Consider the following 55,668-nt stretch of genomic DNA (forward strand, 5'->3'; position numbering starts at 1 on the left):
AGCGGCAGCAGCCCGCCTCAGCGACCCAGCACCCCCACACAGCGGCAGCAGCCCGCCTCAGCGACCAGCACCCCACTCAGCCGCAGCAGCCCGGCACCCGGACTCAGTGGCGGCGGCGCGGCTCAGCGGCGGCCGTGGTCGTGGCCGTGCCTGCGGCGGTCTCTGTCCTCCCAGCGCTGCTCCCGGCGTGCCGCCTGCAGCTCCCGGCGTTCGCTTCTGCGGTCCAGCTTCTCCTGGCGGCGCTCCTCCTTCAGCCGGAGTCGCTCCGCCCTGGTCAGCTTCCGCTCGACACCGACACCGCCCCAGAAGGCGAAGCCGGTCAGGACCACGCGTGGTGCGCCCGGTTCCGCGGCCACGCCCTCCTCGCGGTGGTCGAAGCCGCCCATGATGCCGATGCCGCGGACGACGACCTCGACGCCGGGCGGGACGATCACCTGCATGCCGCCCATGATCGCCACGCAGTTGATCTCGACCTCGCGGTCCGCGAAGTTCGCCTCGCGCAGGTCGATCTCGCCGCCGCCCCAGAAGGCGAAGCAGTTGAACCGCTTGGGCGCGGTCCAGCGCCCCTTGCGCTGGAAGCCGGACATGATGGCCACCGCCCAGGACGACGAGCCCTCGCCGCCGACGATCCGCCCCGCCCAACTGCCGCTCTCCGCAGGCTCCTTGCGCAGGGACACCGCAGGTGCGGTGACACCCGAGGCCGGCAAGTCCCGGGTGATCGGGGCCAGTTCCCCGTAGGTGCGCGCCTTGTAGGTCGCTTCCAGCCGTTCCTCGAACTCCTCCATGTCGAGGCGCCCCTCCGCGAGGGCGTCCCGCAGGATCTCGGCGACTCGTTCACGATCGGCGTCGGAGGCACGCAGCTCCGGGGCATCGTCGGTCATGGGCAGCAGCCTACGAGTTCCGGGTGCCGGGGGCTACGAGAGGGCTTCCTCGGCCGTCCCGGCGTACATCTTCGCGATCACGGACTCGATGTCCGGCTCCCGCACCGACAGGTCCACCAGCGGGTACTGCGCCGCGATCCGGGCCACCAGGGGCGCCGCCGACTGCGCCGCCGGAAAGGCCAGCCACTGCCGGGGGCCCTCGACCCGTACCACGCGCGCGGGCGGGACCTCGACGGGCGGCAGTTCACGCTCCAGGTCCACCACCAGCGTCCGTTCGCTCTCCCCCGCCTCGTGCAGTCCGGTGAGCGGGCCGTCGTACATCAGGCGCCCGTGGTCGATGACCATCACGCGTGAGCACAGCTGCTCGATGTCCTGCAGGTCGTGGGTGGTGAGCAGCACCGTCGTGCCGCGCTCGGCGTTCAGGTCGCGCAGGAACGCGCGGACCCTGGCCTTGCTGATCACGTCGAGGCCGATGGTCGGCTCGTCGAGGTACAGCACCTCGGGGTCGTGCAGCAGGGCCGCCGCGATGTCGCCGCGCATCCGCTGGCCGAGCGACAGCTGCCGTACCGGGACGTCCAACAGAGAGCCGAGTTCGAGGAGTTCGATGCAGCGGTCGAGATTCTCGCGGTAACGACCGTCCGGGATCCGGTACATGCGGTGCATCAGCCGGTAGGAGTCGATCAGCGGCAGGTCCCACCACAGGGTCGTGCGCTGCCCGAACACCACCCCGATGCGCTGCGCGAGCCGGGTCCGCTCGCGCGCCGGGTCGATGCCGGCCACCCGCAGCCGGCCGCCGCTCGGGGTCAGGATGCCGGTGAGCATCTTGATGGTGGTCGACTTTCCGGCCCCGTTCGGGCCGATGTAGCCGACCATCTCGCCGCGTCCGACGCGGAAGGACAGCGCGTCGACCGCCCGTACCCGCCGTCGCTCGCTGCGCAGGAAACCGGTCTTCTTCCGCACCTCGAAGACCTTCTCGACCCGGTCGAGTTCGATGAATCCGCCGTCCACCGCCGTCACCGCCGCACGCCCCTTCAACTCCCCGTACTCCGATACGACCTGAGCCCCGCCCGCCAGGCCACCCCCGCCAGCGCACAGCACGCGGCGGCCACCAGCGGGGGTGTGAACGCCGCCCACTGCGGCAGGTCCAGTGGATACGGCCGCCCGAGGACATAGGTCGCGGGCAGCCAGTTGACGAACGCCAGCGGCAGTACGAAGGTCACCCCGCGCACCAGCTCCTTGGCGAACACCGTGGGCGGGTACTGCAGCAGGGTGGTGCCGCCGTAGGTGAAGGCGTTCTGCACCTCGGAGGCGTCCTGGGCCGCGAACTGGAAGGCCGCGCCCGCCACGAACACGGCGCAGAAGATGCCGAAGCCGCTGAGCAGCATCACCGGCATCAGCAGCACTCTCGGCGGCGTCCAGTCGATCTCCAGGGTGCTCAGCGCGTAGCCCAGCACCAGCGCGCCCTGCGTGACCCGGCCCAGTCTGCGCAGCCCGAAGCGGTCGGCGGCGACCTGCGCGAGTACGGGCGCGGGGCGCACCAGCAGGGTGTCCAGGGTGCCGTCGCGCACCCGGCGGCCCAGCCGGTCCATCGACCCGATCGCGAGGTCCGCAAGCCCGAAGGACACACTGGTCAGCCCGTACAGGAACGCGATCTCGGGCAGCGTGTAGCCGCCGAGCGCGTGCACCCGGGAGAACATCAGCAGGATGGCGACGAAGTCCAGCGCGGTCGCCGCGAAGTTCCCGAACGTGGTCATGACGAAGGAGGCCCGATAGGCCATCGTGGAGCGGATCCACATCCCGGCGATCAACCGGTAGGCCCGCACGGCGTCCGCCACCCGACTGCCCGCGGCGGCTGGACCACGCCGGCCGCCCCGGCCGTCGTACCCGGACCTGGCGTCCTGCGCGTACCCCGGGCTGTCCGGGTGTTCCGTCGGTTCAGCCACCCTGGACCACCACCCGCCGGGTCGCCACCGTCTGCACCAGTCGTCCGGCCGCCAGCAGCGCCACCGCCCACGCCCCCTGGAAGGCGTACGTGGTGAGCGGGTCGGCGTGCCCCAGCAGGACGTCGGCCGGGGCCTGGAGCAGCGAGGACCACGGCAGCGCGCGGACGATCTCGCCGAGCGCGCCCGGGAAGACGTTCAGCGGCAGCAGCATCCCCGAGCAGAAGAACCCCGCCAGCCACGCCATCTGGACCACGCCCGTGCCGTCCAGCAGCCAGAACGCGCTCAGCGCCACCAGGAACCGGATCCCGAAGCCGACCAGCATCGCCAGCAGCACCGCGCCGAGGAACGCGATCCAGGTCACCGCGTCCGCCGGCAGGGCCACCGGGAAGCACAGCGCCCCGAAGCCGAAGGGGATCACTCCCCGCCCCAGCAGCTGGAACAGCGCCCGCCCCAGGTCGCTCGCCAGCCACCACAGTTGCAGGTCGGCGGGCCGGTACAGATCGATCGCGATGTCACCCGTACGGATGCGTTCCATGAGCTCGTCCTCGACACCGCCGCCCCCGATCGCGAGCGTCGACAACAACGCCTGCCCCAGCCAGACATAGGTCACGGCCTGGGCCGCGTCGTACCCCCCGAGGTGCGGCCGCACGTCCCACAGCGCGAGGTACGTGTACACCAGGATCAGGCCGAACACCGTGTTGGTGAACACCCCGGCCGCCGTCGCGGCCCGATATGTCGCGTACCGCCTGAACACCCCCGCCGCGACGGCCACGTACAACCGCCCAGCGCCCACGTCAACCGCCTCCCCGTCCACCCGGCACGAAGCGCAGGAGCCTAGCCCGCCACCAACGGCGGGCGCCACGGGTTTTCCGGGCGACGGGGGCGGTGGCGTGGGCGCGACGGTGACCGGTGGGATGGGCGGGAGCGGCGGCCGGGCGCGACGGGGGGAAGCGGCGGCCCGGTACGACGGGCGGAAGCGGCGGCCCGGGACGCCGGGGCGGAGGCGGCGGCCACGACCGGTCGGGGGGCTTTTCGGCCATCGCGAACCGGGCCGCGGTCGGGGAACGGATCGGCGGATGGGACAGTCTTCATCAGAGGAGCGCAAAGAGCGCCAGAGGCGTACGGGAACGACGTACGACGCACGTACCACAGGAGTCTCCGCAGACCATGAGCGACGAGCCGCAGGCGAAGCAGCCGAACAAGGGCTTGGCACGCACAGAGCCCCCTGGGGCTGCCCAGTCCGTTCCCGCGCCCGGAACCGGCTCGCCCGCCACCGGGCCCGCGGCCGGGGGCGCCACCGGCGGCGGTCAGCCCAAGCGCCCGGGGCGCACCGGCTGGCGTCGGCTCGTCCCCACCTGGCGCATGGTGGTCGGCTCCTTCTTCGTCGTCGTCCTGCTGCTGGTCGGCGCGTTCTTCCTCGGCTACTCGATGGTCAAGATCCCGCCCGCCAACGCCCTGGCCACCAAGCAGAGCAACGTCTACCTCTACGCGGACGGGACCGAGATCGCCCGCGACGGGCAGATCAACCGGGAGAACGTCGGCCTCGCCCAGGTCTCCAAGGACGCCCAGCACGCCGTGCTGGCCGCCGAGGACCGGGACTTCTACACCGAGTCCGCCGTGGACCCCAAGGCGATGCTGCGCGCCGCCTGGAACACCGCCACCGGCAAGGGCAGGCAGTCCGGCTCCACGATCACCCAGCAGTACGTGAAGAACTACTACCTGGGCCAGGAACAGACCGTCACCCGCAAGGTGAAGGAGTTCTTCATCGCGATCAAGCTGGACCGCAACCAGTCCAAGGACAAGATCCTCGAGGGCTACCTCAACACCAGCTACTTCGGCCGCAACGCCTACGGCATCCAGGCCGCCGCGCGCGCCTACTACGGCATGGACGCGCGTGCCCTCGACCCGGCCCGCGCCGCCTACCTCGCCGCGCTGGTCAACGCGCCCAGCGAGTACGACGTCGTCGCCCACCCGGAGAACAAGGCCGCCGCCCTGGCCCGCTGGAACTACGTGCTGGACGGCATGGTCAAGAAGGGCTGGCTCAGCACCTCGCAGCGGGCCGGCATGAAGTTCCCGATGCCGGGTGACCCCACGGTGCCCACCAGCATGTCCGGACAGCGCGGCTACATCGTCACCGCCATCAAGGACTACCTGACCAAGAACAGGATCCTCAGCGCGGACGAGCTCGACGCGGGCGGCTACCGCATCACCACCACCCTGCAGAAGAACAGGCAGGACGCGTTCGTCGCGGCGGTCAACGACAAGCTGATGTCCAGGCTGGACAGGAAGAACCGCAAGGTCGACACCTACGTCCGCGCGGGCGGCGCCGCGGTCGACCCCAAGACCGGCAAGGTCGTGGCCATGTACGGCGGCATCGACTACGTCAAGCAGTACACGAACAACGCCACCCGCCGGGACTTCCAGGTCGGTTCCACCTTCAAGCCGTTCGTGCTCACCTCGGCCGTCCAGAACCACTCCGAGACGCGGGACGGCCGCGCCATCACCCCGAACACGCTCTACGACGGCACCAACAAACGCCCCGTCCAGGGCTGGAACGGCTACTACGCCCCCGAGAACGAGGACTACCGCTCCTACGGCAACATCACCGTCCGCGAGGCGACGGACAAGTCCGTCAACGCGGTGTACGCGCAGATGGCCGTCGACGTCGGCTCCGACAGGGTCAAGCAGACGGCGATCGACCTCGGCATCCCCTCCGCCACTCCCGACCTGACCCCCAGCCCCTCCATCGCGCTCGGCCCGGCCACCGCGAGCGTCCTGGACATGGCCGAGGCGTACGCGACGCTCGCCAACCACGGTGAGCACGGCGTCTACACGATGATCGAGAAGGTCACCAAGGACGGCTCCGAGATCGTCGAGCTGCCCAAGGAGACCAACTCACAGGCCGTCAGCCGCGAGGCCGCCGACACCACCACCGCCGTCCTGCAGAGCGTCGTTCAGAACGGCACCGGCACCCCGGCCCAGGCCGCCGACCGCCCCGCGGCAGCCAAGACCGGTACCGCCGAGGAGGACACCGCGGCCTGGTTCGCCGGCTACACCCCCGACCTCGCCACCGTCGTCTCCGTCATGGGCCAGGACCCGGTGACGGCCGCCCACAAGCCGCTGTACGGCGCCCTGGGGCTGGACCGCATGAACGGCAGCGGGCCGCCCGCCGACATCTGGGCGCAGTTCACCAAGAACGCCCTGAAGGGCGCCCCGGTCACCGACTTCGACCTGCAGGTGCAGAGCGGCGCCGACCAGCCCCCGCCGCCCCCCACCGTGCAGACGCCGGGCATCGGCGGCCAGGACGCCGGCGGCACCGACACCACCGGCGGCGAGGACACCCAGGGCCAGGACCAGGGCCAGACCGACGGTCAGACCGGCGGCCAGACACCCGGCGGGACCACCGGGGACACCACCGGGGGCACCCCCACGACCGGCGGCGACACCACCGGAGGCACGCCGACCACCGGCGGCACCACGGGCGGGAACGACGGCGGCACCACGGGCGGCACGCCGACCACCGGCGGCACCACCGGCGGGAACAACGGCGGGAACACCGGCGGCACCACGGGCGGAGACCCCGGGGGCACCACCGGGACCACCGCGGGCGGAAATCCGGGAGGCACGACGGGTGACGCCGGTACGACGACCGGCACCGGAGGCACACAGCACCTGGCCGCCGGACGTCAGTGACCCGAGGTCGCCTTGAGCCCCACCACGGCGACCAGCAGCAGACACACGAAGAAGATCCGGGCGGCGGTCGCCGGCTCCCCCAGCGCCACCATGCCGACCACCGCCGCACCGGCCGCGCCGATGCCCACCCACACGCCGTAGGCGGTACCGATGGGCAGGGACTTCGCGGCGTACGACAGCAGCAGCATGCTCGCGAGGATGCCGACGCCGGTGAGCACGCTGGGCAGGGGCCGGGTGAACCCGTCGGTGTACTTCATCCCGACCGACCAGCCGACCTCCAGCAGACCGGCGACGACGAGCAGGACCCAGGCCATGACGGCACCTCCGAGACGACTTGCGGATCACTGACCGGGTGCGTCGTCTTTGCGTACGTCCCGGTACGGCGCGTCTCGTCGGGCTCCTTCGACGTTAGCAAGGGGACGGCAAGAAGGGGCTGGTGACGATGGTCACCAGCCCCTTGTCCGGACTCGTCTACAGGTACAGGCCGGTGGAGTCCTCCGAGCCCTCGAACCGGTCCGCCGCCACGGCGTGCAGGTCACGCTCGCGCATCAGCACGTACGGGGTGCCCCGCACCTCGACCTCGGCGCGGTCCTCCGGATCGAACAGCACGCGGTCTCCCGGTTCCACGGTCCGCACGTTCTGCCCGACCGCGACGACCTCCGCCCACGCCAGCCGGCGTCCCACCGCCGCCGTGGCGGGAATCAGGATGCCGCCGCCCGAACGCCGCTCGCCCTCACTGGTGTCCTGCCGGACCAGCACACGGTCGTGCAGCATCCGGATGGGCAGCTTCTCGTGATGGGTGCTGTTCTCGCTTCTGTTGCCGCTCACACCTTGAACCTACCTGCCTTCGGCACTTCCGTACGCGGGTGGGTCGCCAGGGCCGGACAAGGCCCTAGTCCCGACGCCGCCGTGCCCCCAGGGCGAGCAGCCCGACGAGGCCGACGGCGACGAGCGCGACCGGCACCACCCGCTCCAGCCGCGGCGCGCCGTCCTCGTCCACGAACTGCGCCCGCACGTCGCTCACCACGCGGTTGACCTGCACGTAGGCCCGTCCAAGCGTGTGATCGATGTTGGAGACGACCTTGGCCTTGGCGTCCCCGACGATCGTCTTGGGGTGCACGCGCACCCCGATCTCGTCGAGCGTCTCGGCCAGCACCTCGCGGCGGCGCCTGATGTCCGCCTCGATCTCAGCCGGGGTTCTGGTGTCCGCGGTGTCCGCCACCGTACCGCCTCCGAAGTCAACTGATGCCTGTTCAGGACAGTCTGTCAGTTCCGCGTCCGACCGTGCTGTCGGCACCCCCGGTTAGGCTCGGACCGGAACGGCACCGACCGCGGTGACGACCACTGATCCGCCTACGAGGAGACGAGCCCGATGACCGAGCGACTCCAGCCCGGGGATGCGGCCCCCGCATTCACCCTTCCCGACGCCGACGGAAACGAGGTGTCGCTGGCCGACCACAAGGGCCGCAAGGTCGTCGTCTACTTCTACCCGGCGGCCCTCACCCCCGGCTGCACCAAGCAGGCCTGCGACTTCACCGACAACCTCGACCTCCTGGCCGGCGCCGGGTACGACGTGATCGGCATCTCCCCCGACAAGCCGGAGAAGCTGGCGAAGTTCCGCGAGAAGGAGAGCCTGCGGGTCAAGCTGCTGGCCGACCCCGACAAGCAGGTCCTGGAGTCCTACGGCGCCTTCGGCGAGAAGAAGCTCTACGGCAAGACGGTCGTCGGCGTCATCCGCTCCACGGTGATCGTCGACGAGGAGGGCAAGGTCGAACGCGCCCTGTACAACGTCAAGGCGACAGGCCACGTGGCAAAGATCATCAAGGATCTGGGGATCTGACCACAAGCCTCGCGGCCCGACTTGACCTGCCCGTAGACTGAGCGCCGCGCGGTCGGGCACCCCGACCGCCCGAGCGGCCGTGATGGAACTGGCAGTCATGCTGGGTTTAGGTCCCAGTGGGTTCACGCCCGTGTGGGTTCGAGTCCCACCGGCCGCACGCCGTACGAAGGCCCACCCGGTACCAGCAGCCGGGTGGGCCTTCGTCTTCGTCAGCCCAGCAGTTCCCTGACCACCGGCACCAGCGCCCGGAACGCCCTGCCCCGGTGGCTGATCGCGTTCTTCTCCTGCGGCGTCAGCTCCGCGCACGTCCGGGTGTCGTGGTCCGGCTGGAGGATGGGGTCGTAGCCGAAGCCGTTCGTGCCGGCGGGGGTGTGGCGCAGGGTGCCGCGCAGTTGGCCCTCGACGACCCTTTCCGTGCCGTCCGGCAGGGCGAGGGCGGCCGCGCAGGCGAAGTGGGCGGTGCGGTGTTCGTCGGCGATGTCCGAGAGCTGGGCGAGGAGGAGGTCGAGGTTGGCCTTGTCGTCGCCGTGGCGGCCCGCCCAGCGGGCGGAGAAGATGCCGGGTGCGCCGCCGAGGACGTCGACGCAGAGCCCGGAGTCGTCCGCGACGGCCGGCAGGCCGGTGGCGCGGGCCAGGGTGTGGGCCTTCAGCAACGCGTTCTCGGCGAAGCTCACGCCGGTTTCCCTGACGTCGGGGATGTCGGGGTAGGCGTCGGCACCGACGAGTTCGTGGGTCAGGCCGGCCTCGGCGAGGATCGCCCTGAGTTCGGTGATCTTTCCGGCGTTTCGGGTGGCGAGGATCAGGCGGGTCATGCCGTCCAGTATCCCGGCCGGGGCGGGGGCGGCTCGCGCTGCCCGGCGTTACGACGTGCAGACCTTCGTCAGTTCGCCGGCCGCGTCGGTGACCGGGCTGAGGTCCGGTGTGCGGTCGCCGTTCTTGACGGCGGTGCGGACGTCGCCGACCGCCTTGTCGAGGTGGTCGACGGCCTTGTTGACGTCGGCGTTGTCGGTCTTGTCGCCGATCTTCCGCAGGTCCTTCTCGATCGAGGCGAGGGACTTGTCGGTCTGGGTGGGGTCGTTCGTGGCGCTCTCCACCGCCTGCTGGAGATTGGTGACGCTGTCGGCGATGGAGTCGGCGGTGTGCACGCAGTCGATCGCCTTGTCCACCGCGCCGCACCCGGTCAGCGCACCCGCGGTGAGTGCGAGGGCGGCCGCCGTGGCGGCGACGGCTGCGCTGCGGACCGGGCGTCGGCGTCGGCTCGCGGCCATGGCTGGGTTCCCTCCCCGTTGTGGGCGCCCGTGGGCGGTCCCGTTCCTGGCCGGGCGTACGGCGATGGGCCGTACGCCCGTACCGGTAGGGACGCGGGGGCGCGCGGTGGGGTTGCCCTTGCCCGCCGGGCTTCTTGGGGTGCCCTTTACTGTGCGCGGGTCCTGTGCGCGGGTCCTGTGCGCGGCTCGTCGCGGCCTGGTTTGCGGAGGCCCTACTTGGCGAGGGTGGTCTCCAGTGCCGCGCGCTGGATCACGGCGAGTTCGGCGCAGCCGGTGACGGCGAGGTCGAGCAGGGCGTCGAGTTCGGCGCGGGCGAAGGGCTCGGCCTCCGCGGTGCCCTGGACCTCGACGAAGCGGCCGTCGCCGGTGCAGACGACGTTCATGTCGGTGTCCGCCTTGACGTCCTCCTCGTAGCAGAGGTCCAGCAGCGGCACGCCGGAGACGATGCCGACGGAGACCGCGCTGACCGTGCCGGTCAGCGGCTGGCGGCCGGGGCGGATCAGCTTCTTGGCCTGCGCCCAGGCGATCGCGTCGGCCAGTGCGACGTAGGCGCCGGTGATGGCCGCCGTGCGCGTGCCGCCGTCGGCCTGGAGGACGTCGCAGTCGAGGACGATGGTGTTCTCGCCGAGCGCCTTGTAGTCGACGACCGAGCGCAGGGAGCGGCCGATGAGGCGGGAGATCTCGTGGGTGCGGCCGCCGATCTTGCCCTTGACGGACTCCCGGTCGCCGCGGGTGTTGGTGGAGCGGGGCAGCATGGCGTACTCCGCGGTGACCCAGCCCTCGCCGCTGCCCTTGCGCCAGCGCGGGACGCCTTCGGTGACGGAGGCGGTGCAGAAGACCTTCGTGTCGCCGAAGGAGACGAGGACGGAGCCCTCGGCGTGCTTGCTCCAGCCGCGTTCGATGGTGACCGGGCGGAGTTGTTCGGGGGTGCGGCCGTCGATTCGAGACATGACCTCGAGCCTAGTCCCCCACGTGGAAGGGGCCCCTCCCGCGGTGGGAAGGAGCCCCTGGGGGTGAATTCCGGAGGTGCGCCGGCGTTCACCTGTTCACGCGTTCAGGTGTTCGCGTGTTCACATCATGTCTTCGATCTCCGCCGCGATCGGGTCGGCGTCGGTGCCGATGACGACCTGGATGGCGCTGCCCATCTTCACGACGCCGTGGGCGCCGGCGGCCTTGAGTGCGGCCTCGTCGACCAGTGAGGGGTCGTTGACCTCGGTGCGGAGCCGGGTGATGCAGCCCTCGATCTCATCGATGTTGTCGATGCCGCCGAGCCCGGCAACGATCTTCTCAGCCTTGCTGGCCATGTTCCTTCTCCCCTGATCCGAACCGCTTTGTCGCAGTAACCCACAGTTGGCCCATCTTCGCGAGCGGCCGTGTCGTGGGTGCCGAATGATGGCGTCACGACAGCGGAACCGTGCGCCAACTGGTCTACACCAGCTTGCGGGCGGTGGCCAAACGCGCGGAAGGACGCCATGAGTGCCGAGAGCGCCCCCAGCACGGCCGGCCCTGCGCGCGCCCGCTGGAACACCCTGTTCCAGGGCTTGCAGAAGATGGGCCGCAGTCTTCAGCTGCCGATCGCCGTGCTGCCGGCCGCGGGCATCCTGAACCGGCTCGGACAGCCGGACGTCTTCGGCGACCAGGGCCTGGGCTGGACGAACGTCTCCAAGGTGATGGTGGGCGCGGGGGGCGCGCTGCTGGACGGTTCCCTGGGTCTGCCCCTGCTGTTCTGCGTCGGCGTGGCCATCGGCATGGCACGGAAGGCCGACGGTTCGACGGCGCTCGCGGCGGTGGCGGGCTTTCTCGTCTACTACAACGTGCTGCGCCAGTTCCCCCACTGCCCCGGCGGCTCGAAGGTGCTCCCCTCCTTCGGCTGCCAGGCGGCCGACGGCAGCCTGAGCACCTTCACGTTCCAGAACCCCGGGGTGTTCGGCGGGATCGTCATGGGTCTGCTCACCGCGTTCTTCTGGCAGCGGTACCACCGGACACGGCTGGTGGACTGGCTGGGGTTCTTCAACGGCCGCCGGCTGGTGCCGATCATCATGTCGTTCGTGGCGATCGTGGTCGCGGCCGCCTGCCTGTGGGTCTGGCCGCCGATCGGTCACGGCCTGGAGAGCTTCAGCGACTGGCTCTACGCGCTGGGCGCCTGGGGCGCGGGCGTCTTCGGGGTCGCCAACCGTGCGCTGCTGGTGGTGGGTCTGCACCAGTTCCTGAACGTGCCGATCTGGTTCCAGTTCGGCAGTTACACCAAGCCCGACGGCACGGTGGTGCACGGCGACATCAACATGTTCCTGGCGGGCGACCCGAACGCGGGCCAGTTCACCTCGGGCTTCTTCCCGATCATGATGTTCGCGTTGCCCGCGGCGGCGCTGGCGATGACGCACTGCGCAAGGCCCGGCCGCCGCAAGGAGGTCGGCGGTCTGATGCTGTCGGTGGCGCTGACGTCGTTCGTCACGGGCATCACGGAGCCCCTGGAGTACTCGTTCCTGTTCATCGCGCCGGGGCTGTACGCGGTGCACGCGCTGCTGACCGGGGTGTCGATGGCGGTGACATGGGGGCTGGGAGTGCACGACGGGTTCAGCTTCTCGGCGGGCCTGATCGACTACGTCATCAACTGGAACCTGGCGACGAAGCCCTGGCTGATCATCCCGATCGGCCTGTGCTTCGCCGCGGCGTACTACGCCGTCTTCCGCTTCGCGATCACGAGGTTCGATCTGAGGACTCCGGGCCGGGAGCCGGAGGACCAGGTCGAGGACGTCACCAAGGCCTGAGCGCCGGTTTCGGCGGGGCCGGAGCCGGTACGCCGCGTAGCGGTGCGGTCGCAGGAATCGCGGGTTCCTTACGCCACCTTCATCTGCTAAAACAGGTCTACACCACTGAGTGGTGTAGACCACCACCCGTTGGAGGACGTATGAGCACCGCCACCGCGACAACGGCGGCTCCCGCGAAGAAGCGGGGATCCGGCCTGTTCCAGGGCCTGCAGAAGGTCGGCCGCAGCCTGCAGCTTCCGATCGCCGTACTGCCGGCGGCGGGCATCCTGCTGCGGCTCGGGCAGCAGGACGTGCACGACAAGCTGAACCTGCCCGACAAGGTCACGGCGGTGTTCGCCACGGCGGGTGGCGCGATCTTCGACAACCTTCCGATGCTGTTCTGCATCGGTGTCGCGATCGGCTTCGCCAAGAAGGCGGACGGCTCCACTGCGCTCGCGGCCCTGGTCGGCTTCCTGGTGTACAGCAACGTTCTGAAGGCCTTCCCGGTCACCGAGGCGAAGGTGCAACCGGGCGCGGACATAGCGGCGACCTACAACAACCCCGGTGTCCTCGGCGGCATCCTGATGGGTCTGCTGGCCGCGGTGCTGTGGCAGCGCTACCACCGCAAGAAGCTGGTGGACTGGCTCGGCTTCTTCAACGGCCGCCGGCTGGTGCCGATCATCATGGCCTTCGTGGGCACCGCCATGGGCGTCTTCTTCGGACTGGTGTGGAAGCCGATCGGTGAGGGCATCTCGCACTTCGGCGAGTGGATCACAGGTCTGGGCGCCCTCGGTGCCGCTCTGTTCGGTCTGATCAACCGCGCGTTGATCCCGGTCGGCATGCACCAGTTCGTGAACACGGTCTCCTGGTTCCAGATCGGCGACTTCAAGAACTCGGCGGGCCAGATCGTCCACGGCGACCTCAACCGCTTCTTCGCCGGCGACCCGACCGCGGGACAGTTCATGTCGGGCTTCTTCCCGATCATGATGTTCGGCCTGCCGGCCGCCGCGATCGCCATCGCGCACTCCGCCCGCCCCGAGCGCCGCAAGGCCGTCATGGGCATGATGGTCTCGCTCGCCCTGACCTCCTTCGTGACCGGTGTGACCGAGCCGATCGAGTTCGCGTTCATGTTCATCGCCCCGTTGCTGTACGTGATCCACGCGGTGCTGACCGCCCTGTCCATGGCGATCACCTGGGCGCTCGGCGTGCACGCGGGCTTCACCTTCTCCGCGGGCTTCATCGACTACGCGCTCAACTGGAACCTGGCCACCAAGCCCTGGCTGATCATCCCGATCGGCCTGGTGTTCGCGGCGATCTACTACTTCCTCTTCCGCTTCGCGATCAACAAGTTCAACCTCCCCACTCCGGGCCGCGAGCCCGAGGAGGAGGTCGAGGACCTCACGAAGGCGTGAGCCCCGCATCGTGCCCCGCACCGTGACGAAGGCCCCCGGAGCCGAGCTGCTCCGGGGGCCTTCGGGCGTCACGGGGTCTGTTCGGGCTTCATGGGCCTGGATACGCCGGCCCGTCGTGGGCCTGGATGCCGTACGTCGCCCCCGTCGTGGGTCAGACCTCGTACGTCGCTCCCGGCGCCGCAAGCTCCACCGGGCCCTGGTAGACCGCGCGTGCGTCCGCCAGGTTGACCTGGGGGTCGGTCCACGGGGGGATGTGGGTGAGGAGCAGGCGCCGGGCGCGGGCGCGGGTGGCGGTCTCGCCCGCCTCGCGGCCGTTGAGGTGCAGGTCGGGGATGTTCTCCTTGCCGTGCGTGAAGGCTGCCTCGCACAGGAACAGGTCGGCGTCGCGGGCGACTTCGTCCAGCGCCTCGCTGACTCCGGTGTCGCCGGAGTACGTCAGTGTCTTCCCGCCGTGCTCGACGCGGATGGCGTACGCCTCGACGGGGTGGAGGACCCGCTCGGTGTGCACGGCGAACGGGCCGATCTCGAAGCTGCCCGGCTTCACCGTGCGGAAGTCGAAGACCTCGCTCATCGACGAGGCGGTGGGAGTGTCGGCGTAGGCCGTGGTCAGCCGGTGCTCCGTGCCCTCGGGTCCGTAGACCGGGAGCGGAGCGCAGGGGCCGCCTTCGTGCCGGTAGTAGCGCGCGACGAAGTACCCGAGCATGTCGATGCAGTGATCGGCGTGCAGATGGCTCAGGAAGATGGCGTCGAGGTCGTAGAGACCGCAGTGGCGCTGCAGCTCGCCCAGGGCGCCGTTGCCCATGTCGAGAAGCAGCCGGAAGCCGTCGGCCTCTACGAGGTAGCTCGAACAGGCCGACTCCGCGGACGGGAACGACCCCGAGCAGCCGACGACGGTGAGCTTCATGAAGCAGAAACCTCCGCTGGCGGGGGACATACAGAAGGTGACGGGGGTCGTGCGGTCCGTTGAGCGTAAGGCGCAAAACGGCCGGTCGCTCCTCCCGCAAGGGCTGTTGTGGGCGAACTCACCTGCGGTGTCACCGGTTCGGCTGGATGGTGGCCGCTCAATCCAAACGGGTGCCCGAAATCGCTCGCTTGGGGCGGTGGCGGGCCCCGGGTGTGCGGCGCAGAGGGCGCGCACCGAGGGGCGCGCGCCGGTAACGTCGTCCTTATGGACACGTCCTGGTGGCTGGCGCTCGCGGCGGTCGTACTGCTCGCGCTCGTCGCCACGCTCGTTGACGGCTGGGGTCGGGGCCGTCGGCCCGAGGGCCGCAGGACGCGTCCGCCGGGGCGCCCGACCGGCCGGGGCGTTGCGGCCCGTCCGCAGCCGGCGGAAATCTGGTGGGCGAACGTCCCGTTCGAGGAGGGTCCGGGGGCGAAGGACCGGCCCTGTCTGGTGCTGTCCGTCCACGGCAAGCGCGCCAGGGTCGCCAAGATCACCAGCAAGTACCACGACGAGCGGGCCGGAGTGATCCCCCTGCCGCCCGGCTCGGTGGGGGACGCGCAGGGGCGCACCAGCTTCCTGGAGACCGACGAGGTGCGCGAGGTACCGGTGTGGGACTTCCGGCGCCGGGTGGGGATCGTGGACCCGGTGCTGTGGGACCAGGTGCGGTACCTGGCCGGCTGAGCCGCCGGGGACCTCTCATGGCCGTGTCACCCTCACCGTGACGGTCCACTCCTGGATGCCCTTGCACGCGACCTGCCCCGGGCGGGTCGGGCACAGCGGCCTGGAGGAGGTCAGCCGCGCCGTCCCGGGAGCGACCGCGTCGAAGGCGGCGACGGCGTCACCGGGCAGGATCACGATGCCGGCGTTGCCGGCCCTGAGGACGGTGCCGGAGGCCTTCACCGGTGACCAGGGGCGGTCCTTGGTGCCGTCCAGGGTGAGCCGGACCTGGCCGCCGACGTGCAGGCAGACGGTATGGCCGGAGTCGGCGACGCGGAGTTCGGAGCGGTCCGCGCAGCCCGCGGGGGCCGTCGGGGCCGAGGGGGTCGCGGACGGGGATACCGACGGGGATCCCGGGCCGGAGGCGGACGGGGACGGGGTCGCGGGTGACGTCACCGGCCGGGGTGCCGACGGTTTCGCGCCGTCGCTCCCGGAGCCCCCTCGGTCGTGCTGCGCGCCGCAGCCCGTGAGGAGGAGGGTCGCCGCCACGGCGGCGACGGTGGTGGTGCGGTGAAGCGTCGTACGGCGCATGGGCGGCCGCCTTTCTGCTGTGCCCGGGATGCCGTGCCCTGTCCTTCTGCCGATGTGACGTTCCTCCAGCACATCAGGATCCCTTCCCGCACGCACGCCGGGGGCCCCGGCCGCCTGCGCGGCCGGGGCCCCCTCGGTGCTTCGGTGCCGGGCGCGGATGCGGGTCAGCCGGTCGTCAGCGCCGTGTCGTCGACGACGAAGCTGGTCTGCAGGGAGGAGTCCTCGACCCCGCTGAACTTCAGCGTGACCGTGGAGCCGGCCAGCGAGGACAGGTCGAAGGACTTCTGCGCGTAACCGGAGGCGGCGTTGAGGTTCGAGTACGTCGCCAGGGTCTTCGAACCGGCGGTCACCGTCAGCTTGTCGTACGCGGTGCTGCGGGTGGTCTCCGCCGTGTCGATGTGCAGGTAGAAGGTGAGCGTGGCCGTGCAGCCGGAGGGGATGGTCACCGACTGGGACAGGGTGTCGGTGTGGCTGGAGCCGTAGCCGTCGAGCCAGGCCTTGTAGGAGCCGCTGTGCGCCGCCTCACCGCTGTCGTTGGTGATCACGCCGCTGGTGGCGGTCCAGGTGGTGTTGCCCGACTCGAAGCCCGGGTTGCCGAGCAGCTGCGCCCCGGTGCAGGTGCCGCCGGAGGAGCCGACCGTCCAGCCGAAGGAGGTGGAACCAGAGGCGCCGGTCGCGTCCTTGGCGGTGACGGTGACGTTGTAGCTGCCCGCGGTGGAGGCGGTGCCGGAGATCAGGCCGGTCGAGCTGTTGATCGAGAGGCCGGTCGGCAGGCCGGTGGCGCTGTAGGTGAGGGCCGCTCCCGCGCTGTCCGTCGCCTGGATCTGCAGGCTGACCGAGCCACCGGTGGTGGTGGACTGGTTGCCCGGGTTGGTGACGGTCACCGTGTTGCCGGTGCTGCCGCCGGAGGAGAAGGCGGCCGTGCCGTTGGGGGTGCCCCAGCCGGTCGGGCCGTCGTAGCCGGTGGTCGCATTGCAGAAGTACGAGGTCGGGCAGGAGCCGTTGCTGCCGCTGGTGACGTCGTACAGGTTGCTCGTGTGCGTGTAGGGGTACTTCGCCGGGTAGTCGCCCGAGCCCGGGGTGCCCGCGAGGGCGTAGACGCCGGCGATGATCGGGGCGGAGGCGCTGGTGCCGCCGTAGACCGCCCAGCCGGAGCCGCCGTAGGTGTCGTAGACCGCGACGCCGGTGGCCGGGTCGGCGACCGCGGAGACGTCGGCCTCCATGCGCTTGGAGCAGCCGCTGTCGGTCTGCCAGCTCGGCTTCGGGTCGTAGGCGGAGCAGCCCGAGCCGGTGCCCTCGGTGGAGCTGGTGTTCCAGACGGACTCGCTCCAGCCGCGCGAGTTCGAGGCGGTGGTGAGCGCGGTGCCGCCGACGGCGGTCACGTACTGGGAGGTCGCCGGGTACTCGGCGCCGTAGCCGGAGTCACCCGCGGAGACGGTGATGGCGACACCCGGGTGCTTGAAGTACGAGGTGTCCTCACCGGTCTGGGAGGAGGACTCGGAGCCGCCCCAGCTGTTGGAGACGAACTTGGCGCCGAGCGAGACGGCCTCGTTCTCGGCGGTGCCCAGGTCGGTGTCGGTGGCGGAGTCGGCCTCGACCAGGATGATGCTGCAGTTGGGGCAGACGGCGCTGACCATGTCGATGTCGAGCGCCTCTTCGCCCGCCCAGCCGCTGTCGTTCGTGGGCAGCGAGGTGGTGGAGCCGGTCTGGCTGACCTGCTTGAAGCAGCCGTTGGCCTTGGTGCACGCCGACAGGCCGTACGTCGAGCGGTAAGTGGCCAGGTCCGACTCGGCGTTGGGGTCGTTGTAGGCGTCGACGACCGCGACGGTCAGGCCGGAGCCGCCGGTCGAGGGCAGGTTGTAGGCGCTGTGCAGGTTGGCCGGGGAGAGGCCGGAGGGCGCGGCGGCGGCGAGCGCGGAGGCGAGCCGCTGCCTGATGTCGGTACGGCGCTGGGCGAAGCAGGACGCGTGGCCGGGCTTGGCGGTGGCGCACAGGTGGGACGTGGGGACCTTCTGGCCGGCCTTTCCGGTCGGGTGGAAGGTCTGCCGCTCGGGGTCGGTCAGGGCCTTGGCGTTCTGCGCGGCCCTGGTGGTGTGCGGGTCGACCGCGGCGGACCGGGCGCCGGCGGTGGGCGCGGCGACGAGACCGGCGACGGTCAGAGCGAGGGCGGGGAAGGCGACGGCCAGAAGTCTTCGCAGACTCCGTCTGCGCCCGCTCGGGCGTGACTCACGCATGGGGTACTGCCTCCATCGGGAAGTGGGGTTTCTCGCACCGGGTTGGCAGGCCCGTGACGCGCGTAGCGGCGGGGAGACCGCGCAGTCATGAGCATGACATTTGTACGCCCCGGCACGCCGAGTGAACGTGACATGACAGGGTGCGGGAGGACCGTAGCCCCGGGCGCGGGCTACCGGGCAGTACCGGACGGAATTCTTTGCCCCTCCATAGGATGGGGTTGGCCCCCTCATAAGAGGGGGCTGGTATGCGCTTGATGCGCGGCTACGCCCAGAGCTGACCGTGCAGGGCCTCGATGGCCTCCTCGGTGGTGGCCGCCGTGTAGACGCCGGTCGAGAGGTACTTCCAGCCGCCGTCGGCCACGACGAACACGATGTCCGCGCTCTCCCCCGCCTTCAGCGCCTTCCGGCCGACGCCGATGGCCGCGTGCAGGGCCGCGCCGGTGGAGACGCCCGCGAAGATGCCCTCCTGCTGCAGCAGTTCACGGGTGCGGGCGACCGCGTCGGCCGAGCCGACGGAGAAGCGGGTGGTGAGGACGGAGGCGTCGTACAGCTCCGGCACGAAGCCCTCGTCGAGGTTGCGCAGGCCGTACACCAGGTCGTCGTAGCGCGGTTCGGCGGCGACGATCTTCACGTCCGGCTTGTGCTCGCGCAGGTAGCGGCCGACGCCCATCAGGGTGCCGGTGGTGCCGAGACCGGCGACGAAGTGGGTGATCGACGGCAGGTCGGCGAGGATCTCCGGGCCGGTCGTGGCGTAGTGGGCACCGGCGTTGTCCGGGTTGCCGTACTGGTAGAGCATCACCCAGTCCGGGTGCTCGGCGGCCAGCTCCTTGGCCACGCGTACGGCGGTGTTGGAGCCGCCCGCGGCCGGGGAAGAGATGATCTCGGCGCCCCACATGCCGAGCAGGTCCCGGCGCTCCTGGGAGGTGTTCTCCGGCATCACGCACACCATGCGGTAGCCCTTGAGCTTGGCCGCCATGGCGAGCGAGATGCCGGTGTTGCCGGAGGTCGGCTCCAGGATCGTGCAGCCCGGGGTGAGGCGGCCGTCCTTCTCCGCCTGCTCGATCATGTGCAGGGCGGGGCGGTCCTTGACGGAGCCGGTCGGGTTGCGGTCCTCCAGCTTCGCCCAGATCCGGACGTCCGGGGACGGCGACAGCCGCGGCAGGCACACCAGGGGGGTGTTGCCCACCGCGGCCAGCGGCGAGTCGTATCGCATCGTTGATCAGCGACCGATCACGCCATGCCGCCGGCCACGGCCGGCAGGATCGTCACGGTGTCGCCGTCGGCCAGCTTGGTGCCGATGCCGTCGACGAAGCGGACGTCCTCGTCGTTCAGATAGACGTTGACGAAGCGGCGCAGCTGCCCCTCGTCCACGATGCGGGCCTGGATGCCCGGGTGCCGGGTCTCGAGGTCGGCGAACAGCTCGGCGAGGGTCTCCCCGGTGCCTTCCACCGCCTTCTGGCCGTCGGTGTACGGGCGGAGGATGGTGGGGATGCGGACCTCGATGGCCATGGTTGCGGGCTCCTGTCGGAGGTGTCTGGATGGGGATCCCCCTGCTCGAACGAAGCCGGGAGCCCGGGGGGAGGGCGCGCGGCGGCGCGCCGTGGCTCACGGCCGTGCGACGGCAGGGAACGTCAACAGATGGCGCTGTTCAACCTGCACAGGTCGACGTGCAGCCGCGCCACGAGCAGCATGCCCGGCGTCCTGTCGCTCACGTCGTGGAGAACCATGGGGTCATCGTATCGATTCCCGGTCCGCCTCCCGGAATGTGATCTCGCTCCTCGGACAGGATTCATCCACGGTGTGAGATCAGTACGCCTCCACGACCTTGACCTCCTCCTCCGTGACCTCGCCCGCCACGATCTGGAACGAGCGGAACTGGAAGTCGCCGAGGCCGTCGGTGTCCGCCGTCGACACCAGCACGTAGTGCGCCCCGGGCTCGTTGGCGTAGGAGATGTCGGTCCGGGACGGGTACGCCTCGGTTGCCGTGTGGGAGTGGTAGATGATCACCGGCTCCTCGTCGCGGTCGTCCAGCTCGCGGTACAGCTTCAGCAGATCCTGCGAGTCGAACTCGTAGAAGGTGGGCGAGCGGGCCGCGTTGAGCATGGGGATGAAGCGCTCGGGGCGGCCGGAGCCCGCCGGGCCGGCGACCACGCCGCACGCCTCGTCGGGGTGGTCCTGGCGCGCGTGGGCGACGATCTGGTCGTAGAGGGCCTGGGTGAGGGTCAGCATGACCGTCAGCATAGAGAAGGGCCGTCCCGTACCGAAGAGTGGTACGGAACGGCCCACATGACGGACGTCCTGAGCGGCAGCGGCAGGGGCTTCCACGAGCAGCCCCTGCGGCTGGACGTCCGAGCATCGAACCGGCCGGGTTCAGCCGACCTTCTCGAGCTCCGGCTCGCGGCGCTCGGCGACCTGCGGGTTGCGGGCCTTGAGCACGGCCCAGCCGATGGCCAGGGCGGCGGCCCATCCGGCCATCACGTACAGGCAGATCCGGGAGTCGGCATCGTAGGCGATCAGGCAGGTGACGAACAGCAGGAAGCCGATGGCGATCCAGCTGCACACCGCGCCGCCCGGCGCCGGGAAGGCGGAGGCGGGCAGCCGGCCCGCGTTCACCGCGCGGCGGTAGAGCACGTGGCTGACCAGGATCATCAGCCAGGTCCAGATGCCGGCCGCGGTGGCGACCGAGGTGACGTAGCCGAAGGCCTTCTCCGGAACGATGTAGTTCAGGACCACGCCGATGGCCATGAAGGCCACCGAGACGGTGATGCCGAGCGCCGGGGTCTTGGACGCCGACAGCTTGCTGAAGACCCGCGGGGCCTCGCCGTTGTCGGCGAGCGTGCGCAGCATGCGGCCCGTGGAGTACATGCCCGAGTTGCAGGACGACAGGGCGGCGGTGAGCACCACGAAGTTGACGATGCCCGCACCGGCCGGGATGCCGATGACCGCGAAGGCCTTCACGAAGGGGCTGACGCCGGCCGCGAACTGGGTCCACTTCACCACGCACAGGATCACGGTGAGGGCGCCGACGTAGAACAGGGCGATGCGCCAGGGCAGGGTGTTGATCGCCTTCGGGAGGGTCTTCTCCGGGTCCTCGGACTCACCCGCGGTGACGCCGACGAGCTCGACGGCGAGGTAGGCGAACATGACGCCCTGCAGGGTCATCAGGGACGAGCCGATGCCCTTGGGGAAGAAGCCGTCGAACTGCCAGAGGTTGGCGACCGAGGCGGTGTCACCGGCCGCGCTGAAGCCGAAGGTCAGCACGCCCAGGCCGATGACGATCATGCCGATGAGCGCGGTCACCTTGACCATCGAGAACCAGAACTCGATCTCGCCGAACAGCTTCACCGAGATCAGGTTGGCCACGAACAGGACGACCAGGAAGACCAGCGCCGTCACCCACTGCGGGACCGACGGGAACCAGTAGTGGACGTAGATCGCGGCGGCCGTCAGCTCGGCCATGCCGGTGACCACCCACATCAGCCAGTACGTCCAGCCGGTGAAGTAGCCGAAGAACGGGCCGCAGAACTCGCGGGAGTACTCCGCGAACGAGCCCGAGACGGGGCGGTAGAGCAGCAGCTCGCCGAGCGCCCTCATGATGAAGAAGATGATCACGCCCGCGAGGGCGTACATGAGGATCAGACTGGGTCCGGCCTTGGCGATGTTCGCCCCGGCACCCAGGAAGAGGCCGACGCCGATGGCGCCGCCGATCGCGATCATCTGGACCTGGCGGCTGCCGAGCCCACGCTCGTACCCCTCCTCGGGGGCGTCGCCGCTCACGGCCTCACTGCCGTCGTAGTGCTTACCGACCTGCGATGAGGTCATGGTGTGGTGCGCCTTTCTCCATGCCGACCCGGGCCGCTCGTCGACCTCGGACCGGGTTTCGATCCCCCCGGATTGATGGAGTTGTGCCATGCCGGCGGTCGCCGGCTCGGTGGCGCACCCGACGGGACATGGGTGGCGTCCGTCGGGCGGTCGTGAAGATTTATCACGCCCGAAACACTGATCGCGGGGCGTGATGTGGCGCACGACATGGGAAGAAGGGGACAAAAGCAACCTGAAGCGGACACAAGCGTCCGCAACGGTAACGGGATCGTTATCCGGATCTGAGCGTCCTCTGAGCGAACACCCTGGCGCTCAGCGACTCCGGCACGATCCGCCGGACAGGCCCTAAGGCAGCAGCGTCGAGACGAGCGTCTCCTGGAGCCCGCCCAGCCACAGATAGGCCATCACCATCGGCTTGCGCGGGTCCTCGTCCGGCAGGCGGTAGAGGTCGTCGGTGTCGTCCTCGTCGACGATCTCCAGCCGGGAGCCGATGGCCAGGCGCAGGTCGTTCAGGGCGCCTAGCCACCGCTTGGACTCCTCGGGGGACAGCTTCAGGACCGCCCCGCCCCCGCCCGTGGCCGCCAGCTCGTCCAGCGAGCGGATCACCGCGAGGGCGTTGTCACGCTTGCCGGCGCGCAGGTCGTTCTCGGTGTAGCGGCGGAACTCGGCGGAGTGCGCGCGCTGCTCCTCGGCCTTCCCGGGGGAAGCGGGGGCCTGCTCGGGGTCGCGGTAGGCGTCCGGGAAGAGCCTCTTGAGGACCGGGTCCGCGGGGGGCTCACTCGGCCCCTCGGCGAACAGCTCGGCGAGCGGGTCGCCGGCGCCCTCGGCCGGGCCGGGGCCGATGAGCTCCAGGAGCTGCACGGCCAGCGACCGGATGATGGAGATCTCGACCTCGTCGAGCGCGACGGCCGCGCCGCCGCCGGGGAGCGGTTCGAAGTGTCCTGGCATGAAGGGAGTTCGCTACTTCCGGTCCTGCTGGAGGGTGGCCCACAGACCATAGCCGTGCATGGCCTGCACATCCCGCTCCATCTCCTCGCGCGTTCCGCTGGAGACGACGGCCCGGCCCTTGTGGTGGACGTCGAGCATGAGCTTGGTGGCCTTGTCCTTGGTGTATCCGAAGTACATCTGGAAGACATACGTCACGTAGCTCATGAGATTGACGGGATCGTTGTGGACGATCGTCACCCATGGGACGTCGGGTTCAGGTACGGCGAAGACCTCTTCCGCCGACTCGGTTTTCTCGATCTCGATGGGTGCGGCTGCCGTCACACGGCCCATGCTGCCACCACAGGGGGGTGGTCGCACAAACGGACCCGGCGGACGGGCGTCCCACAAATCGTCAAAGTGACGAGATGGGAGTACGATCCATTGCCATGAACACAGCGGGCTTTGGGCTGCCGGTGGACGTTCCCTCGACGGCGCTCTTCACCGACCACTACGAGCTGACGATGCTGCAGGCCGCTCTGAAGGCCGGGACCGCCGAGCGACGGAGCGTCTTCGAGGTCTTCACCCGACGGCTGCCCGAGGGGCGCCGGTACGGCGTCGTGGCGGGCACCGGGCGTGTGCTCGACGCCGTGGAGAACTTCCGCTTCGACGCGGGCGTCCTCGGATTCCTGCGCGACCGCCGGATCGTGGACGAGCAGACCCTGCAGTGGCTGGCCGGCTACCGCTTCAGCGGTGACATCTGGGGCTACCCGGAGGGCGAGGTGTACTTCCCGGGCTCGCCGATCATGCGGGTCGAAGGATCCTTCGCCGAGTGCGTGCTCCTGGAGACCGTGATCCTGTCGATCCTCAACCACGACTCGGCGATCGCGGCCGCCGCCTCCCGCATGTCCTCGGCTGCGGGCGACCGGCCGCTGATCGAGATGGGCGCCCGCCGCACCCACGAGCTGGCCGCCGTGGCCGCATCGCGGGCCGCCTACATCGGTGGCTTCACGTCAACCTCCGACCTGGCGGCCGGCTTCCGCTACCACATCCCCACCGTGGGCACCGCCGCCCACGCCTTCACCCTGCTGCACGACCGCGAGCGGGACGCCTTTCAGGCCCAGGTCGACTCGCTCGGGCGGGGGACCACCCTGCTCGTCGACACCTACGACGTCGCCGAGGCGGTCCGTACGGCCGTCGAGATCGCCGGGCCCGAGCTGGGCGCGGTGCGGATCGACTCCGGCGACCTGCTGCTGGTCGCGCACCGGGTGCGGCAGCAGCTCGACGAACTGGGGGCCCGTAGCACCAAGATCATCGTGACCTCCGACCTGGACGAGTACGCCATCGCCTCACTGGCGGCGGCGCCCGTGGACGCGTACGGCGTCGGGACGCAGCTGGTGACCGGCTCCGGCCACCCGACGTCCTCGATGGTCTACAAACTGGTCGCCCGCGCCGAGACGGCAGACCCCGGGGCACCGCTGGCGCCGGTGGCGAAGAAGTCCAGGGGCGGCAAGACCTCCATCGGCGGCCGCAAGTGGGCGGCGCGGCGGCTGGACGAGCACGGCGTCGCGGAGGCCGAGGTCCTCGGCACCGGACCGGTGCCCGCCGAGCTGGCCGACCGGCAGCTGCTGGTGGAGCTGGTCAAGGGCGGCGACGTGGTCGCCCGGGAGCCGCTGGACGCCGTCCGGGACCGGCACACGGTCGCCCGCGCGGGCCTGCCGCTTTCGGCCACCCAGCTCTCGCGCGGGGAACCCGTCCTTCCGACGGAGTACGTCAACGGGCCCTCGGGTAGCTAAAACCGGTGCTCACTTTCGCAGGCCGTCCCGGTCCGTCGTGCTCCGCCCCCGGCGCCGCACACCGCCGGTGCGCCCCCGCGGCTTGGCGAACGCCCCCTCCCGCCGGGCTCCCGAAGTCTCTAGGCTCATAAGTTCACCGGCCGGGCCCGCATCCCTCTCCCGCGAACTCCTCGCGGGTTGTCCCGATCCTCTCCCGACCCGACAGTCGAAGGACACCGACCATGCGCCGCGCCTTGATCGTCTGTGACGTGCAGAACGACTTCTGCGAGGGGGGCAGCCTCGCGGTGGCCGGGGGCGCCGACGTCGCCGCCGCGATTACCGAGCTGATAGGCCAGGCACCCGCCGGCTACCGGCACGTGGTGGCGACCCGCGACCACCACATCGCGCCCGGCGGCCACTTCGCCGACAACCCCGACTACGTCCGCTCCTGGCCCGCCCACTGCGTGGCGGGCACGGAGGGGGTGGGCTTCCACCCGAACTTCGCCCCCGTGGTCGCCTCCGGCGCGATAGACGCCGTGTTCGACAAGGGGGAGTACACGGCGGCGTACAGCGGCTTCGAGGGCGCCGACGAGAACGGGGTGTCCCTGGCCGACTGGCTGAAGGCCCGGGAGATCGACGAGGTGGACGTGGTGGGCATCGCCACCGACCACTGCGTGCGCGCCACCGCGCTGGACGCCGTGAAGGAGGGCTTCCGTACACAGGTCCTGCTGGACCTGACCGCGGGCGTGGCCCAGGAGACCACCGACCGGGCGCTGGAGGAGATGCGGGAGGCGGGCGTCGAGCTCTCGGGCAAGCCCGTCGTGGCGTAGGGAACGATCACGCCTGGGCCGTCGGCTGCCGCCTGAGCAACGCCCGGATCGGGCGCCACAGCTCCGGCCGGCCGAGCGCGCCGACCGCGCCGCCTGCGCCGCCTGCGCCGTCCACGGATGTGCGCCATATCAGGCCGTCCGGGTGGTGCAGGACCGCGGTGATCTCGTCCGGGGTCGGCGGGGCCGCGTTGCCCCGCAGGTAGATCGCCCGCAGGCCCAGGTTGCGCAGGCGGGTCAGGGCACGGGCGCGGTTCTGCGCATGGACGAGTACCCGCACTCCGCCGATGGGGGTGCCCACGGCCACGCCGTCGGCGATGGGGCTGGGCAGGTTCAGTGCCACCACCACCGTGCCGTTCGGCAGCTTGCAGAAACCTCCTGCGGCCATGCGGTCACATCCCCGTTCCGGTCGGTGTCAATAAGAGGACCACAGGACGCACCTAAACACGATCGGCGGCGACCCGCCAGGGGGTCACCGCCGATACGCGCTTGACCTGCGAAAACGTTGACTACTTCACCGCGCGGCCGACCTCGAGCTCGATCGTGGAGCCGTCCCTGGCCTCCCTGGTGATCTTGATCTTGGTGTTGGTGTCAGTGATCTTGACAGCGCCGGCCGGGTTCGAGGCGTCGTAGTAGGTGCTGGTGTGGTCGTTGAAGACCGGCACCCCCTTCGACGGCTTGATCATGGTCACGACGTCCGCCTTGTGGAGCGTGATGCCGTCCGTGCCGTACAGGCTGAAGGGCGAGTCGTAGGCCTGGACGCGGTTGCGCATCAGCGTGCCGTCGGACCACTTCAGCAGCGCCGGGTGCGAGTCGACCGGGAGGATCAGACCGGTGCCCGCGTGCTGGCTGGTGTTGTTGTCCTTCTGCGAGGTGTCCCACTTCCAGATCAACAGACCGTTCTGGTACGGGTAGTGCTCCACCCAGCCCGGACGGGTCGAGAAGCCGAAGTTGTACGGGCCGGTCTTCAGCGTCTTGTCGTACGACACGTACTGGCGGTTCTCGGCGATGTAGTACTGCTTGTAGTCCTTGGTGAAGGACGCGCCGATGCGGGAGAAGCCGTTGGCCTTCCAGGCCGGGTCCGCGCTCTCCGCGTTGTCGGAGAACAGCGCCGAGCCGTCCGCGGTCACCGTGATCTCGTCGGCCGCGAAGCCCTTGAGTGCCACGCCGCCGTCGGTCTGGTAGCGGAACCGGAGGTCGATCTTCTTGCCCGCGTAGGCGTCGAGCCAGTACGCCAGCTTCTTGTAGCCGTCGGCCGTTCCGGTCAGGACCGGCTGCCCGCTGCCGTCACGCGGGATGGGCCGGCCGTCCACCGTGCCGTCCAGCGCGGTCCAGTTGGCGCCGCCGTCGGTCGAGACCTCGGTGTAGAGGTAGTCGTAGTTGGCCTCGATGTCGTACCAGCCGTCGAGAGTGAGAGCGGCCGACTTCTTGCCGGTGAGGTCGACGGAACGGGTCAGCGTGTTCTTCAGGTCGTTGTCGCTGCCGCTCCACCACTGGGTCGCGCCCTGGGCCGGGGTGACGACCTCGGTGGTGACCGCCTTGTCGGGCAGGGAGACGACCACGGCCTGCCGGTACTTGGTGTTGTACTCGGAGACGCCCAGCTTGTGCCAGGAGTTGACCGCGGCCTTGGCCGTGTCGTAGGTGAGCCAGCCGAGTTGCAGCTTGTCCCAGGCGTTCATGTCGCCCGGCAGGTCACCGATGGCGTCCCTGCCGCGGCCGAGCCAGGAACCGGAGGACATCAGCGTCCAGAAGCCGGTGGAGTTCTCGCCGCCGGCGGTGTCGTACTCGTCCGGCAGGCCGAGGTCGTGGCCGTACTCGTGGGCGTAGACGCCCAGTCCGCCGTTCTCGGGCTGGATGGTGTAGTCACCGACCCAGATGCCGGTGTCGCCGATCTGCGCGCCGCCCAGCTTGTTGCCCGTGGGGCCGGTGGCGCCGGCGTCGGTGCCGAAGGCGTACCAGCGGTGCGCCCAGATCGCGTCCTTGCCCTGGGCGCCGCCGCCCGCGGACTCGTCCTCGCCGGCGTGCACGATCTGGAAGTGGTCGATGTAGCCGTCGGGCTCGTTGAAGTTGCCGTCGCCGTCGTAGTCGTAGCGGTCCCACTGGTCGTACTTGGCCAGGTCCGCCTTGATGTCGGCGTCGGACTTGCCGGCCGCCTTCTGCTGGGCGACCCAGGCGTTCACACCGTCGCTGACCACGTTCCACACGCTGGGGCAGTTGGTGGAGCCGCAGTAGTTGGAACCGTAACGCGCCTCGTTGTAGGGGACCTTGACCCAGTCGGAGACCTCGCCGTCGACCGAGTAGCGGCCCGAGGACTGCTTCTCGTAGTACTTCTTCACCGACTCGACACCCTTGCCGGCGCCGAAGTACAGGTCCTGGAAGTGCTTCTGGTCGAAGTCCTTCTGCCAGGCGGTGCTGTTGTCCTTGGTGCGGTCCGGCGCGGATATCCGGTTGTGCAGCGGGCCCGCGGTGCCGCCGTACTTGGGGTCGGTCTTGTCGCCGAACTCCACCAGGATGGTGAAGATCTTGTCGGTCTTCTCCCGGCCCAGCTCGACGTACTTGGTGTCGCCCTTCTTGCCCTTGAGCTGGACGACCTTGGAGCCATGGCGGTCCTGGACCTTGGTCCTGCCCTCGATGACCTGGTTCAGGGCCTCCTGGCGCTGGGCGTCCTGGGTCTTGCTCAGCGGGCCGTCGAGGTCGTGCTTGTGCTGCTTGACCGGCTGCGGGTCGTGCCGGGTCACGGAGGCGGGCGTGCCGGTCGTTGCGGCCTCCGCCACGGCGAACGTCGAGAACGCGGCGGTGGCCGCCGCGAGCGCGACACCTGTCGCGGCCGCTCTGAACGTCCGCGGTCTGCTGGTCACTTGATGTCCTCCCCTGACGCGTTTTCGGGCGCGCGGAAGGGGGGTCTCTGGCCTGGAAGGTCCGCGCGCGATCAACGCGTGTAGTCAAGTGACGACATTTGACTAGAGGTTTACAAGAAAAGACAGACCTTGACTTGGACAGTTCAACTGAACTATACGAAGCCAACGTTCGCTTTACGGACGGCTGGATGCCGAGGGTCGACGGGCGCGCGAGGCCGTCCACTTCGTGGACGGTATGACTCCGTGCGCCCCCGATGCACCGGCACCGTGGGTTAGGTCACGCTTACCGGGCGTTCCACTCGGGCATGCAGGCGAATAGAGTCGATTGGCGGAACGCCCGGAAGCCGGCGGAAAGCCAGGCCGACGTCTCTGTCTCACCCCTGTTCTGTCCGCACCCTCCCCCCGTGAGAGGCCCAAGGGGAGACCCCACTTCCGAGGACCGATTGCCATGCCTCGTCCGACCGCCGCACAGCTCGCCTACGGTTCCTGCACCGTGATCTTCTCGACGCTCGCCATGCTGCTGCTGTCCCAGACGAGTTCGGGCGTGGGGATCGCGGTCATCGCCCTTGCGGCGCTCGCCCTCGGGCTGCTCGTCGCCATGACGGTCCCGCTGCCGAAGCCCAGGCCGGCCGCCGAGCGGACCGAGGTGCCCGCGCAGCCGGAGCCGGTGGCGGTGCGGCGGGAGACCGTGCCCGCCGGGGTGGAGCCCGTCCGGGAGCCGACGGCGTCCTGACACGGATCAGCGGGCCCGTACGACACGGGCCCGCCGTCCTTTTCCCGCCTGTGGCGTCTTTCCGGCTGTGGCGTCTTTCTGGCGGTGCCGCTTCCCCGGCGGTACGTCAACTGGTGCTGACCACCACCGTCTTGGCGGCCTTGTCGTGCAGGCCCTGCTTGTAGGGCCGGTCGATGAAGCTCCAACCGCCGCAGATCGCCAGCCAGATGCAGGCGCAGCAGAAGCAGAAGGGCAGCCAGAGCACCGCGGCGCGCCCCAGCGAGGTCTGGACGGACGGGGTGGTGCCGTCGGCGAGGTTGGCCACCCGCATGTTCAGCCACTTCTTGCCGAGGGTCTGCCCCGTACGGCTGATCATGAAGGTGTCGTAGGCGATGTAGAGCACGGCGGAGACGACCGCCTCCGTCAGTGGCTTGCCGAACTCCACCCGGTTGGCGTTCACCGTGTACTGGTGGGCCTGCAGCGGCCAGGTGACCAGCCAGATCACGATGGTGACCAGAATCAGGTCGACGATCCGGGCGAGCGTCCGCTTGCCGCTGTCGGCCAGCGGGGGCATGCCGGCGAGCGGGTCGGCGGGGTAGGGACCACCGTAGGAGTCACCGCCGTACGGGCCGCCACCGTAGTGCGGGGGCGGCCCGCCGGGCGGGGGCGGCGGGCCGGAGCCGGGCGGAGGCGGGGGCGGGCCGGCGCCCGGAGGCGGCGGCGGGCCGGAGCCGGGGGGCGGTTCGGTGCTCATGGGCCGAGTGGACCGCGAGCCCCGGGACCGCGCATCCGGTGCGCGGCCGTAAGGGCGACCCGGCCGGGGCCGCCCGCGCCGAGGAGGTCAGCCGGCCACGAAGGTGTGCGCCGCCTTGTCGTGCCAGCACTGGTGCCACGGCCTGTCGAACAGGCACCACATGACGCCCACGAGCCCGACGCCGAGCAGTCCGGGGACGCTGTAGACGAGCCAGCGGCGCAGGGCCGCACCGAAGGACGGCGGCTCGTGACCCTCGATGTCCCGGACCTGGAGGCCACACAGCTTCTTGCCCAGCGAGCGCCCCCACTTGGCGGTGGGCAGCACCTCGTAGACGACGCCGGACAGCAGCAGCACGGCGAGGACGATGCCCAGGTACGTCGCCGTCGTGCCGTCGAGCAGCCAGACCGTGACGGTGCGGCCGGAGAGCTTTGCCGCGTCGATCTTCGCGTTGACATGGTCGATCGCCCTGGCGCCGAGCGGCACGGCGGCCGCGGCGGTGACCCCGGCGAGGACGACCGTGTCGACGAGCCGGGCGGCCAGCCGCCTGCCGACGCCCGCGGGCCGCGCCGCCGCCTGCCGCCGGGCGGCCGCCTGGAACGGGTCGTCGACGGGCGGCTTCCACGGCGCGACCGGCTGATCGTCGGCCGCCAGCCGGTGCACCTGCTGGGCCCAGGAGGACTGCCCGCCACCGGGGCCGGTGGTCATCGGCGAGGAGACGGCGGCCGCGGGCGGCGTGGCGGGGTGGCCCGCCGGATTGGCGGGGGCGGCCTGCGCGGCGCCGGACCGCGGAGGCACGGACGGACCGGAGCGCGGGGAGGAGGATCCGTGCGGTGTGGCGGGGGTGGCTTCGAACCCGGAGGGCGGCATGGCGGCCGGGGCCTGTGCCTGCGCCGCCCGGGCGGCGGCCGCCTTTCCGGCACCGAACCCCGGGCCGCCGGGACCGGCGTTCGGATCCGCGGCACCGCCGGCCGCCGCGGGCCCGCCGGGCGAAGCGGCCGTTCCCGGCCCCGCGATCGGCGCGGCCGCACCCGCCGGCCCGCCGCGCCGACCCGTGGGTGATGCCGGGCGGAAGGCCGGGCCGCCGTCGTCGGCGGGGCGGCCGGAGCCCGGGACGCCGGGAGCGGACGGCCCGGCCGCCGCGGTGCCGCCCGCTGCCGCGGCGGCCTCCCCGGCCCCCGCCGCGGGCCGCCGGAACACGAACGTGCCGTCGGCGGAGGCCCCCGCCGGATCCGGGCCGGCGGGCGGAATCGACGCCGTGCCGTCCGTGCGGGCCGCGCGGCCGTCCGGCTGTACGCCGTCGGGGGTCCCGTCCTGGCGCGGGACCCTCGGATCGGCCGCCCCCGGGGCACCCCAGGAGACGCGACGGTCCTGGTCGCCGCCGAAACCGCCCTGCTGGGCGCGGTCGGCGCCCCAGGCCGACGCCGGTTGGGGGCGGCCGCCGTGCGGGTCCCCGGCGGGGGCGGGCCCGCCGGGCGGATCCTCGTCGAAGAAGTGCGGGCCCGTCTCCTCGACCGCCGCGATCGCGGGCGCCGCGGGACGCACGCCGGGCGGCGGGCTCAGCGGCTCGCCGTCGGTCGGCGCCGGCCGGCTGGTGCCCGGCACCCAGGCCCCGCCGTTCCAGTACCGGACATATCCAGGAATGGACGGGTCCGGGTAGTACCCCTCGCGGGGTCTGTCGTCACCGGGTGCCGGAGTTGGGGCGCTCATGTCCGTCGTCCCGTATCTGCTCGGGGGTCGATTGGGGCCTCCACATCTATCAGACCCGCGCACGCGCCACCGCCGGTCCCGCCGGACCCGCTCCTTTCCGGGCAACCTCGTGCACGTACGTCACAAGCCCGGAAGCACGGGCGGAAGAAAGTTCCCTCAACCCGCGTAATGCCCCGCGCCCCGCTCCCCTCTCCACCCGTACGGGTCCATCGCGGGCCCGGTACCCGAGAGGAGACGCACGCCATGCACCACACCGTGGTCGAGCGGGAGCTGGAGCTCCGGCTCGTCGTGTCGCCCGAGACCGGCATCCCCGTCCCGGCGCGGCTCGGCTACCGCACCGACGAACCGTACGCCGTCCACATCGTCTTCCACATCGACTCCGACCAGCCCGTGCACTGGACCTTCGCCCGCGAACTGCTCGTGGAAGGGGTGTTCCGGCCCTGCGGGCGCGGGGACGTACGGGTGTGGCCGGCGCGGGCGGAGGGCCGCGGCGTCGTCGCGCTGGGGCTGAGTTCACCCCACGGCGAGGCCCTGCTGGAGGCACCGGCCGCGCAGCTGGCGGCCTGGCTGGAGCGCACGCTGCGGGTGGTTCCCCCGGGCACCGAGGGCAGGCGGCTCGGCATCGACGACGAGCTGGCCGAGCTGCTCGCCCCCGGCGCGTGAACGCGGGGGTGCCACCGTGCGGTCAGAACACCTTGCCCGGGTTCAGGATGCCGAGCGGGTCGAAGACCTGCTTGATCGCCCGCTGCATCTCCACCCCCACCGGGCCGATCTCGCGCGCCAGCCACTCCCTCTTCAGCACCCCCACACCGTGCTCGCCGGTGATCGTGCCGCCGAGCTGGAGGCCGAGGGCCATGATCTCGTCGAAGGACTCGCGGGCGCGCCGTGACTCGTCGGAGTCCTGCGCGTCGAAGCAGACCGTCGGGTGCGTGTTGCCGTCTCCGGCGTGCGCGCAGACCCCGATGGTGAGCTGGTACTTCTCGGCGATCCGCGCGATCCCGTCCAGCATGTCGCCGAGCCGGGAGCGCGGTACGCACACGTCGTCGATCATCGTGGTGCCCTTGACCGCCTCCAGCGCGGTCAGCGAAAGCCGCCGTGCCTGGAGCAGCATCTCGGACTCGGCCGCGTCGTCGGCGGGCACCACCTGGGTGGCGCCGGCCGCCTCGCACAGCGTGCCGACCGCGGCGAGGTCGGCGGCCGGGTCCGGGGTGTCGAAGGCGGCCAGCAGCAGGGCTTCGGTGGTCTCCGGCAGCCCCATGTGCGCCATGTCGTTGACGGCCTTCACCGTCGTACGGTCCATGAGTTCGAGCAGGGACGGCACGTGGCCGCCCGCCATGATCCGGCACACCGCGTCGCAGGCGGCGGCCGAGGAGGCGAACTCGGCCGCCAGCACCAGCTGTTGGAGCGGCTGTGGCTTGAGCGCCAGGACCGCGCGGACGACGATGCCGAGCGAGCCCTCGGAGCCCACGAACAGGCGGGTGAGGTCGTACCCGGCGACGCCCTTGGCCGTGCGGCGGCCGGTGGACATCAGGCGGCCGTCGGCCAGCACGACGTCGAGTCCGAGGACGTATTCGGCCGTGACCCCGTACTTCACGCAGCACAGCCCGCCGGAGGCGGTGCCGATGTTGCCGCCGATGGTGCACATCTCCCAGCTGGAGGGGTCGGGAGGGTAGTACAGCCCGTGTTCGTTGACGGCGCGGGAGAGGGCGGCGTTGACGACGCCCGGTTCGACCACGGCGATCCGGTCGACCGGGCTGATCTCCAGGATGCGGTCCATCCTGGTCAGGGACATCACGATGCAGCCGTCGGAGGCGTTGGCCGCGCCGGACAGGCCGGTGCGGGCGCCCTGCGGGACGACCGGGACGCGCAGCTCGCTCGCCGTGCGCATGACGTGCTGGACCTGTTCGACGGTCCGCGGCAGGACGACGACGGCCGGCGTGCCGGACGGGCAGAAGCTCGCCATGTCGTTGGCATAGGAGACCGTGACGTCGGGATCGGTGAGGACCGCCTCGGCCGGCAGGCCCGCGAGGAGCCGGTCGGTGAGGTTGCCCCGGACTTCGTCTGGGGCGGCTTGAATACGGCTCATGATCACAGCGTGACACTCGGGGCCATCGGTGTGAACCCCGTAGGCCGTACCCCTCCGCCTACCGGGTGGCGGTAGTCGTATCGACGCACAGTATGCGCCATGGGAAACCGACAGCAGAGCCCGGCCGCCTCCCTGATGACCGAGTCGCGGCGCGGGCGCCGCCGCCTGCGCCAGGTGTTCCTGTCCCTGGTCACCATCGCGGCCCTGCTGGGCGCGGCGTGGATGGTGCTGCCGGCGCAGCGGCGCCCGGCACGGCCGGCGCCCGGCCCCGGCGCGCCGGGTGCGCAGGGTGCGCCGGGTGCACCGGCGGCGGTCGCAGCCGGGGTGCCGGCGGCGGTCGCGGCCGGGGTGCCGGCGGCGCTGCCCGCCCTGTCGGCGTTGATCGGGGACCGCGAGCGGCATCTGCGGGCGCAGCCGCGCGACGCGCAGGCGTGGGCGGTGCTCGGGGCCGCCTATGTGGAGCGGGCCGGGCGGACCGCCGACGCGGCCGACTATCCGAGGGCCGACACGGCACTGCGGACCTCGCTGCGGCTGGCCCCGGCGCGCGGCGCCCAGGCCCTGGGCGGCCTGGCGGCCCTGGCGAACGGGCGCCGGGACTTCCAGGCCGCCCGCTCGTGGGGCGAGCAGGCGCTGAAACTGGAGCCGAAGCGGTGGACGACGTATCCGCCGCTCATCGACGCCTACACCGGCCTCGGCGACTACCAGGCGGCACAGCGCACCCTCGACCAGCTGGTGAAGCTGCACCACGGGCCGGCCGTGAAGGCGACGGCCGCGGCCGTGTACTGGGACCGGGGCTGGCGCGAGGACGCGGCGGCCCAGTTGTCGGACGCGGCGGCGGCCGCGGCCACTCCCGCCGAACGCGCGGCCTACCTGGAGCAGGCCGGGAGGATCGCCTGGGAGCGCGGGGACCGCGACGACGCGCTGCGGCACTTCGAGGCGGCCGCGCGACTCGACCCCGACCAGTGGGCCGCGCTGGCCGGGCAGGGGCGGACGCTGGCCGCGCTCGGCCGGACCACGGAGGCGGTGCGGGCCTACCAGTCGGCGCTGGACAAGCAACCCCGCCCCGAATACGCCCTGGAACTGGGCGAGTTGTACGAGTCGATGGGGCAGGAGCAGTGGGCGCAGGCGCAGTACGGCGTGCTGCGGTCGCGGGTACGCCGGGACGCGGCCGCCGGGGTCGACGACGACCTGGTGCTCGGGCGGTTCGAGGCGGACCACGGCGACGCGGAGTCCGCCGTGCGGCGGCTGCGTGCCGAGTGGCAGCGGCAGCCGGGCATCGCGGTGGCCGATGCGCTGGGCTGGGCGCTGCACCGGACCGGGGAGGACGAGGAGGCCCTGAAGTTCGCCACACAGGCGACCGACAGAACCAAGGGAGGCGGGGTGCGCAGTGCGCTGTACGCGTACCACCGCGGGATGATCGAGCAGGACCTGGACCTGACCGGGCCCGCTCGGCGCCACCTCGAGGAGGCGCTGCGGACCAACCCGTACTTCTCGCCGCTGGGCGCGCCCGACGCCAGGGCCGCGCTGGAGGCGCTGGGTGAGGCGCCGGCGGAGGAGCTGCCGGCCGACGTCGCACCCCGGCAGCGCCCGTGACCGCGTCGTGCGGAACGGGCGCTGCCGACGGGATCACAGGTTGCCGCGCCGCTCCTGCTCGCGCTCGATCGCCTCGAACAGGGCCTTGAAGTTGCCCTTGCCGAAGCCCATCGAGCCGTGGCGCTCGATGAGTTCGAAGAAGACGGTCGGGCGGTCCTGGACCGGCTTGGTGAAGATCTGCAGCAGATAGCCGTCCTCGTCGCGGTCGGCGAGGATCTTCAGCTCGCGCAGGGTCTCGACGGGGACGCGGGTGTCGCCGACCCACTCGCCGAGGGTGTCGTAGTAGGTGTCGGGGGTGTCGAGGAACTCCACCCCGGCCGCGCGCATCGTGCGGACCGTCTGCACGATGTCGTTGGTGTTGAGCGCGATGTGCTGGACGCCCGCGCCGCCGTAGAACTCCAGGTACTCGTCGATCTGGGACTTCTTCTTGGCGATGGCGGGCTCGTTGATCGGGAACTTGACCTTGAGGGTGCCGTCGGCCACGACCTTCGACATCAGCGCGCTGTACTCGGTCGCGATGTCGTCGCCCACGAACTCCTTCATGTTCGTGAAGCCCATGACCTTGTTGTAGAACTCCACCCACTCGTTCATCCGGCCGAGTTCGACGTTGCCGACGCAGTGGTCGATGGCCTGGAAGGTGCGCTGGGCGGGCGGCTCGACCATCGGCTTGGCCGCCACGTAGCCGGGCAGGTAGGGGCCGTCGTAGCCGGAGCGGTCGACGAGGGTGTGGCGGGTCTCGCCGTAGGTGGCGATCGCGGCGAGGACGACCGTGCCGTGCTCGTCCTTCATCTCGTACGGCTCGGTGACCGACCGGGCGCCGTGCTCGATGGCGTACGTGTACGCGGCGCGCGCGTCCGGGACCTCGATGGCGAGGTCGATGACGCCGTCGCCGTGCTCGGCCACGTGCTGGGCGAGGAAGTGGCCCCAGGTGGTGGCGGGCTTGATCACGGAGGTGAGGACGAACCGCGCCGAGCCGTTCTCCAGCACGTACGAGGCGGTCTCGCGGCTGCCGTTCTCCGGTCCGGAGTAGGCCACCAGCCGCATGCCGAAGGCGGTGGAGTAGTAGTGCGCCGCCTGCTTGGCGTTGCCCACGGCGAAGACGACCGCGTCCATTCCCTTGACCGGGAAGGGGTCGGCCTGCCGTGCGGTGTCGGGAGTGTGGTGTGTGGTCTGCGTCATGGGCGAAGCCTCACCCCGCCCCGCAAGGTGCGCAATAGTTTGTGTCTTCACTGGGCAATCTGACCGGTGAGGGCCCGCATACGGCGGGCTTTCTGTACAGGATGACCACTTGGGAGGCTGCCGTGGCGATCGATCAACTGGACGGCCGCATCATCGTGCTGCTGGCGCGCGAGCCACGCATCGGCGTCCTTGAGATGTCCCGGCGGCTGGGGGTCGCCCGGGGGACGGTGCAGGCGCGGCTCGACCGGCTGCAGTCCAACGGGGTCGTCCGCGGATTCGGCCCGGAGGTCGACCCGGCGGCGATCGGTTACCCGGTCACCGCGTTCGCGACGCTGCAGATCCGGCAGGGCCAGGGGGCCGACGTACGGGCGCACCTGGCGACGGTGCCGGAGGTGCTGGAACTGCACACCACCACGGGCACGGGCGACATGCTGTGCCGCCTGGTGGCCCGCTCCAACGCCGACCTCCAGCGCGTGATCGACCGGGTGGTCGGCTTCGAGGGCATCGTCCGAGCCTCCACGGCCATCGTCATGGAGAACCCCGTCCCTCTGCGGATCATCCCACTGGTGGAGCAGGCGGCGGAGGAGTAGGCGGCGGAGGAGCAGGGGGCGGGGGAGCAGGGGGCGGGGGCGTTGCGGGGTCTGCGCTTCGACGACGCCCTCCTCGAGGATGCGAGCCCAGCCGTGCGCGTCGAAGTCGGCCTGCGTCTCGCGGCCACCCCGAGGACGGTCCCCACCCCCTAGACAGGCCCTAGCAGCTCGGCACCGCGCCCTTCCCCTTTTCCAGGGTCACCAGGGAGTTCACCGCGCTCTTCAGGGTGGTCACCGGGACCAGGAGCAGGCCCTTCGGCAGCTGGGACTTCGCGTCACTGCACTCGGCCTTCGGCACCAGGAAGACGGTGGCGCCGTCGCGCCGGGCGGCCTGCGTCTTGAGGGCCACTCCGCCGACCGCACCGACCGTGCCGTCGGCGCTGATCGTGCCGGTGCCCGCGACCGTACGGCCGCCCGTGAGGTCGCCGCCGCTGCCGTCGCCGTGGAGCTTGTCGACGATGCCGAGGGAGAACAGCAGGCCCGCGCTGGGACCGCCGACGTCGGCGAGCTTGAGCGTGACGTCGATGTTCTTGCCGCTGACGCCGAGGTACTTCAGGGCGGCCTGGGTGGCCGCGTCCTGGGACTGCTTCATCTGCTGGGCGTTGTGCTGCTCGATCTCCTTGACGCTGTTGCCGCTCGGGTAGACCGCGTCGCGCGGCATCACCGCCCGGTCGGTGGCGAACCAGCCGTCGATCACGTCGTTCAGCGAGACGTTCGCGTCCGGGCCGGTCGCCTCGATCGTCGTCATCCGCAACTGTCCGCTGGTCGTGCGGGTCGGCGCGCCGGTGATGGTGATCACCTGGGTTCCCTTGTTCTCGCCGAGCACGTTCGCCGTCATGCCGGGCTGCGCCACCGCGAACGGCAGCGGTGCGAACGCCGCCGTGGCGAGCAGGGCCACGACGGGCAGGGCACAGACAGCGACGGCCTGGGGGCGCGTGAGGCGAGAGAACACGGGATCAATCTAACGCGGTGACGACTTCCGGCCAGGCGGCGGTAGGCTCCCCTCCCCCGGGCCGCCGACCGCCCCTCCCCCCGGGTCGGACCGCCCTTTCCCGCGACGGCCTGCGCCCGGACTCCGGTGCCGGTCAGCCCGCGTACAGGTCCCGCCGCTCCCGCGTGAACCGGCGCAGCGCGTCCGGCAGCGGTGCGATGCCGATGCCGGGGGTGGCCGGCACGGGCAGGTGACCGTCGCGCAGGACGAACGGCTCGGTGATGTCCTCCGCGAAGTAGCGGCCGGACGCCGAGGTGTCGCCGGGGAGCGTGAAGCCCGGCAGGGCGGCCAGGGCCAGGTTCGGTGCGCGGCCGATGCCGGTCTCCAGCATTCCGCCGCACCACACCGGCACCCCGTGCGCCTGCGCCACGTCGTGGATGCGGCGCGCCTCCAGGTAGCCGCCGACCCGGGCGGGCTTCACGTTCACGACCCGGCACGCGTCCATCGCGATCGCGGACGCGGTGTCGCGCGCGTTGTGCAGGGACTCGTCCAGGCAGACGGGGGTCGCCAGCCGCTGCTGGAGCCGGGCGTGGGCGTGCAGGTTGTTCTCCTCCAGCGGCTCCTCGATCAGCAGCAGCCCGAAGTCGTCCAGACGCCGCAGGTGCTCGGCGTCGGCGAGCGTGTACGCGGTGTTCGCGTCGACCTGGAGGGGCAGCTCCGCGCCGAAGCGCTCGCGCACCGCTCGTACGGGTTCGACGTCCCAGCCCGGTTCGATCTTCAGCTTGATCCGGACGTAGCCCTCGGCGAGATAGCGCTCGACGTCGTCCAGCAGCTCGCCGACGCAGTCCTTGATGCCGACCGAGACACCGGCGGGCACCCGGTCGCGCACCGCGCCCAGGTAGGTGGCGAGCGGCATGCCGTACTCCCGCAGCTCCGCGTCGAGCAGCGCCGTCTCCAGGGCCGCCTTCGCCAGCTCGTGTCCCTTGATCCCGGCCAGCGCGGGGGCGACGGCGGCCGTGGTGAGCTCGGGCAGTGCCGCGACGCGCGGCAGCAGGAAGTCGCGGAGCACGATCTCGGCACCGGCGGTGAACTCGGAGCAGTACAGCGGCTCGGGGTCGGCGGCGAACTCCGACCAGCCCTCGGCGGTGTCCGTGACGACGTGCAGCAGGAAGGTGTCCTTCGTCGTCATGGTCCCGAAGGACGTACGGAACGGGGTGACGAGCGGGATCGCCACGTGGACGATCTCGACGCGTTCGAGTTTCATGCCCCGGCTCCGTCCGCGCCGCGGGTCAGGGTGTACCAGCCGTCGCGGGACATCCCGGTGGCGGTGAAGCCCTGCGCGAAGGCCTCCGTGAACACCTCGCGGACGGCGTGCCGCCAGCGCAGGGCGAGCAGCGGCTCCGTGGCCCGCAGCTTCACGACGTCGTCGGGGACCCGGCACCAGACGTGCCGGTCGGCGAGGTCACGGCGGGCCAGGGGCGCGCCGTCGGGCGCGAGGTGCGTGGCGGGGGCCGCGTCACGCTCCCCGTTGTCGCCGCTCTCGTGCGGCTGGGTCGGCCGAGCCAGGTCCCAGGTGACGGTCAGCCGGTCGCTCTCGTCGCCGTCGTTCACGCCGTCCGCCATGCGCCCGTAGAAGTCGACGAGGTACTCGGTGCCGACCGCGCCCAGCTTGACCAGGTTGAAGCGGGCGTTGCGGCCGACCAGCGGGTCGAAGGTCCAGCGCATGGTGCGGGCGCCTCGGTCCAGGGCCCAGGCGCGCTGGGCCTGCTTGACCGCGTGTCCGAGGCCCGGGTCGGCGGCGGCGACCAGCGAGTACGCCTCCCGCGCCGTCGGCGGCCCGAACACCGCGACGGACGCGCCGGCCGGCCGCACGCCGTCGTCGGTGTGGGCCGCGTGCACCGCGCCGCCCGCGTGGACCAGGCTGTGCAGCACTTCGGCCGGGTACGGCGGGGCGGTACGCGGGGTCTGCCAGACGTCGCTGAAGAAGTCGGCGACGGCTGCGAGCCCGGCGACATCGTGGACGGCGCGGAGGGTGAGTCCGTTCATGGCTCGAGTCTCGGGGCCGGTGCGCCCGCACGGGTTGTGCGGAGCGACAAGGACTGCGTACGTTCCTTTTGGGATCGGCCAATTCGGCAGCAACGCAGCGGCCAACTCCGCAAGCAACTCCCGCAAGCAACTCCGCACCCGAGGAGCCCCATGGACGCCTGCACGCTCGGCGACCTCCTGGACGTGGTCGGCGGCTCCTCCGTCCGCCTGCTCACGGCCCCGAACGGCCTGGGCGTCCCGGTGACGGAGGCCGTGCTGCACGATGCCCATGACCCGCTCCCGCAGGCGCCGGGCGCACTGCTGCTGGCGGTGGGCGTGCGGGCGGCCGCGGCCGGGCCACTGGTGCGGGCCGCGGCCGGGGCCGGTCTGAGCGGGGTCGTGGTGCGCGGCGCGGACGGGCCGGTCGGCGAGGCGCAGGCGCACGGTGTGGCGCTGCTGTCGGTCGCCGAGGACATCGCCTGGCACCACGTGCACCTGCTGCTGGCCTCGGCGATCAGCGCGCGGCCGGTGCCGTCCGGCAGCGGGCTCGGGGACCTGTTCGCCCTCGCCGACGCGATCGCGGCGGCGACCGGCGGCGCGACCGCCGTGGAGGACCCGCGCCAGCGCATCCTCGCCTACTCCACCGTTCCCGGCCAGCCGGTCGACGAGGACCGCCGGCAGGGGATCCTGGGTCTGCAGGTGCCGGGCAGCGCGGAGAACAGCGAGCAGTACCGGGTGGTGTTCGCCACCGACCGGCCGGTACGGCTGCCCGCGCTCGGCGCGGAGAACCTGCCGCGGCTCGCGACGGCCGTGCGGGCGGGCGGCGAAACCCTCGGCTCGGTCTGGGTGGTCGACGACGGCACCCTTGCGGCGGACGCCGAGAAGACCCTGGCGCAGGGCGCGTCGACCGCCGCGCTGCTCCTGCTGCGCGCCCGGGCGGCCCAGGAACTGGCCCGGCACCAGAACAGCGATCTGCTGCGCCGCCTGCTGGAGGGCAGCGCGGACGTCTCGACGGCCGCTCACCGTCTGGGGCTGGACGCCGTGCGGGTGGCGGCCTTCGTCCTGGCCTCCGCGGCGAGCGGCCCCGACAGCGAGCGGACCGCGCTGCGCCTGCTGGACGTCGTACGCCTCCAGTGCGAGGCCAGGTACGGGCGGCACGCGTGCGTGCTGGTCGACGGGGTGGTGTACGCGCTCCTCCCGGCGGCCGGGGAGCGGGGCAGGGGCGGTGAGGCGGGGGCCGGCGCGCCGTGGAGCCGGACGACCACGGACCGGCGCCACCGGCAGCTGGCCGAGGACATCGTGGGACGGGCCGGGCAGGCGCTGCGGGTGCCGGTGCGGGCGGCGCTGGGCGAGGTCGTGGCGGACCTCGGCGGGGTACCGGGGTCGCGGGCCGATGCGGACCTGGTGCTGCGGATGCTGGGCGACGAGCTGCCCCTCGCCACGGTCGACGAGCTGCGCCCGCGGGTGACGCTGCTCCGGCTGACCGAAGTGATGGGCGAGCGCCCGGAGTTGGGGGCGGGCTCCTGGCGGCGGGTGCTGGAGTACGACGCCGGGCACGGCACCGAGTACGCCCGCACCCTGGTGTCCTGGTTCGACGCGGGCTGCGACATGGCGGGCGCGGCGAAGCTGCTCTCGGTCCACCCCAACACCTGCCGCTACCGCCTGAAGCAGATCCAGCAGCACGTCGGGATCGACCTCGACGACCCCGACGAACGACTGGTGCTGTGGCTGCAGTTGAGGACGCTGGCGGGCCTCAGGGGCGCTGCCGGAGCCACGTCCTGAGCCGCTCCTCGCACTCCACGAGGTGCTCCACGGGCACGTACTCCCCCGCGGTGTGCGCGAGCGACGGGTCGCCGGGGCCGTAGTTGAGGGCGGGCGTGCCGAGCGCCGCGAACCGGGCCACGTCGGTCCAGCCGAGCTTGGGCCGGGGCCGCGCACCGAGCGCGTCGACCAGTTCGGCGACCCGGTCCAGCCTCGGCAGGGCGCCCGCCACGGCCTCGGTGACCCGGACCTCGTACTCGGGGAACAGCCCGCGCACGTACGCCTCCGCCTCCTCGGGACAGCGGCTGGGCGCGAAGCGCGCGTTGACCGTGACCACGCACTCGTCGGGTACGACGTTTCCCGCGACCCCGGCACGTACGGCCACAGCGCCGAGGCCTTCGCGGTACTCCAGCCCGTCGATGACGACCCGCTCGGGCGTGTGGTCGGCGAGCCGCTGGAGCACCGGAGCGGCCGCGTGGGCCGCGTTGACGCCCATCCACGCCCGCGCGGTGTGCGCCCGCGCTCCCCTGACCGTGATGTCGGCGGTGAGCACGCCCTGGCAGCCCGCCTCGACTCCGGCGTCGGAGGGCTCCATGAGGATCGCGAGGTCCGCTCGAAGCAGGTCGGGGCGCTCGGTGGCGATGCGGTGCAGGCCGTTGCGGTCGCCCTCGACTTCCTCGCACTCGTAGAAGACGTAGGTGAGGTCGCGGGTGGGGGCCGGGACGGTGGCCGCGAGGCGCAGGGCGACGGCGACCCCTCCCTTCATGTCGCAGGCACCGAGGCCGTGTACGCGACCGCCGTCGAGACGGGAGGGGAGGTTCCCAGCGGCCGGGACGGTGTCCAGGTGGCCCGCGACCAGAGCACGTCGGGAGTGGCCGAGGCTTGTGCGGGCGACGACCGAGTTGCCGATCCGTTCCACGGTGAGCCCGGGAAGCGTGCGCAGGGCTGCTTCCACGGCGTCGGCGAGGGGGGCCTCCTGCCCGCTCTCGGAGGGGATGTCGACGAGGGCACGCGTCAGGTCGACGATGTCGGCGGTGAGGTCGATCGTCCTCATGCGGGGTCCTGCGGGTTGTCGTACGACTGCGGCTGCGGCTGCGGCCGTGGCCGTGGCCGTGGCTGGGTCTCTGTCTGTGACTGTGGCCGTGGCCGTGGCCGTGGCTGCGACTGTGGCCGTGGCACTGGCTGTGTCTGTGTCTGTGTCTGCGTCTGCGTCTGCGTCTGTGGCTCGTCGAGCTTGGAGTGGCGGATGCCGTAGAACCCGTAGATCACGAGCCCGACGGCCATCCACGCACCGAACGCGATCCAGGTGTCGGCCCCGAGGCTGAACAGCATGTAGGCGCAGAAGCCGACACCGAGGAGCGGTGTGACGGGCGAGAAGGGGACTCGGAAGGAGCGGGGCGCGCCGGGGTTGCGCCGGCGCAGCAGCACCACCGCCAGATTGACCAGCATGAAGGCGAACAGCGTGCCGATGCTGGTGGCGTCGGCGAGGCTGCCGAGCGGGACGAGTGCGGCGAGCACGGCGATGAAGCCGGAGACGATCACGGTGTTCGCGCGCGGCACGCCCGTGCGCGGGTGCACCTTGGCGAACAGGGGCGGGACCAGCCCGTCGCGGGCCATCGCGAAGAGGATGCGGATCTGCCCGTACTGCACGGTGAGTACGACGCTGGTGGTGGCGACCACGGCCCCGACGGACAGCAGGACCGGCCACAGGTTCCCGCCGCCGACGGCCTGCACGAGCACCTCGCTCAGCGTCGCCTCCGTCCCCGCGAACTTCTGCCACGGCATGGCGCCGAGCGCGGCGACGGCGACGAGGACATAGAGCGCGGTGACCAGGATGAGGGACAGGACGATGGCGCGGGGCAGGTCGCGCTGCGGGTCGCGGGCCTCCTCGCCCGCCGTGGAGGCGGCGTCGAACCCGATGTAGGAGAAGAACAGCGAGGCGGCGCCCGCGCTCATGCCGGCGGCGCCGAGCGGGAAGAGCGGCTGGAAGTTCCCGGCGTGGAAGGCGGTGAAGGCGACCGCGCAGAACAGCACGAGGGCGGCGATCTTGACCGCGACCATGATCGTGTTGGCGACGGCGCTCTCCCGGGCGCCGCGCAGCAGGACGACCATGGCGAGGACGACGATGAGGGCGGCGGGGATGTTCAGCGTTCCGCCGGCACCGGGCGGAGCGCTCAGGGAGTCGGGCAGGGTGACGCCGACGGTGAGCTGGAGCAGTTCGTTGACGTACTGTCCCCAGCCGACGGCCACGGCGGCGACGGACACGCCGTATTCGAGGATCAGACACCACCCGCAGACCCAGGCGACGAGCTCGCCGAGCGTGGCGTAGGCGTAGCTGTACGACGACCCGGAGCCGGGGATCATCCCGGCGAGCTCGGCGTAGGACAGCGCGGAGAACAGTGCGGTCACCCCGGCGAGCACGAACGACACGACGATCGCCGGCCCGGCCTCGGGCACCGCCTGCCCGAGCACCACGAAGATCCCGGTGCCGAGGGTGGCGCCCACGCTGAGCAGCGTGAGCTGTGTGACGCCCATGGTCCGCTTCAGCGGACTTCCGGCGGCCTCGTCCACCAGCGAGCCGACGGCCTGTCGCCGCGTCAACCGGCTTGTGTGTCTTGCCTGTTGCCCCATCCGGGGCCGCGTACCGACCGTGTCCACCGTGCCACTCCCTCCACCGACGGGCTGTTAGGCCCTTGATGATGCGGAGAGGTGGCCGGGGGGAGGTGAGGGGAACGGCCAGTGGTGCGCACGGTGTTTTGGCGAATCGGCCAAGGCAACACGGCCGCGGACAGTGGCGCCGGGACGCAGCGCCCGCGAGGCAGCCGCCCGTACGTCGGCTTCGGCCCCTGTCCCTGCCCCTGCCCCTGCCCCTGCGCCGGGCCTCGCGCCGCTCGCCTCAGCGCAGCGCTTCGGCCACCTCCCGGGCCGCCTCCACCACCCGCGGCCCCACCCGCTCGGGCACCGCGTCCGCCAGCATCACGACGCCCACGCTGCCCTCCACCCCCGTGACCCCGAGCAGCGGTGCAGCCGCTCCGCTGGCTCCCGCCTCCAGCTCTCCATGGGTCAGCGTGTAGCCGGGCTCGGCCATGGGCTGGCGGCGTGCCGCGAGGATCGCCTTGCCCGCCGCGCCCCGGTCCAGCGGGTGGCGGAATCCGGCCCGGTAGGCCACGTGGTAGTCCGTCCACGACGGTTCGACCACGGCGACGGCCAGTGCGTCCGCCCCGTCCACCAGCGTCAGATGGGCCGTCGCCCCTATGTCCTCGGCCAGCGACCGCAGCGCCGGCAGCGCCGCCTCCCGCACCAGCGGATGCACCTGCCGGCCCAGCCTCAGCACCCCGAGCCCGACCCGGGCACGGCCGCCGAGGTCACGGCGTACCAGCGCGTGCTGTTCCAGCGTGGCGAGCAGCCGGTACACGACAGTCCGGTTCACGCCCAGTTTCTGGGACAGCTCCGTTACGGTCAGCCCGTGATCGGTGTCGGCAAGCAGTTTGAGGACTCTGAGTCCCCGGTCGAGCGTCTGGGAGGTCTCCGCGGTCACGACGCCCACTCCTTCGGTGGTGAGGTCGGCGGCCCTCCTCGCGGCATGCGTCACCGAGTCCCGTCAGTGACGCGCTTCAGAGGCCGCCGATCGGCCGGCGGTCCGGGTCATTCCGAACACGGTCGCTTCACGGCTGCGCTCCGCGGCGGCACTGCCACGGGGCGTGTGCGTAGCGGGACAGTAGCGAAGCCGGTTCGCTGAGCGGAAGGCTCCGTCCAGAATCCGGTCACCGGCAGATATGGCCTACCTGGGTTTGTCCGGATACGCCCAGGGGGCTGCGGCCGGGGTGGAGTTGGCGGCGGCCATCCGGAGGTACGGCTCCGCCGGGGTGCGGCTCCGCCGGGGTACGGCTCCGCCGGGGTGCGGCTCCGCCGGGGTGCGGGCGAAACCACCGGGGGTGCAGGAGGTGCGGCTCCGCCGGGGTGCGGGCGAAACCACCGGGGGTGCAGGAGGTGCGGCTCCGCCGGGGTACGGGCGAAACCACCGGGGGTGCAGGAGGTGCGGCTCCGCCGGGTCCGGGCGAAACCACCGGGGGTGCAGGGGGCGCAGCCCCCGCTGGGGTCTGGGGCGGAGCCCCGGGAGGGAACCTCCCAACCCACCGAGACGGGCGGGCGGGCAAGCCCCCGCCAGAACCCGGGACGAAGCCACCAGGAGTATGCGGAGCGCCCCCCGGGGGTGCAGGGCGCGCAGCCCCCGCCGGGGTCCGGGCGAAACCACCGGGGGTGCAGGGCGCGCAGCCCCCGCTGGGGTCCGGGGCGGAGCCCCGGGAGGGGGCCTCCCAACCCACCGAGACGGGCGGGCGGGTGGGAAAGCCCCCCTCACCGCATACGCGTAGCCCACTCCCGCACCTTGGCGATCCGCTGCCGCAGCTGCCCGGCCGTCGCCTCGGCGCTCGGCGGCCCCCCGCACACCCGCCGCAGCTCGGTGTGGATCACCCCGTGCGGCTTGCCGCTCTGGTGGACGTAGGCGCTCACCATCGTGTTGAGCTGCTTGCGCAGCTCCATCATCTCCTTGTGGCTGACCACCGGCCGCCGCTCGGCGGGCAGTTCGAGCAGGTCGGCCTCGGAGTCGGGCTTCTTGCGGCTGTGCGCGATCTGCCGGGCCTGCCGCTTCTGGAGCAGCAGTTGCACCTGGTCGGGTTCGAGGAGTCCCGGGATGCCGAGATAGTCCTGCTCCTCCTCGCTCCCCGGGTGGGCCTGCATGCCGAACTCGGCGCCGTCGTACAGCACCCGGTCGAAGACGGCGTCGGACTCGAGGGCCTCGAAGGGGAGCATGTCCTGCTCGCCGGTGTCCTCGTCCTGCTCCTTGTTCGCCTCCTCCATCTCCTTCTCGGACTCGGCGTACGGGTCCTCCTCGCCCTCCTTCTTCGGCTTGTCGAGGGCGTGGTCCCGCTCCACCTCCATCTCGTTGGCGAAGGTGAGCAGGTCGGGGACGGTCGGCAGGAAGACGGAGGCGGTCTCGCCACGCCGCCGGGACCGTACGAAACGACCGACGGCCTGCGCGAAGAAGAGCGGCGTGGAGATGGTGGTGGCGTAGACCCCGACGGCGAGCCGGGGCACGTCGACACCCTCGGACACCATGCGGACGGCGACCATCCAGCGGTCGTCGCTCTCGCTGAACTCGTCGATCCTCTTCGAGGCGCCGGCGTCGTCGGAGAGGACGAGGGTGGCCTTCGTGCCCGTGATCTCACGGATGAGCTTGGCGTAGGCGCGGGCCGAGTCCTGGTCGGAGGCGATGACGAGGGCGCCCGCGTCCGGGATGCCCTTCCTGACCTCGGTCAGCCGCTGGTCGGCGGCGCGCAGCACGCTGGGCATCCATTCCCCGCGCGGGTCCAGGGCGGTGCGCCAGGCCTGGCTGACGGCGTCCTTGGTCATGGGCTCGCCGAGCCGGGCGGCGATCTCGTCACCGGCCTTGGTCCGCCAGCGCATGTTGCCGCTGTAGGAGAGGAAGATCACCGGGCGGACGACATGGTCGGCGAGCGCGTTGCCGTACCCGTAGGTGTAGTCGGCGGCGGACCGCCGGATTCCGTCCGTCCCCTCCTCGTACGTCACGAAGGGAATGGGGTTGGTGTCGGACCGGAAGGGCGTACCGGTGAGCGCGAGCCGTCGCGTGGCCGGCTCGAAGGCCTCCAGACACGCCTCGCCCCAGGACTTGGAGTCACCGGCGTGGTGGATCTCGTCGAGGATCACGAGGGTCTTGCGCTGCTCGACCCGGTTGCGGTGGAGCATCGGGCGCACGCCGACACCGGCGTAGGTGACCGCGACTCCGTCGTAGTCCTTCCCGAGCGGTCCGGCGCTGTACTCGGGGTCGAGCTTGATCCCGATCCGTGCGGCCGCCTCCGCCCACTGTTTCTTCAGGTGCTCGGTCGGCGCGACCACGGTCACCTGCTGCACGACGTGGTGGTGCAGCAGCCAGGAGGCGAGGGTGAGGGCGAAGGTCGTCTTGCCCGCGCCCGGGGTCGCGACGGCCAGGAAGTCGCGCGGCTGCTCCTGGATGTACTTCTCCATCGCCCCCTGCTGCCAGGCACGCAGCTTGCTGGCGGTGCCCCAGGGAGCGCGGCCCGGGAAGGCCGGGGAGAGGTGGTGGGAGTGGGAGGAAGCAGTCATAGGGCTGGGCCCGGAGGGCCCTCCGTTGAGGGTGGTGGCGGGTGATGGGCGGGCGGTAGTCACGGTCTCCGTGGAGGGGTCGGGCTGCTCGGCTACGTATGACAACCGGGCCACCCTACCGGTGTCCTCGCCCGCCCCTCCGCGCAACGGCGCCGCACCGGGCCCGGGTGCGACACGCGTCACAGATCACTTCCTTCACCCCCGGCGGAGCGGCCGGGTCACCGCTCCCGCAGCCGTGTCGTCACCCACGCCCCCACCAGCGCCACTCCCGCCATCGGCAGGAACACCGCGGCGAAGGCGGCCGGATGGGAGGTGGAGACGGAACCGGAGGCCGCCGTGGCCGTGCCGGTCACCGTGCCGCCGCCGAGCGCGGCGAACGCGGCGCCGCCGACCGCGAGGAGCAGCACGTTGGAGAGGGCGTCGGAGATCTGCAGGGCGGCGGAGTTGGTGCCCGCCTCCTCCGGGGCGGACAGGCGCAGCAGGAGCACGCTGGTGGAGGCGATCACCAGGCCCATGCCGAAGCAGCCGAAGCCCCAGGCGACGGCGACCGTCCAGACGGGGACGGTGTGGATCAGCACACTGGGCGCGGTGACGACGGCGGCGGCCACCAGCAGCATGCCGAGGGTCATCAGCCGTTCCCGGTACGGCGCGACGCGCGCCCGTGACTGCACCCAGGAGCCGAGCGCCCAGGTGGCCCCACCGGCCGCCAGCGAGAATCCGGCGAGCGTCGGCGAGAGCCCGCGCTGGGTGACGAGCATCAGGGGGACGAAGGACTCGGCGGCGATGAAGGAACCCGCGGCGACGCCGCGCAGCAGCACCACCGACGGCAGCCCGCGCGCCGCCCGGCAGGTCCCGCGTGGCAGCAGTCCCCGCACGGCCGGCACCAGCAGCGCGGCCCCGGCCGCGCCGGGCAGCAGGGAGATCCAGCGCAGGTCCTGCGCCGCGTACTGCAGCAGTCCGGCGCCGAGGGAGATCCCGAGGGCGAGCCGGATCCGGCGGCGGTCGAACGACTCGGGTGCCGGCTCGGCAGCCCTCACCGGGCCGGAGGCCAGCCGGCGTATCCGAGGGAGTGCGATCGCCAGCGGGAAGACCACGAGGACCGGGATGCCGACGAACACCCAGCGCCAGCCCAGGTGTTCGGTCACCGCGCCCGAGGCGAGCGGGCCGACGACCGACGGTACGACCCAGCCCGCGGCGAACGCCGCCATGATGGACGGCCGCAGCCGCTCCGGGTAGGCGCGGCCGACGACGACGTACAGGGCGACGATCACCAGCCCGCCGCCCAGTCCCTGGACCGCCCGCCCCACGATGAACACCCACATGGCGCTCGCCGTCCCGGCCAGCAGCAGCCCGGCCGCGAACGCGCCGATCCCGGTGGTCAACGCCCCGAGCGGCCCGCGGCGGTCCGACCACTGCCCGGCGAGCACCATGCCGGACAGGCTCGTGGTGAAGTACCCCGAGAACGCGAACGCGTACAGCGGTACCCCGTTCAGTTCCCGCGCCGCGACCGGCATCGCGGTACCGACGGCGGTCGCCTCGAAGGCGATCAGCAGGACGACGGTGACGATGCCGACGGTGAGCGACCGGTAGGGCCGGCTCAGCACGGTGGCATCCGGTGCGCCGGTCGTCCGGGCCGTGCCGGGGACTTCTGCGACGCCGGTGTCACCTGGTTCGAGGGCGCTCATGCCGGCCAGCGTAAGGTCCACGACCCACTTTGGCCCCTGTCGGGAGTCGGCACCCGGCAGGGACCTTGGTCGTACGACCGGGCGTCGGCGTCACCCCGTTCGTGAACGGCGTGTGGCAGTCGCATTGCAGCCCACACGCCTCCCTTGAGCCCGCCCCGCGCCCCACCCTACGGTCGTTCCATCAACACGGCCGTGTGCCCGAGTGGCTCAGGGACTCGCCTGCAAAGCGGGTTACGCGGGTTCGATTCCCGCCACGGCCTCCGGCGCCTTGACCAGCCGGCAAGTCAAGACGGGGCGGCACTCCCACCGGAGTGCCGCCCCCTTTTTACCCCTTTTACTGCGGGGCGCCGCGCCAGTCCCGCGCGCACCCGGATGCCGGTCGGCGCCTCCCGGTCCGGGGCCGGAATCGTGATTACGTAGCGACATGAATGACGGGCGTTCGGTAATCGCCCGCCTGTGGCCCCGCTTCCGGGGAGATCCCGACATGCGCATGATCAAGCGCCAGTGCCTCCGGTGATCGCCAGGTCGGCCCCGCCCGGCACACGGGGGTCGAACCGTCCCCGCACGGTGATCTGATTCTGGCCCAGGGTGAAGGTTCCGACGCACTGCAGATCGAAGTCCCGGGGTGTACCGCACCGCCGCCGGCTTCGTCCACGGCGTCAACGTCGGCAGCACGGACACGAAGGTCACCGTTCACCTCGTCCGGTGACCCTGGCGTGCCCTGGTTCCTCCGTGCGGGGGGACCAGGGCACGGATCGTCCGCTCGCGGTGCAGCAGCCAGAGGGTGACGGCGAGGGTGGAGACGTCCGTGGTCAGGGGGTGGAGGGTGGCCTCGGGCTCGCTCCAGGTCAGGATCGCGCCCGTCGTGCCGTCGACCACCAGGCTGTTGTTCTCCACCAGGTGGCCCAGGCGTATCAAGTGATCGCGCTGGGCGGGGAGTTGGTCGGGGGTGAAGTCGCCGGGTCGCTCGTCCGCGCAGTACTCCGCCAGGGTCGGCAGCGGGACGTCCGTGTCCAGCTGGAACAGGATGCCGTCCTCGGGCAGGCCCGTCTCGCGCAGGAAGCGGCGGGTCGGCTCGTGGGTGAGCGTCGCGGGGAAGTCGACGTCCTCGAAGCGGGCGACACGGCCCTGCCCGAACTCCTGGTCCAGCAGGCGGGCGGGGAGATCCAGGGTCAGGCCGCATTCCCCGCCCGCGCCCGCGATCAGGGCCGACGGTCGGATCCGGGTCCCCGCATTCCGGAAGGGGGGCACCTCACCGTCCGTGCCGTCCTCGAACACCGCGAGCAGGTGCCGGGACGCCTCCGTCAACGCCCTGTGCCCGGAACGGCCCGCGGGGGAGGTGAACCGGCCGTGCAGGCCCGCCAGTTCCTCGGCCACGGCCGTGAACCGGATCAGCGTCTCCAGGGACGGTGACGGCGGGCGGCCCTCCGTGAGGTCGGGGCGGTCGTGGAAGAAGTACGTGGTGATCGCCGTGGTGCCGGCGTCGGTCGTGCTCATTTCTCCCCCGCGCAGATGAGTCCCCGGTCCCCCGGGTGCACCCGGGCAGGACGTGTCGTGCGGCCGCCCCGCCTCGGTGGCGGCCGTCGTCCCCACTGCCTGGAACACTACGCGGCACCACTGACAACGCCCCTCGGCCGACCCGGTGGCCCCCGGTGGCACGGGGCGGGGTCGGTGGCGCGGCGCCCATCACGCCATGCCGGACGGGCTGCCCGCCCGGCTCACGGGGTGGTGACCACCGCCGCCTGGGGGCGGATCGGGAGGCGGTTGACGGGTCGGCCGGTAGCGGCGCGTACGGCGGAGGCGATCGCCGCCGGGGAGGTCACGACCGGCACCGCGCTGACCGCCTTGGCGCCGAAGGGGGCGACCACGTCCCGTTCCTCGACCAGCTTCACGATCTGGATGTCGGGGGCGTCCAGGGCCGTGGGCAGGGCGTAGCCCGTGAGGTCGGGATGGCGGATCAGGCCGCGCGGGGTGCGCAGGTTCTCGGTGAGCGCTATGCCCACGCCCTGGGTGACGCCGCCCTCGATCCGGGAGACCAGCTGCGCCGGGTTGAGCACCCGGCCGACGTCCTGGGCGAGGGCCAGTTCGACCACCCGGACCGAGCCCAGTTCGATGTCGACGTCGACCACCGCGCGGATCGCGCAGAAGGCGAGGCCCACGAAGGCGTCGCCCTGACCGGACTCGTCGAGCGGTTCCGTCGGGTGCGGGCGGCACTGGGCGGTGGCCCACAGCTCCTTGCCGTCCATGGCTTCGGTCACGGTCGTGGACAGGACGCCGTCGTACGACGTGATCTTGCCGTCGGTGATCTGCAGCAGCTCCGTCGACATGCCGAACTTGTGCGCGAGCGGCTGCAGCAGCTGGGTGCGGACCATCTTCGCCGCCCGCTCCACCGCGCCGCCCGACACCCAGGTGTGACGGCCGCGGCAGCCCGCGCCCGCCGGAGGCTGGTCGGTGTCGACCGGCGCCACGTGCACCTCATCGATGCCGAGCGTCTCCTGGACGATCTGCCGGGCCAGCGTGGTGAAGCCCTGGCCGGTCTCGACGGCGGCGCACAGCACCGTCGCCACGCCGTCCTGGACCTTCACGGTCGCCGTCGAGACCTCGTCGGCGCCCTCCGCGCCCAGCATGTGCACCATGCCCAGGCCGTAGCCGACACCGCGGCGCACGGCGCCTGGTTCGCCCGCGCCCTCGGGACCGCCGGGCAGCAGCCACTCCTCCTCGGGGGTGTCCTTGGGCAGCGGGGGCAGCGGGTGGTCCCGTACCGCCTGGAGCAGTTCCGCCACCGGGGCCGGGCACGTCACCGTCTGGCCCGTCGGGAGGACGTCCCCCGTGGCCATGACGTTGCGCAGGCGCAGTTCCGCCGGGTCCAGGCCGAGCTTCTTGGCCAGCTTGTCCATCTGCGCCTCGTAGGCGGCGCACACCTGCATGGCGCCCTCGCCGCGCACATGGCCGGAGGGCGGGTTGTTGGTGCGCACGGCCCAGCCCTCGATGAAGGCGTTGGGCACGACGTAGGGGCCGCAGGCGAAGGAGACGGCGGCCGCCAGCGCTTCGGAGGAGGTGTCGGCGTAGGCGCCCGCGTCGAGCAGGATCTGTGCCTCGACCTTCACCAACGTGCCCTCGGCGTCGGCGTGGTGGCGGTAGCGCAGGAGGGTGGGGTGACGGTGGGTGTGGCCGAGGAAGGACTCCTCGCGGGTCGCGGTCAGCTTCACCGGGCAGCCGGTCCTGAGCGCCAGCAGGCCGAGCGGGAGCTGGAAGCCCCGGTCCTCGCGGTCGGCGGTGGCGCCGGGCACGCCGGTGACGACCACCTTCACGCGCTCGGGTTCCAGGCCGTAGCAGGCGGCGAGGGTGTCGCGGTCGCCGTGCGGGTCGGTGGAGGCGAGGTACAGCTCGACGCCGCCGTCGGGGCGCGGCACGGCCAGGCCGGCCTCGGCGCCGATGGGGGCGGGGTCCTGGCGGCCGATGCGGTACAGGCCCTCGACGACGACCTCGCCGGAGGCGTCCGGGTCGCCGTGGCGCAGCGGGATGTGCCGGATCAGGTTGCCGTCGGGGTGCAGCGGCTCGGCCTCGAAGGCCTGCTCGGGGTCGGTCACCGGGTCGAGCACCTCGTACTCGACGATGACGGCGGCGGCGGCCATCCGCGCGGTGTCGGGGTGGTCGGCGGCGACGGCCGCGATGGGCTCGCCGTGGTGGCGTACGACCTCGGAGGCGAACACCGGCCGGTCGGCGGTGCCGCGGCCGTACAGCGGGCTGCCGGGGACGTCCTCGTGCGTGATGACGGCCCGTACGCCGGGCATCTCGCGCGCGTGGGTGGTGTCGATGGACAGGATGCGCGCGTGCGGGTGCGGCGAGCGCAGTACGGCCGCCCACAGCAGGCCCTCGGCCCACAGGTCGGCCGCGTACGGGAAGGTGCCCTCCGTCTTGGCGCGGGCGTCGGCGGCCTGCAACGAGGAGCCGAGACCGTGCGGCAGGGGCTCGGGGGCGGGGGCGGTCTCCGTGGCGGCAGCGGTGGCGGCTTCGTTGCTCACGCCTGGCCTCCGTCCTGGCCGTAGGGGTCATGCGGTCCCGGGGTCTCGAACGCCGAGGGGTGGATTCCGCCGGCGCCCGGGCCCGCCTGGTGAGGGATACGCGGTTCGTCGGCGTCCGACTCGGTTCCGTCGGCCGCGGTGTGCGCCTGGCGCTCGGCGACGACCTCCTGGACGGCCTGCAGGACGCCCCGGTAGCCGGAGCAGCGGCACAGGTTGCCGCACAGCGCCTGGCGGGCCTCCAGTTCGGTCGGCGCCGGGTTGCCCTCCAGCAGGTCGTGCAGGGTCATCGCCATGCCGGGTACGCAGAAGCCGCACTGCACGGCGCCGCACCGGGCGAGCGCCCGCTGCACGTCCGAGGGCCGTCCGTCGGCGGCCAGGCCCTCGACCGTACGGACCTCGCTGCCGGCCGCGGTGACCGCGGGGACCAGGCAGGAGGCGACGAGGCGGCCGTCGACCTGGACGTTGCAGGCACCGCACTCGCCCTGCGAGCAGCCGTCCTTGGCGCCCGCGAGACCGAGCCGCTCCCGCAGCACGTACAGCAGGGACTCGCCGATCCACGCGTCGGTGACGGGCCGGTCCACGCCGTTGACGCGCAGCACGAAGGAGGCGAGCGGGTGCTCGTCGTGCGGGGCCGCTGGGGGCGGCTCGTCCGGGGACGCCGCGTTCTCCTGGTTGTCCTGCGGGCGCGCGGAGTTGGCGTCGGGGCCCGCGGAGTCGGCGTCCACGACCGCGGGGCCGGAGGCCCTGGCGGCCTCCTGGGCGGCCCGGGGATCCACTCCCGGGGTCCCGGCGGGTTCGGGCCGCGCGGGAGGCCCTGAGGGCCCCTCAGCGGCCTCTGCGACCCCTTGCGTCTCCTCGGCGGCCCCGGCCGTCCCGTGAGCGGGCTGTGCGTCGTCCGCGGCGGACCCGGCCTCGGGCTCGGTGCCGTGTCCGGCGCGGGGCGGGACGCGCGGTCCGGCCGGTGCCTCGGCGTCCCGGCCGTGCGGGGGCCGGGAGTCGTGCGCGGAGTCGGGCGGTTCCGGCGCCGGTGACGCCGACTGCGGGAGGGCCTGGTCGGCCGGGTGCGCCCCGGGGCCGGGGTGCGGACGGCCGGAGGAGGCGTCGGCCTCCGCGCGTTCGTCGGCCGGGTGCGGTGCCGCCGCCGGCCGGCCGGTGACGTGCGGGATCTGCTCGGACGGCGCGGAGTGCCGGTGGGCGCCGTCGGCCGGCTCGCCCTCGTACGCCGCCCCGTCGGGCTGCCCGGCCGGGCGGGTCCCCCGGACCGGTTCCGTGTCGTAGGCGTCCCCGGCCGGCTCGGCCTCGTGCGCGCTCCCGGACGCATGCTCGGCCGGGTACCCGCCCCGGGCGGGCCGTTCCTCGTGGGTGCCGTCCCGGTTCGGCTCGCCCTCGGGCTGCTCCTGGGTACCGGAGCCGGCCCGCTGCTCTCCCCACGGCCGGCCCGCCGCCTGAGTCGCCCAGGGTGCCGCGGCGCCGCCGGGAAGCGTGGCCGGAGGGGTGCCGCCCCACTGCTGGATCAGGGACGAGGTGGTGAACTCGCCCGATTCGTCCGGTAGGTCACCATCGGCGACAGGGATCGACCACTGCCCGGTGACGTCGTGTCCGGGGACGTCGTGCCCGGGGGCGGCCGGGGTCTGGCCCGCCTGGGTGGCCTGCACCTCGTCGAAGTTCCACTGCTGGGTGGCCGCGGGGCGGTACGTGAACCGGTCGTTCGCGTCGGCCTCCTGGGGCACCGCGTTCGGGTCGGGCCACCGAGCACCCTCGGCGGGCGCGCCCGGCGCGTTCCAGCCGCCGGTGGCCGCGGGGTCGGCGGCCTCGTCGGACGCGGGCGTCACCGTTATCTGCGGCGGCACATAGCCGTGGCCGGGCGCGGCGAGCGGACTGTCGGCGGCCAGGAGGGCGTCGATGCCGCCCTCGGGGAGCTTCACGAAGGCGGTGGCACCGTCGTCGTAGTCGCCCTGCGGCAGCGGGTCCCAGCGGCCGCCGCCGCGGGGCGTGCCCTCTCCGTGCTGGTCGTCGGTCACGACAGCGCCCTCCCCAGTGCTCGTCGGGCCAGCGCGGCAA

50 protein-coding genes, 2 tRNA genes, 1 pseudogene and 1 riboswitch (1 of these 54 only partly in view) are annotated in these 55,668 nt (G+C 71.8%); of the genes and pseudogenes, 14 read left to right on the forward strand and 39 right to left on the reverse strand.

The features are described from left to right. Positions 1-122 precede the first annotated feature (122 nt). The 4 genes from AB0A61_RS09715 to AB0A61_RS09730 all read right to left on the reverse strand — a co-directional run bounded on the left by AB0A61_RS09715 (position 123) and on the right by AB0A61_RS09730 (position 3,617). A complete protein-coding gene (locus tag AB0A61_RS09715; protein ID WP_361288838.1) occupies positions 123-881 on the reverse strand; it encodes a DUF1707 domain-containing protein in 759 nt (252 codons plus the stop codon). 33 nt (positions 882-914) lie between these two features. Further along, positions 915-1,898, reverse strand: coding sequence for an ATP-binding cassette domain-containing protein (locus AB0A61_RS09720; protein WP_361288841.1), 984 nt, complete (start codon positions 1,896-1,898; stop codon positions 915-917). Positions 1,899-1,912: 14 nt separating this feature from the next. After that, the gene (locus AB0A61_RS09725) at positions 1,913-2,716 is read right to left on the reverse strand and encodes an ABC transporter permease (protein ID WP_361289152.1); all 804 of its coding nucleotides are present in this window, start codon (positions 2,714-2,716) and stop codon (positions 1,913-1,915) included. A 100-nt stretch (positions 2,717-2,816) separates the two neighbouring features. Continuing rightward, the gene (locus tag AB0A61_RS09730; RefSeq protein ID WP_361288844.1) at positions 2,817-3,617 is read right to left on the reverse strand and encodes an ABC-2 family transporter protein; all 801 of its coding nucleotides are present in this window, start codon (positions 3,615-3,617) and stop codon (positions 2,817-2,819) included. 374 nt (positions 3,618-3,991) lie between these two features. Between AB0A61_RS09730 and AB0A61_RS09735 the strand changes: the two genes are divergently transcribed. After that, entirely contained in the window at positions 3,992-6,517 is a 2,526-nt protein-coding gene (locus tag AB0A61_RS09735) for a transglycosylase domain-containing protein (RefSeq protein ID WP_361288847.1), read from the forward strand. Here AB0A61_RS09735 and AB0A61_RS09740 read toward each other — a convergent pair. From AB0A61_RS09740 to AB0A61_RS09750, 3 genes are all read right to left on the reverse strand, one after another. Then, a complete protein-coding gene (locus AB0A61_RS09740; RefSeq protein ID WP_361288850.1) occupies positions 6,511-6,831 on the reverse strand; it encodes a multidrug efflux SMR transporter in 321 nt (106 codons plus the stop codon). The genes AB0A61_RS09735 and AB0A61_RS09740 overlap by 7 nt on opposite strands. A gap of 37 nt (positions 6,832-6,868) precedes the next feature. Continuing rightward, a riboswitch (guanidine-III (ykkC-III) riboswitch) is annotated at positions 6,869-6,941 on the reverse strand. A gap of 47 nt (positions 6,942-6,988) precedes the next feature. Beyond that, positions 6,989-7,291 carry a co-chaperone GroES gene (locus AB0A61_RS09745; protein ID WP_361289155.1) on the reverse strand — a complete coding sequence of 101 codons (303 nt, stop codon included), beginning with the start codon at positions 7,289-7,291 and terminating at the stop codon, positions 6,989-6,991. 118 nt (positions 7,292-7,409) lie between these two features. Continuing rightward, a complete protein-coding gene (locus AB0A61_RS09750; protein ID WP_361288853.1) occupies positions 7,410-7,739 on the reverse strand; it encodes a DUF3618 domain-containing protein in 330 nt (109 codons plus the stop codon). 150 nt (positions 7,740-7,889) lie between these two features. Here AB0A61_RS09750 and bcp point away from each other — a divergent pair, with 150 nt between their 5' ends. Together bcp and AB0A61_RS09760 are read left to right on the forward strand one after the other, a co-directional pair. Further along, positions 7,890-8,357, forward strand: a complete 468-nt coding sequence (gene bcp, locus AB0A61_RS09755; RefSeq protein WP_361288856.1) for a thioredoxin-dependent thiol peroxidase — start codon at positions 7,890-7,892, stop codon at positions 8,355-8,357. 73 nt (positions 8,358-8,430) lie between these two features. Then, positions 8,431-8,514 (forward strand) — tRNA-Leu (locus AB0A61_RS09760). A 52-nt stretch (positions 8,515-8,566) separates the two neighbouring features. Here AB0A61_RS09760 and rdgB read toward each other — a convergent pair. From rdgB to AB0A61_RS09780, 4 genes are all read right to left on the reverse strand, one after another. Next, on the reverse strand, positions 8,567-9,169 hold the full coding sequence (gene rdgB, locus AB0A61_RS09765; protein WP_361288859.1) for an RdgB/HAM1 family non-canonical purine NTP pyrophosphatase: 603 nt from the start codon (positions 9,167-9,169) through the stop codon (positions 8,567-8,569). A 48-nt stretch (positions 9,170-9,217) separates the two neighbouring features. Next, positions 9,218-9,625, reverse strand: coding sequence for a hypothetical protein (locus AB0A61_RS09770; protein WP_361288862.1), 408 nt, complete (start codon positions 9,623-9,625; stop codon positions 9,218-9,220). A 212-nt stretch (positions 9,626-9,837) separates the two neighbouring features. Next, positions 9,838-10,575, reverse strand: a complete 738-nt coding sequence (rph, locus tag AB0A61_RS09775; RefSeq protein WP_361288865.1) for a ribonuclease PH — start codon at positions 10,573-10,575, stop codon at positions 9,838-9,840. A gap of 120 nt (positions 10,576-10,695) precedes the next feature. Beyond that, positions 10,696-10,929: a PTS glucose/sucrose transporter subunit IIB gene (locus AB0A61_RS09780; RefSeq protein ID WP_359192554.1), complete on the reverse strand. Its 234-nt coding sequence runs from the start codon at positions 10,927-10,929 to the stop codon at positions 10,696-10,698. A 168-nt stretch (positions 10,930-11,097) separates the two neighbouring features. Between AB0A61_RS09780 and AB0A61_RS09785 the strand changes: the two genes are divergently transcribed. Beyond that, entirely contained in the window at positions 11,098-12,393 is a 1,296-nt protein-coding gene (locus AB0A61_RS09785; protein WP_361288868.1) for a PTS transporter subunit EIIC, read from the forward strand. Between the two features lie 140 nt (positions 12,394-12,533). Further along, complete coding sequence (locus tag AB0A61_RS09790) at positions 12,534-13,784, forward strand: PTS transporter subunit EIIC (protein ID WP_361288871.1); 1,251 nt, start codon at positions 12,534-12,536, stop codon at positions 13,782-13,784. Positions 13,785-13,935: 151 nt separating this feature from the next. Here AB0A61_RS09790 and AB0A61_RS09795 read toward each other — a convergent pair whose 3' ends face one another. Next, complete coding sequence (locus tag AB0A61_RS09795) at positions 13,936-14,688, reverse strand: MBL fold metallo-hydrolase (RefSeq protein WP_361288874.1); 753 nt, start codon at positions 14,686-14,688, stop codon at positions 13,936-13,938. A gap of 264 nt (positions 14,689-14,952) precedes the next feature. Here AB0A61_RS09795 and AB0A61_RS09800 point away from each other — a divergent pair, with 264 nt between their 5' ends. Beyond that, positions 14,953-15,408 (forward strand): type II toxin-antitoxin system PemK/MazF family toxin, encoded by a 456-nt coding sequence (locus AB0A61_RS09800; protein ID WP_361288877.1) that lies wholly within the window; start codon positions 14,953-14,955, stop codon positions 15,406-15,408. 15 nt (positions 15,409-15,423) lie between these two features. Here AB0A61_RS09800 and AB0A61_RS09805 read toward each other — a convergent pair whose 3' ends face one another. The 9 genes from AB0A61_RS09805 to clpS form a co-directional block, all read right to left on the reverse strand. Continuing rightward, on the reverse strand, positions 15,424-15,975 hold the full coding sequence (locus AB0A61_RS09805; protein ID WP_361288880.1) for a hypothetical protein: 552 nt from the start codon (positions 15,973-15,975) through the stop codon (positions 15,424-15,426). A gap of 164 nt (positions 15,976-16,139) precedes the next feature. Continuing rightward, the gene (locus tag AB0A61_RS09810) at positions 16,140-18,209 is read right to left on the reverse strand and encodes a putative Ig domain-containing protein (RefSeq protein WP_361288883.1); all 2,070 of its coding nucleotides are present in this window, start codon (positions 18,207-18,209) and stop codon (positions 16,140-16,142) included. A 262-nt stretch (positions 18,210-18,471) separates the two neighbouring features. Next, a complete protein-coding gene (locus AB0A61_RS09815; RefSeq protein ID WP_361288886.1) occupies positions 18,472-19,422 on the reverse strand; it encodes a cysteine synthase in 951 nt (316 codons plus the stop codon). Between the two features lie 17 nt (positions 19,423-19,439). Continuing rightward, positions 19,440-19,718 (reverse strand): MoaD/ThiS family protein, encoded by a 279-nt coding sequence (locus tag AB0A61_RS09820; RefSeq protein ID WP_361288889.1) that lies wholly within the window; start codon positions 19,716-19,718, stop codon positions 19,440-19,442. Between the two features lie 122 nt (positions 19,719-19,840). Beyond that, complete coding sequence (locus AB0A61_RS09825) at positions 19,841-19,936, reverse strand: putative leader peptide (protein WP_361288892.1); 96 nt, start codon at positions 19,934-19,936, stop codon at positions 19,841-19,843. 79 nt (positions 19,937-20,015) lie between these two features. Next, positions 20,016-20,438 (reverse strand): M67 family metallopeptidase, encoded by a 423-nt coding sequence (locus AB0A61_RS09830; RefSeq protein ID WP_361288895.1) that lies wholly within the window; start codon positions 20,436-20,438, stop codon positions 20,016-20,018. 141 nt (positions 20,439-20,579) lie between these two features. Next, the gene (locus AB0A61_RS09835; RefSeq protein ID WP_361288898.1) at positions 20,580-22,031 is read right to left on the reverse strand and encodes an amino acid permease; all 1,452 of its coding nucleotides are present in this window, start codon (positions 22,029-22,031) and stop codon (positions 20,580-20,582) included. 345 nt (positions 22,032-22,376) lie between these two features. Next, positions 22,377-22,979 (reverse strand): DUF2017 domain-containing protein, encoded by a 603-nt coding sequence (locus AB0A61_RS09840; protein ID WP_361288901.1) that lies wholly within the window; start codon positions 22,977-22,979, stop codon positions 22,377-22,379. A gap of 12 nt (positions 22,980-22,991) precedes the next feature. Continuing rightward, on the reverse strand, positions 22,992-23,309 hold the full coding sequence (gene clpS, locus AB0A61_RS09845) for an ATP-dependent Clp protease adapter ClpS (protein ID WP_361288904.1): 318 nt from the start codon (positions 23,307-23,309) through the stop codon (positions 22,992-22,994). Positions 23,310-23,404: 95 nt separating this feature from the next. On the opposite strand from clpS, the gene AB0A61_RS09850 reads away from it, so the two are divergent. Further along, positions 23,405-24,751, forward strand: coding sequence for a nicotinate phosphoribosyltransferase (locus tag AB0A61_RS09850; RefSeq protein WP_361288907.1), 1,347 nt, complete (start codon positions 23,405-23,407; stop codon positions 24,749-24,751). Between the two features lie 221 nt (positions 24,752-24,972). After that, positions 24,973-25,560 carry an isochorismatase family protein gene (locus AB0A61_RS09855; protein ID WP_361288910.1) on the forward strand — a complete coding sequence of 196 codons (588 nt, stop codon included), beginning with the start codon at positions 24,973-24,975 and terminating at the stop codon, positions 25,558-25,560. Between the two features lie 7 nt (positions 25,561-25,567). On the opposite strand, the gene AB0A61_RS09860 is transcribed toward AB0A61_RS09855, so the two are convergent. Both AB0A61_RS09860 and AB0A61_RS09865 read right to left on the reverse strand, forming a co-directional pair. Continuing rightward, a complete protein-coding gene (locus AB0A61_RS09860; protein WP_361288913.1) occupies positions 25,568-25,945 on the reverse strand; it encodes a hypothetical protein in 378 nt (125 codons plus the stop codon). A gap of 121 nt (positions 25,946-26,066) precedes the next feature. Then, positions 26,067-28,415: an immune inhibitor A domain-containing protein gene (locus tag AB0A61_RS09865; protein WP_361288916.1), complete on the reverse strand. Its 2,349-nt coding sequence runs from the start codon at positions 28,413-28,415 to the stop codon at positions 26,067-26,069. 448 nt (positions 28,416-28,863) lie between these two features. Here AB0A61_RS09865 and AB0A61_RS09870 point away from each other — a divergent pair, with 448 nt between their 5' ends. Beyond that, a complete protein-coding gene (locus AB0A61_RS09870; RefSeq protein ID WP_361288919.1) occupies positions 28,864-29,148 on the forward strand; it encodes a hypothetical protein in 285 nt (94 codons plus the stop codon). Between the two features lie 106 nt (positions 29,149-29,254). Here the strand turns inward: AB0A61_RS09870 and AB0A61_RS09875 are convergent, their stop codons facing one another. Then, entirely contained in the window at positions 29,255-29,881 is a 627-nt protein-coding gene (locus tag AB0A61_RS09875; protein WP_361288922.1) for an RDD family protein, read from the reverse strand. An 87-nt stretch (positions 29,882-29,968) separates the two neighbouring features. Next, complete coding sequence (locus tag AB0A61_RS09880; protein ID WP_361288925.1) at positions 29,969-31,588, reverse strand: RDD family protein; 1,620 nt, start codon at positions 31,586-31,588, stop codon at positions 29,969-29,971. A 243-nt stretch (positions 31,589-31,831) separates the two neighbouring features. Here AB0A61_RS09880 and AB0A61_RS09885 point away from each other — a divergent pair, with 243 nt between their 5' ends. After that, positions 31,832-32,251 (forward strand): SsgA family sporulation/cell division regulator, encoded by a 420-nt coding sequence (locus AB0A61_RS09885; RefSeq protein WP_361288928.1) that lies wholly within the window; start codon positions 31,832-31,834, stop codon positions 32,249-32,251. A 22-nt stretch (positions 32,252-32,273) separates the two neighbouring features. On the opposite strand, the gene AB0A61_RS09890 is transcribed toward AB0A61_RS09885, so the two are convergent. Beyond that, a complete protein-coding gene (locus tag AB0A61_RS09890; protein WP_361288931.1) occupies positions 32,274-33,680 on the reverse strand; it encodes an FAD-linked oxidase C-terminal domain-containing protein in 1,407 nt (468 codons plus the stop codon). A 93-nt stretch (positions 33,681-33,773) separates the two neighbouring features. Between AB0A61_RS09890 and AB0A61_RS09895 the strand changes: the two genes are divergently transcribed. Beyond that, complete coding sequence (locus tag AB0A61_RS09895) at positions 33,774-35,267, forward strand: tetratricopeptide repeat protein (RefSeq protein ID WP_361288934.1); 1,494 nt, start codon at positions 33,774-33,776, stop codon at positions 35,265-35,267. Positions 35,268-35,300: 33 nt separating this feature from the next. Here the strand turns inward: AB0A61_RS09895 and hppD are convergent, their stop codons facing one another. Next, the gene (hppD, locus tag AB0A61_RS09900) at positions 35,301-36,446 is read right to left on the reverse strand and encodes a 4-hydroxyphenylpyruvate dioxygenase (RefSeq protein ID WP_361288937.1); all 1,146 of its coding nucleotides are present in this window, start codon (positions 36,444-36,446) and stop codon (positions 35,301-35,303) included. 122 nt (positions 36,447-36,568) lie between these two features. On the opposite strand from hppD, the gene AB0A61_RS09905 reads away from it, so the two are divergent. Then, on the forward strand, positions 36,569-37,036 hold the full coding sequence (locus AB0A61_RS09905) for an Lrp/AsnC family transcriptional regulator (protein ID WP_361288940.1): 468 nt from the start codon (positions 36,569-36,571) through the stop codon (positions 37,034-37,036). Between the two features lie 160 nt (positions 37,037-37,196). Here the strand turns inward: AB0A61_RS09905 and AB0A61_RS09910 are convergent, their stop codons facing one another. The 3 genes from AB0A61_RS09910 to AB0A61_RS09920 form a co-directional block, all read right to left on the reverse strand. Then, on the reverse strand, positions 37,197-37,988 hold the full coding sequence (locus AB0A61_RS09910; RefSeq protein WP_361288943.1) for a S16 family serine protease: 792 nt from the start codon (positions 37,986-37,988) through the stop codon (positions 37,197-37,199). A gap of 133 nt (positions 37,989-38,121) precedes the next feature. Continuing rightward, positions 38,122-39,231, reverse strand: a complete 1,110-nt coding sequence (gene menC, locus AB0A61_RS09915) for an o-succinylbenzoate synthase (RefSeq protein WP_361288946.1) — start codon at positions 39,229-39,231, stop codon at positions 38,122-38,124. Beyond that, positions 39,228-40,013, reverse strand: coding sequence for a chorismate synthase (locus tag AB0A61_RS09920; RefSeq protein WP_361288949.1), 786 nt, complete (start codon positions 40,011-40,013; stop codon positions 39,228-39,230). Before AB0A61_RS09920 ends, menC begins: the two co-directional genes overlap by 4 nt. A 150-nt stretch (positions 40,014-40,163) precedes the next feature. On the opposite strand from AB0A61_RS09920, the gene AB0A61_RS09925 reads away from it, so the two are divergent. After that, positions 40,164-41,774, forward strand: coding sequence for a helix-turn-helix domain-containing protein (locus tag AB0A61_RS09925; protein ID WP_361288952.1), 1,611 nt, complete (start codon positions 40,164-40,166; stop codon positions 41,772-41,774). Here AB0A61_RS09925 and dapE read toward each other — a convergent pair. The 5 genes from dapE to AB0A61_RS09950 form a co-directional block, all read right to left on the reverse strand. Further along, the gene (dapE, locus tag AB0A61_RS09930; RefSeq protein WP_361288955.1) at positions 41,746-42,807 is read right to left on the reverse strand and encodes a succinyl-diaminopimelate desuccinylase; all 1,062 of its coding nucleotides are present in this window, start codon (positions 42,805-42,807) and stop codon (positions 41,746-41,748) included. The genes AB0A61_RS09925 and dapE overlap by 29 nt on opposite strands. After that, positions 42,804-44,384, reverse strand: coding sequence for an amino acid permease (locus tag AB0A61_RS09935; protein WP_361289158.1), 1,581 nt, complete (start codon positions 44,382-44,384; stop codon positions 42,804-42,806). The genes dapE and AB0A61_RS09935 overlap by 4 nt, the downstream gene beginning before the upstream one ends. A 265-nt stretch (positions 44,385-44,649) precedes the next feature. Then, positions 44,650-45,291: a helix-turn-helix domain-containing protein gene (locus AB0A61_RS09940; RefSeq protein WP_361288958.1), complete on the reverse strand. Its 642-nt coding sequence runs from the start codon at positions 45,289-45,291 to the stop codon at positions 44,650-44,652. Positions 45,292-46,109: 818 nt separating this feature from the next. Next, positions 46,110-47,897 (reverse strand): DEAD/DEAH box helicase, encoded by a 1,788-nt coding sequence (locus AB0A61_RS09945; protein WP_361288961.1) that lies wholly within the window; start codon positions 47,895-47,897, stop codon positions 46,110-46,112. Between the two features lie 218 nt (positions 47,898-48,115). Continuing rightward, entirely contained in the window at positions 48,116-49,582 is a 1,467-nt protein-coding gene (locus AB0A61_RS09950) for an MFS transporter (RefSeq protein ID WP_361288964.1), read from the reverse strand. A gap of 188 nt (positions 49,583-49,770) precedes the next feature. Between AB0A61_RS09950 and AB0A61_RS09955 the strand changes: the two genes are divergently transcribed. Further along, positions 49,771-49,842: transfer RNA gene (locus AB0A61_RS09955), tRNA-Cys, on the forward strand. A gap of 493 nt (positions 49,843-50,335) precedes the next feature. On the opposite strand, the pseudogene AB0A61_RS09960 reads toward AB0A61_RS09955, so the two are convergent. The 4 genes and pseudogenes from AB0A61_RS09960 to AB0A61_RS09975 all read right to left on the reverse strand — a co-directional run. Next, positions 50,336-51,049, reverse strand: a pseudogene (locus AB0A61_RS09960) (SUKH-4 family immunity protein); the annotation flags it as partial. A 251-nt stretch (positions 51,050-51,300) separates the two neighbouring features. After that, positions 51,301-53,607, reverse strand: coding sequence for a molybdopterin cofactor-binding domain-containing protein (locus AB0A61_RS09965; RefSeq protein ID WP_361288967.1), 2,307 nt, complete (start codon positions 53,605-53,607; stop codon positions 51,301-51,303). Further along, positions 53,604-55,628: a 2Fe-2S iron-sulfur cluster-binding protein gene (locus AB0A61_RS09970; RefSeq protein ID WP_361288970.1), complete on the reverse strand. Its 2,025-nt coding sequence runs from the start codon at positions 55,626-55,628 to the stop codon at positions 53,604-53,606. Before AB0A61_RS09970 ends, AB0A61_RS09965 begins: the two co-directional genes overlap by 4 nt. After that, a protein-coding gene (locus tag AB0A61_RS09975; protein ID WP_361288973.1) for an FAD binding domain-containing protein crosses the window boundary here: on the reverse strand, positions 55,625-55,668 show its 3' portion. 850 nt of this gene lie beyond the right edge of the window; the window shows 44 of its 894 coding nt (coding positions 851-894); its start codon lies off the right edge, out of view — the gene reads right to left on this strand; it ends in the stop codon at positions 55,625-55,627. Before AB0A61_RS09975 ends, AB0A61_RS09970 begins: the two co-directional genes overlap by 4 nt.

The organism is Streptomyces sp. NPDC046197, from assembly GCF_040646295.1.
Classification (GTDB): Bacteria; Actinomycetota; Actinomycetes; order Streptomycetales; family Streptomycetaceae; genus Streptomyces.

Excerpts from the sequence above, each read along its gene's own strand:
- AB0A61_RS09715 (WP_361288838.1), bottom strand. The coding sequence starts at position 881 with ATGACCGACGATGCCCCGGAGCTGCGTGCCTCCGACGCCGATCGTGAA.
- AB0A61_RS09735 (WP_361288847.1), top strand. The coding sequence starts at position 3,992 with ATGAGCGACGAGCCGCAGGCGAAGCAGCCGAACAAGGGCTTGGCACGC.
- AB0A61_RS09740 (WP_361288850.1), bottom strand. The coding sequence starts at position 6,831 with ATGGCCTGGGTCCTGCTCGTCGTCGCCGGTCTGCTGGAGGTCGGCTGG.
- AB0A61_RS09745 (WP_361289155.1), bottom strand. The coding sequence starts at position 7,291 with ATGCTGCACGACCGTGTGCTGGTCCGGCAGGACACCAGTGAGGGCGAG.
- bcp (WP_361288856.1), top strand. The coding sequence starts at position 7,890 with ATGACCGAGCGACTCCAGCCCGGGGATGCGGCCCCCGCATTCACCCTT.
- rdgB (WP_361288859.1), bottom strand. The coding sequence starts at position 9,169 with ATGACCCGCCTGATCCTCGCCACCCGAAACGCCGGAAAGATCACCGAA.
- AB0A61_RS09770 (WP_361288862.1), bottom strand. The coding sequence starts at position 9,625 with ATGGCCGCGAGCCGACGCCGACGCCCGGTCCGCAGCGCAGCCGTCGCC.
- rph (WP_361288865.1), bottom strand. The coding sequence starts at position 10,575 with ATGTCTCGAATCGACGGCCGCACCCCCGAACAACTCCGCCCGGTCACC.
- AB0A61_RS09780 (WP_359192554.1), bottom strand. The coding sequence starts at position 10,929 with ATGGCCAGCAAGGCTGAGAAGATCGTTGCCGGGCTCGGCGGCATCGAC.
- AB0A61_RS09785 (WP_361288868.1), top strand. The coding sequence starts at position 11,098 with ATGAGTGCCGAGAGCGCCCCCAGCACGGCCGGCCCTGCGCGCGCCCGC.
- AB0A61_RS09790 (WP_361288871.1), top strand. The coding sequence starts at position 12,534 with ATGAGCACCGCCACCGCGACAACGGCGGCTCCCGCGAAGAAGCGGGGA.
- AB0A61_RS09795 (WP_361288874.1), bottom strand. The coding sequence starts at position 14,688 with ATGAAGCTCACCGTCGTCGGCTGCTCGGGGTCGTTCCCGTCCGCGGAG.
- AB0A61_RS09800 (WP_361288877.1), top strand. The coding sequence starts at position 14,953 with ATGGACACGTCCTGGTGGCTGGCGCTCGCGGCGGTCGTACTGCTCGCG.
- AB0A61_RS09805 (WP_361288880.1), bottom strand. The coding sequence starts at position 15,975 with ATGCGCCGTACGACGCTTCACCGCACCACCACCGTCGCCGCCGTGGCG.
- AB0A61_RS09810 (WP_361288883.1), bottom strand. The coding sequence starts at position 18,209 with ATGCGTGAGTCACGCCCGAGCGGGCGCAGACGGAGTCTGCGAAGACTT.
- AB0A61_RS09815 (WP_361288886.1), bottom strand. The coding sequence starts at position 19,422 with ATGCGATACGACTCGCCGCTGGCCGCGGTGGGCAACACCCCCCTGGTG.
- AB0A61_RS09820 (WP_361288889.1), bottom strand. The coding sequence starts at position 19,718 with ATGGCCATCGAGGTCCGCATCCCCACCATCCTCCGCCCGTACACCGAC.
- AB0A61_RS09825 (WP_361288892.1), bottom strand. The coding sequence starts at position 19,936 with ATGGTTCTCCACGACGTGAGCGACAGGACGCCGGGCATGCTGCTCGTG.
- AB0A61_RS09830 (WP_361288895.1), bottom strand. The coding sequence starts at position 20,438 with ATGCTGACCCTCACCCAGGCCCTCTACGACCAGATCGTCGCCCACGCG.
- AB0A61_RS09835 (WP_361288898.1), bottom strand. The coding sequence starts at position 22,031 with ATGACCTCATCGCAGGTCGGTAAGCACTACGACGGCAGTGAGGCCGTG.
- AB0A61_RS09840 (WP_361288901.1), bottom strand. The coding sequence starts at position 22,979 with ATGCCAGGACACTTCGAACCGCTCCCCGGCGGCGGCGCGGCCGTCGCG.
- clpS (WP_361288904.1), bottom strand. The coding sequence starts at position 23,309 with ATGGGCCGTGTGACGGCAGCCGCACCCATCGAGATCGAGAAAACCGAG.
- AB0A61_RS09850 (WP_361288907.1), top strand. The coding sequence starts at position 23,405 with ATGAACACAGCGGGCTTTGGGCTGCCGGTGGACGTTCCCTCGACGGCG.
- AB0A61_RS09855 (WP_361288910.1), top strand. The coding sequence starts at position 24,973 with ATGCGCCGCGCCTTGATCGTCTGTGACGTGCAGAACGACTTCTGCGAG.
- AB0A61_RS09860 (WP_361288913.1), bottom strand. The coding sequence starts at position 25,945 with ATGGCCGCAGGAGGTTTCTGCAAGCTGCCGAACGGCACGGTGGTGGTG.
- AB0A61_RS09870 (WP_361288919.1), top strand. The coding sequence starts at position 28,864 with ATGCCTCGTCCGACCGCCGCACAGCTCGCCTACGGTTCCTGCACCGTG.
- AB0A61_RS09875 (WP_361288922.1), bottom strand. The coding sequence starts at position 29,881 with ATGAGCACCGAACCGCCCCCCGGCTCCGGCCCGCCGCCGCCTCCGGGC.
- AB0A61_RS09880 (WP_361288925.1), bottom strand. The coding sequence starts at position 31,588 with ATGAGCGCCCCAACTCCGGCACCCGGTGACGACAGACCCCGCGAGGGG.
- AB0A61_RS09885 (WP_361288928.1), top strand. The coding sequence starts at position 31,832 with ATGCACCACACCGTGGTCGAGCGGGAGCTGGAGCTCCGGCTCGTCGTG.
- AB0A61_RS09895 (WP_361288934.1), top strand. The coding sequence starts at position 33,774 with ATGGGAAACCGACAGCAGAGCCCGGCCGCCTCCCTGATGACCGAGTCG.
- hppD (WP_361288937.1), bottom strand. The coding sequence starts at position 36,446 with ATGACGCAGACCACACACCACACTCCCGACACCGCACGGCAGGCCGAC.
- menC (WP_361288946.1), bottom strand. The coding sequence starts at position 39,231 with ATGAAACTCGAACGCGTCGAGATCGTCCACGTGGCGATCCCGCTCGTC.
- AB0A61_RS09920 (WP_361288949.1), bottom strand. The coding sequence starts at position 40,013 with ATGAACGGACTCACCCTCCGCGCCGTCCACGATGTCGCCGGGCTCGCA.
- AB0A61_RS09925 (WP_361288952.1), top strand. The coding sequence starts at position 40,164 with ATGGACGCCTGCACGCTCGGCGACCTCCTGGACGTGGTCGGCGGCTCC.
- dapE (WP_361288955.1), bottom strand. The coding sequence starts at position 42,807 with ATGAGGACGATCGACCTCACCGCCGACATCGTCGACCTGACGCGTGCC.
- AB0A61_RS09935 (WP_361289158.1), bottom strand. The coding sequence starts at position 44,384 with ATGGGGCAACAGGCAAGACACACAAGCCGGTTGACGCGGCGACAGGCC.
- AB0A61_RS09945 (WP_361288961.1), bottom strand. The coding sequence starts at position 47,897 with ATGACTGCTTCCTCCCACTCCCACCACCTCTCCCCGGCCTTCCCGGGC.
- AB0A61_RS09950 (WP_361288964.1), bottom strand. The coding sequence starts at position 49,582 with ATGAGCGCCCTCGAACCAGGTGACACCGGCGTCGCAGAAGTCCCCGGC.